We start from the raw sequence: 54,094 nt of genomic DNA, 5'->3' as shown, positions 1-54,094 counted from the left end.
ACCTCTCGTAAGCGGACATGGGCTTGGGGTCCAAGATCAGGCCGCCAACTCACTGCCCCTCGCACCTTGCGTCGCCTTCAGGCAAGCCTCGACCGCGTCCCGCAGCGAGGACACGTAGACGTCTGCCCCGACCTGCCGGCCGATGGCAGCATCGGTGAGGACCTTCTCGCCAACGGGCCAAAGACCCACTAGCACCGGCATGTCCGGCGCCCGCTGCTTCAAACGCTCCAGCAGGTAGCGCAGGTGCGCAGGATTGCCGGAGATATCGAGGTAGGAGATGCACACCATCGCCACACCGCTCAGGTCGAGCTCACGGATGCGGTCGCGCGAAACCGCCTCGTGGCTCACAATTCGGGCGCCGAGCCCATGCTTGCGTAGCAATTGTGCCAGCATCGCCGAGGAAGCCTCGTCGAGAGGCCCGCGCCCCGTGATGCAGAGGACTGGTGCCTCACCGCGCCAAGCCTCGGGCAGCGCCTCACGAGGCGGCGCCTGACCGGGCACCGCCTCGTTCTTCGGGTGGTCCCGCTCGGCCAGCGTCGGCGTCTCGTTTGGATTGACCGCCTTCTTCTCTCCCGTGGGCTCGACGTCGGGATGGTCCTCGAAGTCCTCTACGAGGGAGCGAGAGGACGCCCGGATGTTCTCGAGCTGCGAGGGTGTGACGACCCCGCGCCTGAAATCGTTGGCCGCGAGCTGCAAGCCCTTCAGCGCGACCTCGTCGTAGTACGAGGAGAGTGAACGCTCCTTCAGCATGGCCTCGGCAAGGTCGCGCACCTCATCCGGGTCGCCGGCTAGCATGCGCTGGTAGAAGTTCTCGACAGGCGTCAACGGCGGCCTGTCGCCAAGCAGGATGTCGAAGAACTCCAGGCTTTCGACGTGGCGCCCAAGGACAACCAGGCACACGGTGAAGGGGGTCGCCAGGATCAGGCCGATGGGTCCCCAAAGGAAGCCCCAGAACAGGGTGGAAACGATGACGGCAAAGGGCGAGAGCCCGGTCGAGTGGCCGTACAGCAGCGGCTCGATGACTTGTCCGAACACCGGCTCGGCCACAAGGAACAGGGCGGCGGTGGCGATGACCATGGACCAACCTGGGTCGACGGCCGCAGCCAGGGCGAGTGGAAGGATGCCGGAGATGAAGGCGCCGATGTAGGGGACGAAGCGCATCAGTGCAGAGAACACGCCCCACAGCAGCGGGTTAGGCACGCCGATGATCCAAAGGCCGACGCCAATGATGACACCGAAGGCGGCGTTCATGCCGAGCTGCGCCAGAAAGTAGGTGCCGAGCCGGCCCGCTGCGTCGTCCATCGCCACGGTGGTCCGGTGCAGGTCGCTCGATCCGAACAAACGAATCATGCGGTTGCGCAGGTCCTCTCGCTGCAGGAGGAGGAACACGACGACCACTAAGACGATGCCAACGGTGGTGAGCGGCTCGAAGATCGGGCCAAGCACCTTCTCAACCAGAGCGAGCGGCGAGATCTCGGGCTCCTGAACCCGGACGAGCTGAGCCTTGGGCGTGTCGCCGGTCGGTCCGGTTGCGGCAGTGGTGCCGGCGGCGTCTGCCTTCTGGGTGGCGTCGTGGACCTGGTGACTGAACTTCGCGATGACCCGGTTGGCTTGGCCGAGCCACCCTTCCTGCAGCCCGGAGAACTTCTTCTGCACGGTGGATTGGTACTGCGGCAGGTTGCCTGCAAGACCCGCGACCTGCGTGCCAATAAGAGCGCCGATGCCGCCGATGACCGCAAGGGCGATCAGTACGGCGACGATCACCGAGGGTACGCGCCCCAGCTTGATCCGGCGCAGCAGATTGACCACGGGCGCCAGGACGAAGCTGAGGAGCACCGCGAGCACGAGGGGGATGAAGACCTCCTTCCCGAAGTACAAAGCAGCGATGAGTACGACGCCGACGGCAAGTGTCAGCAGCCCGCGGAGACCAGGTACGAGCGGTGGGGGCACCTGCGCGGGTGGTCGAACGGCAACGGCATCGTCACTGGGCATGCAGTGGGTTCCCGGATCTTAGCGCATGGCTTTATGGCGCATACCTTCAACGCAGTTGGATGGCTTTCAGCCCCCCGGACGCAAAGCAAAGGCTAAGGGTAGGTCGTGAACAGCTCTCCGCATCAGCAAGCCCTGCCGCCCTACAGGAGGCTGGGCTTGCCAGAATGAGTGTGAACAGGATGAAAGAATCCATGGTCTCAGTCTTAAGGGTTTCCAGCTCGGCCAGATGGAACTCAAAGGCTGAGCTTTTCATTTCTGGTTCGATTACGGATAACGCTGCCAAGCGGAGCACAGTAAGATGCGCGAGCACGCTCAGGACCTTCCGCCGGGTTCGGCCGAAACGGCGTCCGAGAGCCCTGGTCGGTTCGCTGAAGAGATTCGGATGCAGGCGCTTGGCTATGCCGAGAAGCGCAAGGCCGATCTGTCTCGGGTCGTCTCAGATGTCGGGGACGCAATCCGAGCGGGCGGTTCGGGCTTCTCTGACCAGCCCAACATCAAGGCTTTCTTCGATGCCGCGGCCGAGGGCGTTGAGGAATTCTCCGAGGGGATCGGCAGGCGCACGTTCAGCGAGATCTATGACGAGGTGGATGCCGTCGTACGCCGCCGTCCAGGTGTCACATTCGCAGCGGCCGCGCTCGCCGGCTTCGCTCTGTTTCGCTTCCTAAAGGCCTCAGAGATACGGCCGATCCCCCGCTCGCGCGCGGTCGTCCCGGCTGAAGTCCTTCCCACCTCGGACGTCTGAGACGGTCCCTGGACGAGCCTGTTCCTCCAACGGCGGCGGACCGAGCGCCGACACCGAGCCGTTCGCTCTGTTTCAAGGTCTGATCTCGGCGCGCACCGCTCGGGAGCTGCCCGACGAGGTGGTCACGTGACTGGGGGAAGTCCTATCCAATCCAGTCGTATGCCCCGTTCCGCTGAGCCGCCCGGAAGCTGACGTTTTAAGCTTCCGCTGTAGAACGCCTGAGGATGGATGGCCTGAGGGTCAGCGTCCGTGACGTCGAGACCGGCCAGGACGTCACGGACGAGGCCCTGGGTCGTCCGCGGCATTGAGGCGACGCAGACACAGGGTGCGACGGTCGATGCCCGACGAAATCGGCCGGACCCTGAGACCGCGTTGATCGTAGGCTTGCAGACGCTGGGATTGAGCTCCAAAAGTTGGATCGCCCCCATCAGGGCAGAGGGCGGATTACAGTTCTCCATTGTTCCGGTCGAAATATAGGCTCGGAACCGTTTTGGCGCCTGAGCCGTATCCATTCCACGACATACGAATAGATGGCATCGGAGAGACACCATGTTTCGTAAGACAGCACTTCTATTGTTCTCAGCCCTGACACTGTCCGGTGGCATCCTCGGCACCTCGACGGCCGCGATGGCCGATCCGCCCTGGGCTCGGGGCGGCCGCGGCTTCGAACGGGGTGGTCCCCCTGCCTGGGCGCCCGCCCACGGATACCGCCGGCATCGCGAATTCGGTGGCTACGAGCGCTCCTACCGTGGAACGCGCTACGACGAGGGGCGTCGTTACGGTGGATACCGCGACTACCGCTACTGAGCTTGCACTCGCCTAAAACGTTCCATGAAGCCTACCAGGAGGGACTCCTGGTAGGCTTTTCCGTACCTGCATCCCGGCCTTAGGGCATGGCATGGCGACCGGCTTCGGTCCGAACTCCGCCGGCGCGCAACTCACACAATAGGCGTTGCGACCGGCGCCTCGGCGTTTGCGATTTCTGTTGTTCGGTTTTGACGATCCATGGCGCGCCGAACCGTCGAGCGCGTGGCGTCGATGGCCACGTTGGCCGCCCCCAGCATCCGCAGTTCGGTCGGTCGATTGAGGGCCTGGCGCGCGATGCTGGCGGCCAGATCGTCCACCTCGACCGCCATCGCCTCCAGACGCTCGCGGTGAGTTTCCCGGGACACCGCCGCACGCAGTTCGAGAAGCCGGCTCGTCGCCACTTCGATCCGCTCACGGCGGATGCGGCCCAGCCGTTGGCGCAGCCAGGCGATGGTCGAACCGACGCCGCCAGCCAGGATGGCCACGAGATAGATCCAGCTTTCGTAGCGCTCGATGAAGGTCTCCTGCTCGCGCTCGTGGTAGTCGATGGCCCCGGGGTGGATCGGCAGGTGCGCGCTGGTTGCGTCGGCGGTATCCTCGTAGGCCGGATGCGTGATCGCGTCGGCCGCGGGCACCGTGTCGGAGAGGGCGCTGCGCATCTCGAACAAGTGCTGCGTCACCTCTGCGGCAAGGCTTCGCGACAGGTCGGCCCGGGCCATGAGCCGGTAGGACGAGCCGACAGTGGCGATGTCCTCGGCAGGCAGTCGGGGATTGCCGCCGAACAGGGCCGCCGGCAGCGTGACGGCCTGCAGGCGCGGCCAGCGCGCCAGCACGGCCGTGGAGTCCGGCACCCCGAATAGGACGATCTCGTCGTCCTCGCTCTCGTCCTTGACGAGGGAGACAAGCCGCTTGGCGAGGGGCGAGGTCGGCGTCGTGACCATCACCAACGCATCGATCCGATGCTCACGCATGGCGGGGCCGACATCGGCTTCCTCCAAGGGCACGAGCGCGACAGCCTTTTTCGGGATGGCCCCTATTTGCGGCTCCGTCAGGAGCTCCAGATCGTAGTGGGCCACGAGCGTACTGACGAGGGTGCGGTCTGCCGTCCGGCTCGCTAGCATGCCGAGGCGCTTGCCGGCCAAGTCCGAAAAGCCTTTGATGCCTGAATCGGAAGTCCCCACGACGAAGGCCGAGAGCTCGCGCAGGACGGCGAGCGTCAACGCGTTCCCGGGCAGCGCAACGTCGGGCCGAACCACGGCAAGGTCGGCCGAGCCAACCCTCAGGGCTTCTGCGCTCTCGCGAACGCCGTCGAAGGAGACGATCCTGAGCCGGACGCCGAGCTTTCTCCGGGCCAGCTCGTCCGCGTAGGCCTGGAGCAACGCAGGCTCGCTGCCGCCCTTCGGGGCCACGGCGATGGTCAAGGTGGTGGGCCGCGTCAGGTAGTAGGTCGCAAAGGCCACGAACACGAGCACGAGGGCGAGGCCCAGCAGGAGCCAGTCCTGCCGCCGACCAGGAAGCGTCATCCTAGCCAAATCGGCTCCCCATCGTCCCGTTCAGTTCCGGCAAAAGCCCACCCCACATTAAGGCGGGTCTCGCTAGGGTAACCCCGAAGGGCTTTCGGTTGCTGTAACGAACGGAACCCCAGGCCTTATTGTCCGACGGTCGAGCCGGTCGTTGTCATCGACTTCACCGGCTTCGAACCCGGCTCATGCGACATGGTCTTGGTGCGGGACTCGACGCTCTCGCCGTCGCGGACCTTGGTCTTCGTCTGCGATTTCGAAAAGGTCCCGCCATCATGGGACATGGCCTTGGCTTGTCCATTCAGCCCGCCGTTCCCGGTCGCGTTGACGTGGGAGCGGTCCATGGTCTTGCCGCCCGCCGCGCTTCCCCCGGTCGCGAGAGAGGAGCCGCTGGCGCCGTTTGCCCCCGTGGACGTGCCGCCGGTGCCAACGGTCGAGGCGGAGGTACCGCCGACCGCAGCCGAGCCAGCGCTTCCGCCCGTGGCGCTGCCTCGGGCCTGAGCCTGAGTAAGCGTGGGAGCGAGAAGCAGGCCAAGGGTCGCCAGGGCGGGAAGGATCTTCGTGGTCATCTGGGCCTCACTTCCTGTTCTTGGGAGCAGTGACGACGCAGTCGCCGTCACCCGTGGTGGTCATGGTAGTGCCATTGCCCGAGCTCGAAGCCGAACTGCTGCTCGATCCGTCGGCCGACCGGGTCGTCACCGAGCTTTCTCCCGTGGAGGAGCTATGTACGCCGTCAGGTCCGGCCGTGACCGAACTCGACACCGAGCCGTCGTGAGCACGGCCGTCTGAGTGGAAAACCTTGCAGGGCTTGCCGTTCGGCCCCGTCGTGCCGCCCGAGACGCCATTCGGCCCCGCTGTCACGGTGCTGGTCTGGGCTTGGCTCACGGAAGTTCCGGCAAGGATGAGGGCGCCGCCGAGAAGCGGCAGGATCAGGCGCGCCATGGTGCAACTCTCCTTGGAAAGAAGTCGGGGACGGCTCCGACGAGCCGCCCCCAATAAGTCCCAGGCTCAGCAAGCCTCAGCGCTTGTTGTGGCCGGGCGCGTTCTCCGAATTGCCCGGGCCGCTCTTGTCGTGGCCCGGGGCGCTGCCCGACTTGCCGGCGCCGTCGGACATACCAGAAGACGAGCCGCCGGTGCCCATCGAAGAGCCGCTGGTGCCCTTGCCGGCCGTCGAGCCACCGGTGCCCACGGTCGAGCCGGAGCCACTGCCCGTGCCAGCCGACGAACCGCCCGTGCCGACCGTCGAAGAGCTCTTGCCACCGCCTGCGGACGAGCCACCGGTGCCCACCGTCGAGGACGAGCCCGAGCCGCTCCCCGTGCCTGTCGACGAACCGCCCGTGCCGACCGTCGACGAACTGGTGCCGCCGCCGGCGGAGGAGCCACCCGTTCCGACGGTCGAGGAGGACTGCGCGAGGGCCATGGCCGCACCGCCGATTAAGAAGGTGGTGGTAAGGGCAGCGACGCGAATATGCTTCAACATGGTTTTCTCCGACTGCATCAAACTGTACGGAGCAACAAACGGAGATCCCGAAAATACCGTTCCCAATTTTTGCAAGTTTTCTAAGCAAATCGCCTAAATGAACGGCATGTTAACGATAGGACTCTGTGAGTAACGAAGAAAAACTAGCACAAGGCGCGCAGCTTCATCGCTGCGAGCCGCCGCTGTAGCTACGCCATAGCCAGTCGCCGAATCGTCCGACGCAGTTCGCCGACGGATGCTCACGGGAATGGGTCGTGGCTTCCCCCTAACGGATCAGTCCTTGCCGGTGACCTTGTCGGCGAGATGCTTGGCGCCGTCCTTCACGTCGCCGGCAGTTTTCTGAGCGTCACCCTTTAGCTCCTGAGCCTGGCCTTCCGCCTTCAGCTTTTCGTTATCGGTGACGTTTCCGATGCCCTGCTTGACGTTGCCGGCGGCCTCGTTGGCGAGACCCTTGATCTTGTCGCTGGTGCTGCTCATGGCGAGGTCCTTATGGCCGCGACCGGAGCGGTCCCGGGGCTCAGAAACGGCGTCCCGCCCGATATCGTTGCAGGGCCAAATCCCGCCCAGGACGTGGAACGGTTCGTAGATGCCAGCGATTTCTGGTCCCCGTTCCGGGACACAGGAGTTTCCCATGTGTCGCCTCGTCTTCGCCCTTGCCGCCGTTGCGGCGCTGACCGGCCCCGTCCTCGCCAAGGACGACGCGCCCATGCCGCCAGCCGCTGTGAAGTTCGCACCCGTCCCCCAGGATGCGGTGCTGAGCTACAACCTCATCGGACTGAATGTCGTCGACGGCACGAACAGCAATGTCGGCGAGATCAAGGACCTCGTCATCGAGAAGGGCAAGCTCACCGGCTACATCATGTCGGTGGGCGGCTTCCTCGGCATGGGTGAGCGCTACGTGGTGGTGGATCCGTCCTCGGTGGCGCTGACCTACGACACCGGCGCGAAGAAGTGGAAGGCCTCGGTGAATGCCAGCAAGGACGCTCTGAAGGCTGCCCCCGAGTTCAAGTACGACGGCAAGTTCAAGCGCTAAGCGCCCGGGGGGAGCGCCTCGCGCTCCCGCCTTTCTCAGGCGAGTTCGAGTTCGAGGGCGACGTCGGTGAGGTAGAAGGCGATGCGGCGGGTGCCGCCAGGGTTCGGACCCTCGACGCTGAAGCCGACCGTCATCGCCTTGCCCTCGTACCGACGCAGCACGGACTCTGCCATGAGCGCCACCTCGCGCTCCGTCGAAGTCCGCAAGACCTGCCGTCCGTGGCATGTTTCCAGCGTCACGCAAAAGCATCTGTCGTTCAGCATGGACCCGCCCCCGGGACAGTTCGGCCGAAGGCTGTCCGTATCGAGCAAGGCAACGCAACGACGATGCCGGCAAAACCGATCCCTTTCGATGCAGCATAGGTCCCGTGCGGTTTCGGGTGCCTTAGGATCGAGTTTACGCGATTCCGCATCCGCATTCCTGCCCCCTATCCGCTCTGACTGGCGGCGGAACGGTCCGAGCGTACCTGGCATTATCGATGCCCGTCCTGACCACACCGGGGCGTGTATCCCACGCCTCGCGGGATCGAACCGAGGTGACCCATGAGACTGTCTGGAGTGACCGCTGCGGCCCTGATCCTTGCGGCGCTCTCCGCGCCAGCGGCCCTGGCGGGAACGGCGCCGAAGGCCCTTCTCCACGGCAACTACTGCGGCCCGGGCAACAACGCACCGCTCGCCCCCATCGATGCTCTCGATGAGGCCTGCGCCCATCACGATGCATGCACGCCGGATGGCGGCCTGCCGTCGAAGGCGTGCAACCTGCGCCTCCAGTCGGAAGCCGAGGGCGTGGCCCAGGACCCCTCGCAGCCCGAAGACCTTAGGGCCATGGCCGGTATCGTCGCGTCGGGCGCGGCGATGATGCCGTCCCAGCCGGGACGACGCCCTCTGGCCCCGGCCAGCGTCTCCGGGCCCGGACAAGTCCCCGCCCTGTTCCCACCTGGGCCGGACGCGGATACCGGCGCCGAACTGGACGATGCGGATCCCGAGTAGGCGCCAAGCGACTTCTCAGCGGCAAGGGAAAGCAGTCTGGACGCTCGGGAAGGCGGTTGTCTGGCTGAACACCGGATTGAATGCGTGGCGCAACCGTTCTTCCGACGTCGTCGTTCCTGGGCCAGACACCGACGGGCAGCCCGTCGGCACATAAGGAGCACACCATGCGCAAGTCGCTTGCCCTCGGGTTCCTCGCCGCTTCCCTGGCCGGTTTCGCCGCCCCCGCATCCGCCGAGGACACCACCGTCATCCGCCGCGACAGCGCCCCGGGCGTATCCGTCGAGCGCCGCGAAGGCGTGGTCGAGCGCCGTGAGGTCACCACCGGCAGCGTCGATTGCGGCTCGAAGACCGTCCACAAGGAGGACGGCATGGGCAACTCGAAGACCGTCCATAAGGAAGGCTGCAACTGAGCCACCGGCCCGCTGACGCTTCAGGAGACTTCATCATGACCAATAAGCTTCTTTTCGCCCTCACGGCGGCTGGGATGCTCGCCCTTCCGATGGCGGCCCAGGCACAGGGCACGCTGCGCGGGGCTGCCGAGGGCGCCGAGCGCGGCGCTGATGCGGCCGGTCCCATAGGCGGCATCGTCGGCGGGGCTGTCGGTGCCGCCACCGGCACCGTCGGGGGCATCCTGGGTGTCGACGACCGCCCGCGCTTCCGCTCCTACGTCCGCGGGCGGGGCGTGCGCTCGTACAGCTGGGGCGGTCCGGTCCAGGTCGGCACCGTGCTGCCTGACGACGAGGTGACCTACTATGACGTGCCCGACGACTACCGGGCCCGTCCCGGCTACCGCTACACCGTGGTGAACGACCGCCCAGTGCTGGTGGACCGCAGCCGTCGCATCGTCGAGGTCATCGACTAAGACCTGCCTCAGTCGGTGACGTCACGAAGTCCGCCCGGCATGCGCCGCGGCGGACTTTTAGTTTTGCTTCGCGCGTGCCAACGGCGACGACTTCGGCGTGAACGGAGGTCTGCGCTACCGCTTCTGAACAGACAGCGCATGAATGAACGCTTCGCCTCCCTCGCCAACGTGGACAGGGGAGGCGAACATCACGAATCGACCGGCCATCCAACCTGCCTGGCTCTGGTCGCGTCGGGTTGCGGCGGTGGGTAAACGCGCAGGCGCTCGCACACCGAGCTCGGCTATGAGAGCTTCAGCTACCCGTACGATGACGTTCGGAACTCTAGCCATTCGCTCGAAATCGAACTGACCGAAAATCACTTGAGCCGGACGATCTCATCCTCCACCAAGCTTCAGCGAAGCGGACCTGCTGAGGGTCCTTGAAAGGTCGATAGCAACCTGAGCGATGTGCCGAGTACCAATCGATTTCTTCCTTTGAAAACTTGTGAGGTTAGCTATCGGGAGAAGGAAGTGCTTCCCGGACAAAGCCTTCGTTGCCGAGAGCGGCGCATCTCACCTAAGCCTACAGTCCAATCCAGTTCGCGTTAGGACGACCATAAAGGCAGTGAGCCATTGGCGAGGCGCATCACATGCGTCGTCAACGTGTTCGCTTTGCAATGGCCTATTATCCGTGCAGTTCCTTCGGCATGCGGACTCCATCGGGATCTTGGGTTGGTTTAACGCTAGGCTTTGGCCACCTCGTGGTTGCCCATGATTTCCAGGGCGCGCACCAGGGCGGAATGGTCCTTGTCGCCTGCGCCGTTGGCCGCGCAGACTGAGAAGAGCTGTTGCGCCAGCGCGGTCCCCGGCAGGGCAAGACCAAGGGATTTCGCGCCATCCAGCGCGATGTTTAGGTCTTTCTGGTGCAGGGCTATGCGGAAGCCCGGATCGAAGCTGCGCTTGATCATGCGCTCCCCGTGCAGTTCAAGGATGCGCGAGGTGGCGAGCCCCCCGGTGATGGCCTGACGGACCTTGGCCGGATCGGCGCCGGCTTTCGACGCGAAAAGCAGGCCCTCGGCCACCGCCTCGATGGTCAATGCCACGATGATCTGGTTAGCGACCTTGGCGACCTGACCAGCACCGGTCTCGCCCACATGGGTCACGGTCTTGCCCATCAGGTCGAGAAGCGGCTTTACACGGGCGAAGATCTCCTCCTTGCCGCCGACCATAATTGAGAGAGCCGCGTTCTTGGCACCGACCTCGCCGCCAGAGACCGGCGCGTCGAGATATTCGACACCGTGCTCGGCGAGGCGGGCCGCGAAGTCGCGGGTGGCAATGGGCGAGATCGAGCTCATGTCGACCACCACTGCGCCGCTCTTTGCGCCCTCGGCGACGCCGTCCGCGCCGAACAGCACGGTCTCGACGTCGGGGGTGTCCGGCAACATCAGGATGATGATGTCCGAGCGCTCGGCGACCTCGGCGGCGGTGGCGCAAGGCTTACCCTCGGCCGCGACGAGGTTCTCAGGCACCTGCCGGCGTGTCTTCAGGGCAAGGCTGTGGCCGCCTGCGATGAGGTGCCCGGCCATGGGCCCGCCCATGATGCCGAGGCCTATGAAACCAACGTTCATGTCTGTCTCCGAAATGTCAGGCATCAGCGGAAGCGCGCGGCGAGCGCTTCGGAGGTGCGGGCGAGGAGACCCATGTCGGAGCCGACCGCCGTGAAGCGGGTGCCAGCCTCGATGTAGCGGTGGGCGAGCTCCTCGTTGGCTGTCAGGATGCCGGCATGCTTGCCCGTGCCGCGGATGCGCGCGATCGTCTGCTCGATGACCTTCACTACGTCCGGATGGTTCTGCTGTCCGATGAAGCCGAGGCTGGTCGAGAGATCGCCGGGTCCGATGAAGACGCCGTCGACGCCCTCGACGCCCGCGATCTCCTCGAGGTTGTCGAGCGCCCGGCGCGACTCGATCTGCACCGCCACGAAGATCTCGGCCTCGCAGCGGGCGTGATAGTTCGGAATGCGTCCGAAGCGGGCGGCGCGTGGCGCCTGCGAGAAGCCGCGGACGCCGCGCGGCGCGTATCGGGTCGCGGCGACCGCCCGGTTGGCCTGATCGGCGTCGTCGATGTTGGGGATCATCAGCGACTGCACACCGGTGTCGAGGATGCGCTTGATGGTGATCGGCTCATCGCTCGGCACCCGCACCATGGCGTGAGCCGGGCTCTCCATCATCGACTGGACCTGGGCGTAAACGTCCCGCAGATCATTGGCGGAATGCTCCATGTCAAGGAGGAGCCAGTCGAAGCCGGAGCCCGCCACGACCTCTGTGGAGATCGGGCTGGCGAGGCTGCACCAGAGGCCGATCTGCTGCTGGCCGGCTTGGAGGGCCGCCTTGAAGCGGTTGGTGAGAATATCGGTCATCGTCGCGTCTCCGGGCGTTTGGGTTCAGCGCACGAGGCAGGGGCGCTTGTTGTCGAAGGTCCAGTTCGGGATCAGGAATTGCATGGCGGAAGCGTCGTCGCGAGCACCGAGGCCGTGGCTCTGGTAGAGCGCATGCGCCGCCTCGACCTCAGCCCAGTCGAGCTCGATGCCGAGGCCGGCACGCTCGGGCACCCGCACAAGGCCGCCCTTGATCTGCAGGGGCTCCTTCGTCAGGCGCTGCCCATCCTGCCAGATCCAGTGGGTATCGATGGCGGTGACGCGGCCCGGGGCCGCGGCGGCCACATGCGTGAACATCGCCAGCGACACGTCGAAATGGTTGTTCGAGTGCGAACCCCAGGTCAGGCCGTGGTCGCGGCAGAGTTGGGCCACCCGGACCGAGCCGGCCAAGGTCCAGAAGTGCGGATCGGCGAGGGGGATATCGACGGAGCCGAGCTGGATCGCATGGTTCATCTGGCGCCAGTCCGTGGCGATCATGTTGGTGGCGGTCGGCAGGCCGGTGGCGCGCCGGAACTCCGCCATGATCTCACGGCCGGAGAAGCCTTCCTCGGCCCCGCATGGATCCTCCGCATAGGCAAGGACGTCGCCCCGGCCCTTGCAAAGGGCGATCGCTTCCTTCAGTGACCAGGCGCCGTTGGGGTCGAGGGTGACGCGCGCCTTCGGGAAACGCTCGTGGATCGCCGTCACCGCTGCGATCTCGTCCTCGCCGGAAAGGACGCCGCCCTTCAGCTTGAAGTCGTTGAAGCCATAGGTCTCGTAGGCCGCCTCGGCGAGGCGCGCGATCGCGTCCGGAGTCAGAGCCTCCTCGTCCCGCAGGCGGAACCAGCCATCGCGGGCGTTGGGCGCGCGGTAGGGTAGATTGGTGCGGCAGCGGTCCCCAACATAGAAAAGGTAGCCGAGCATCTCGACGGCGTCGCGCTGCTGACCCTCGCCGAGGAGAGCCGCCACCGGCACGTCGAGGAATTGGCCGAGCAGATCGAGGAAGGCGGATTCGATTCCTGTGACCGCATGGATGGTGACTCGCAAATCGAAGGTTTGCAGGCCCCGGCCACCGGCGTCGCGGTCCGCGAAGCGGACCCGCATGGCGTTCAGTACCGCCTGCCAGTCGCCGATGGGGCGGCCGATGACGAGGTCGCCTGCATCCTCGAGCGTGGCGCGGATACGCTCGCCGCCGGGCACCTCGCCGAGGCCAGTGGCGCCGGAGGAATCCGTCAGGATGACGAGGTTGCGGGTAAAGAAGGGGCCATGGGCGCCGCTGAGGTTCAGCAGCATGCTGTCGCGCCCCGCCACCGGCACGACCTTGATTGCGGTCACGGTGGGCGTACGCGACGGACCGCGTCGCGAAGAGGCTGTGTAGTCAAAGGACATGAGCGTTCTCCCGAACCGAGTGCCGCCGCGTCTGCGCGCTGTCTGGCATCACTGTTCTAGAAAGCCCGCTGATGTCGGTCCAAGCCAAAGAGTAAATCAATCGATGCCTGTTTTGCATCGATCAGAGTCACGGCTCAGGGCATGTCCCGCAGCAATGTCCGGAGATGTGTCAGGAGCGGAACGTCACTGTCCCGACGCCAAGCCAAATGCAGTTCGGCTGGGCGCGGCTGCGCTAGATCCAGTGTCCGGAAGGCAACGCCCTCGAAGCGTAGTCGCTCAACCGCAGCCGGAACCAGGGCAATGCCGACGCCGGCGCGGACTAGGGCAAGGATCGAGTGGATCTGCGTCAGTTGCTGAACGATGCGGGGCTGCATGTTGGTGCCTGCGAAGAGACTGATTAGAAGATTGTGGAAGTAGCTCGCCTCGTGGGGGGCATATCCGATGAATGCGACGCCGCGCAGGTCACCGAGGCTCAGCGTGGCGCGCTCGACCAGGGCGTGATCGGCAGGGAGTGCAACCACGAGGGGCTCCGCGAGCGCACGCTCCACTTCGAGTTCCGGATAGTTCACCGGCGGACGGATCAGCCCTGCATCGATCTGGCCGGAGAGGATGGCCTCGACCTGATCCTTAGTGACCATCTCGCGCAAGGACAGCGTCACGTCCGGCATCGCGGAGCGGCAAGCGAGGAGGAGGCGGGGTAGGAAATCGTAAGCGGAGGCCGCTGTGAAGCCGAGCTTGAGCACCCCTGCTCGTCCGGCGGCGACCTCGCGGGTGACGTGGGCGGCGGTTTCCGCCAACCTCAGGATGCGCAAAGCCTCGGGGAGGAAGCTGCGCCCGGCCGCGGTAAGGCGGACGGAGCGGCTGGTCCGATCAAGGAGTTGTACGTCGAGGACTCGCTCCAGCACTTGGATTTGCCGCGAGAGCGGCGGCTGGGTCATGTTCAGCCGAGCAGCGGCGCGGCCGAAATGCAGTTCCTCCGCGACAGCGGCAAAGCAGCGGAGTTGACCGAAATCGAGCATCGCCTCTCCCAACGACAATGCGGCCGCTGGTTTCCCCACGGCCGCGGTTCCGCGCCGGTTCAGGCGAGACGCGCTGGTCAGCGCAGCTCCACCCGTTTGATCTCGCCGACGATGACGAGATAGCAGAACACTGCCACCAGCGCGTTCAGGCCGACGAAGACAAGGGCGCCGTTGAACGAGCCGGTCTGCTGGACGATGTAGCCGATGGCGATTGGCGTGGTGATGCCAGCGGTGTTGCCGAAGGTGTTGAAGAGCCCGCCGTTCAGGCCGCCGGTGGAGCGCGGCGAGGTGTCGGAGACCACCGCCCAGCCCAGCGCGCCGATGCCCTTGCCGAAGAAGGCTAGCGCCATCAGGCCAATAACCACGGCATCCGCCTGGACGTAGTTACAGCCGATAATGCTCATGGACAGCAGCATGCCACCCACGATGGGAATCTTCCGCGAGGCTGTAAGCGAGTAGCCGCGCTTTAACAGAAGGTCGGATATCCAGCCGCCCAGGATGCCGCCGATGAAGCCGCAGAGCGCCGGCAGCACGGCGGCAAAGCCCGCCTGCAGGATCGAGAGGCCGCGCTCCTTGACGAGGTAGACCGGAAACCAAGTCAGGAAGAAGTACGTCAGTGTGGTGATGCAGTACTGTCCGACATAGATCCCGAGCAGCATGCGATTGGAGAGGAGCTGACGGATCGTACGGCCCGCATTCACCGGGGCGGCGGCGCCACGCCCATCCATGTCGAGCAGGGCACCACCCTCCTCGATGTAGTCGCGCTCGGCCTTGTTGACCGCCGGGTGCTCCTTGGGGCTGTAAATCACCTGGGTCCAGACCAGCGCGAAGGCAATACCGAGGACCCCCATCAGGGTGAAGACGTGGTGCCAGCCGTAGTTGTGGACTACCCAGCCCATGAGGGGCGTGAACAGCACCGTGGCGAAGTACTGCGAGGAGTTGAAGAAGGCTGAGGCGGTGCCGCGCTCGGAGGTAGGAAACCACGCGGCCGTGATGCGGGCATTGGCGGGGAACACCGGCGCCTCGGCAAGGCCCACGAGCAGGCGGAGGCTGAACAGCACAGCCACCGCGGTAAAGCCGGTGAAGAAGCCGACGGCGCCCTGCATCAGCGTGAAGGCGGACCACAGGAAGATGGCACCGGCATAGACCCACTTCGCACCGTAGCGGTCGAGGAGCCAGCCGCCAGGCAACTGCGCCAGCACGTAGGACCAAGCGAAGGCGGAGAAGACGTAGCCCATGGAAACGGCGTCGAGACTGAGATCCTTGGCAAGCGATGGACCGGCGATCGAGAGCGTCGCGCGGTCGGCGTAATTGATGGTGGTGGCAAGGAACAGCATCGTGACGATGAGGAGCCGTACACGGCTCCGCTTCGCCGTGGTCATGACCAGACCGGCGCTCATAGCGTCTCTCCCTGAGAGCGGACCACCCGGCCTTCGCCTTGATGGACATCGGTCATTCTCGGGTAATCCTGTTCAGGACCTCGGCGACCGTTTGCGGGGAGAACCTAAGGTGCGCGTCAACCCTTCGTCCAACTCAAAGACTGAATGGATTGATGCAACTTTAGCATTGATCAATCAGACCATGCCAAATGCAAAGGTCTGGCGGGCTCCGTACGGCCATTCGAGTGGTTTCACCCGATGGTTCGCTGATGGAGCAAAGCTATTGGCTCCTTCGATCTGATTGTGCGTCCGCTCTGTGGTCTTCGCCACCCGAAACCAGAGCGGCGGGAAACCACCCCAAGCCGCCATTCGGCTACCGACCCAAGCCGGTCACACGGGGTGCTGCCCACACTATCCAAAAGCGGACATAAGCTTCCATGCTGCTGACGAACGGTCGTTGCTGGGAGCAGAATGGCTGCTTTCGGGCATGCGGCTGAAGAAAGCAGGCGTCCATTGCGAGGCATTAACCCTCACGTCGCGTCAGAGGCCGCAAGCTCTGGCTACATCCGCGTCTCCGTCGCCTGCCCGGCGTGGCGGCGCTGATACTCGGCGGGCGTGAGGCCGATGCGGCGCTGGAAGGCCCGCCGGAGCGTGTCGCTATCCTTGAACCCGCAGGCGCCCGCCACTTGCTTCGGCGCCGCCCGGCCATACTCGAGCAGGCGACGGGCCGCCTCGATCCGGACGTTTTCGACGTAGGCAGCCGGCGTCAGGCCGGTCTCGGCCCGGAAGAGACGCGCGAAGTTGCGCGGGCTCATGCCGGTGCGAGCGGCGAGCTTCGCAACGCCGTGATCCTCCGCCGGATGCGCCGCCACCCAGCGCTGTACCTCTTGGAGAGCAGAGCGGCTCGCCAGTGCCCCGACACCCCGCCGGCTGAACTGGAGCTGGCCGCCCCCACGCTTGAAGAACATCACCAGTTGCGCCGCGACCTTACGGGCAATTTCGGAGCCGAGATCCTCCTCGACCAAGGCAAGGGCTAGGTCGAGACCGGCGGTGACTCCGGCCGCAGTCCGGAGGGGACCGTCGAAGATGCAAATCGCATCGGCGTCGACTCGCGCGTCGGGATACCGTTCCGCGAGCGCGTCCGCCACCGCCCAGTGCGTCGCGACGCGTCGACCCTGGAGGAGGCCCGCCTGCCCGAGCAAGAACGCCCCGCTGCAGACCGAACCGTAGCGCCGGGAGCGGATCGCGGTCGTCGACAGCCAGCGGCACAGGGCCTCGTCCCGCGCCAGCCCGTGCATGTGGGGCGCGCCCGCAACCAGCAGGGTATCGAAGGCGACCGGATCGTCCGCCTCCACGACGAGGTCGGCGACGAGACGCCGACCCGACGATGTCTCGATCGGGCCCGGACCGAGGCCCACGATGGCGAGATCGTAGACCGCCGCACCGGCCTGGAGATTCGCCTCGGCGAAGACGTCGAGGGGACCGGCGACATCGAGGAGTTGCACCCCGGGCAGGGCAAGGACCGCCACGCGACGCACCATCACCGAACTCCCGTCTGTCCGTCCGCACCCGACAATTGGCAGAAATCGCCTGATCGCGACAATTGATGCCAGATCGCGGTGTTCGTACGCCATCAGGGCAAACGAAGCAAAGGACCTCCTCCCATGACCCTGAGTTCCAACGCCGCCATCCCCGAAAGCAAGCTCGCCCGAGCCATCACGGAGTTTGTTCGGGATACCGAGACCGACCTGCTCTTCAACCACTCGAGCCGGGTGTACCAGTTCGGTGCCCTGGCCGGCCTCCATCGCGGCCTAACGTTCGACCGTGAGCTTCTCTATGCGGGCGCCATGTTCCACGACGTCGGTCTGATGCCGGACCACAGCAGCCCCAACGAACGCTTCGAGGTCGACGGCGCCAATGCCGCCCGGGACTTCCTGAAGGCGCACGGCGTGCCGGAGGCGGACGTGTACACGGTCTGGACTGCCATCGCGCTGCATACGACGCCCGGCATCCCGGTCCACATGCATCCGGTGGTCGCGCTCGTCACGGCCGGCGTCGAGATGGACGTGCTGGGGCTGACCTATGCAGAGTATTCCGACGTCGAGCGTGAGGCGGTGATCTCCGTCTTCCCTCGCACGCCGAACTTCAAGGAAGACATCATCCAGGCCTTCTACGACGGGATCCGGCACAAGCCGGACACGACCTTCGGCAACGTCAAGGCTGATGTTCTGGCCGACAAGGACTTGAGCTTCCGCCGGGGTAACTTCTGCAGCGTGATCCGGGCCTCGCGCTGGCCGGGCGGCGCACATGCGCCAGGATGCGGATGTGGCGGGCACGCGTGAAAACCGCTCGCCCACGCGATAAGCTCGGTGTCGGGCACCGAGCCTGACCGATCTGCCACAGACGAACGCGACGCTCGTCATGGGCATGGACGAGCACCGCATGTATCCATGCCTGCACGGACGACGAATATGGCCGGTCGTACTGATCGCTTTGAGCGCACCGAACGGAGATGCCCGCCATGATGACCCGTAGAACACTGAACGGCGGGCTCGCCGCAGCCGCATCACTTGCACTTCTTCCGAAGTCTACGACGGCCCAGGCGATCCCGCAGGCCCGCAACGTCGTCCTCGTGCATGGCCTCTTCGCCGACGGTTCGTGCTGGTCGGAGGTGATCCCGCGGTTGAAGGCGGCCGGCCTTGACGTCACGTCGGTGCAGAACCCGCTGACTACCTTCGAGGAGGCGGTCGCATCGGCCCGGCGCGTGCTGGCTCGGGCTGAGGGACCGACTGTCCTCGTCGGCCACTCCTTCTCGGGGATGATCGTCACCGAAGCCGGGGGCGACCCTAACGTCAGCGCGCTCGTCTACGTCGCGGCCCGCGCCCCCGACGCCGGCGAGGACTATGCCGCGCTAGCCAAGACCTACCCGGCGCCGCCGGCCTCGGCCGGGATCGTGTTCGACGGGGACGAGGGGCGTCTCAGCGAGGCTGCCTTCCTGAAGGACTTCGCGGGCGACCTGCCGCCCGAGAAGGCGAAGGTGCTGTTCGCGGTCCAGCAACCGTTCCACAAGACCCTGCTGACAGGCAAGGTAACCCAGGCGGCCTGGCGCTCGACGCCGAGCTTCTACGCCGTGTCGACCGAGGACCGGACGATCAATCCAGACCTTGAGCGCTTCATGGCCAAGCGCATGAATGCGCGGACGATCGAAGTGAAGGCCAGTCACCTGTCTCTGATCTCGCATCCGAGGGAGATCGCGGATCTCATCCTCGAGGCTGCCGGTCATCCGGCTGGACGTCCGTGAGCCGCGCCGTGCCACGCTCGGCGCCACGATCATCAAACGACGGAGTTGTTCGGGATGAATTCCCGCCGGATCACGTTCTACCATGCGCCGCGCACCCGCTCGTCGAGTATCCTGACCCTGCTGGAGGAACTCGGGGCAGACTACACGCTCCGCACCCTCGACCTGAAGGCTGGGGACAATCGCGCGCCCGCGTTCCTCGCGGTCAATCCACTCGGAAAGGTGCCGGCGATCGTGCATGGCGACGTGGTCGTGACCGAGCAGGCGGCAATCGTCATCTATCTTGCCGACCTCTATTCTGAGGCGAAGCTCGCCCCTGCAGTCGATGACCCTATGCGCGGCCCCTACCTGCGCTGGCTTGCCCTCCACGGCGCCGCCTTCGAACCTGCGATCGTCGATCGCGCCATGAACCGCGATCCAGGCCCTCAGGCGATGTCGCCGTATGGCAGCTACGACGCCGTGATGGACGCGCTGACAGCGCAGCTTCGCCGGGGGCCCTATCTGTTCGGCAAGCGGTTCACGGCCGCGGACGTCCTGTGGGCAACCGCCCTCGGCTGGATGACGAGCGCGAAGCTCGTGCCGCCGAACCTCGAATTGCTGAGGTATGTCGAGCGCTTCCGCACCCGGTCTGCCGTTGTCCGAGCCGAAGCGATCGACGAGCGGCTTCACAGGGAACTGGAAGGCGAAATTGAGCACCGCACAGGTTAGGTGCAGAGCCGCTTTGCTAGCTCAACTCGCCCGACGGGATCCGATCTAACGCAACAAGGAGGATCAGCTGGTCTACGCACTGTGAAGGCAGTTACGGGCTATGGGTCGATCTAGGCGGCAGCCGGGCCCAAGCGATGCCTCTCATTGTCAAAAGCAACCTTGCAAGTTTGTTATAAGAACGCGCAAAGCTGCTTATCGCGATCTTCAGCCCACGAAGTGGACAGGCAGAAAGCTACCCAATCCAGTCGTAGAGCGGACGAGCCGGCCCCGACCCAAGCTCGCCAATGAAAGTGATTGACGCGCTTCGCGGAAGCAGACGTTCATCAAGGGGAGGGTAGTCGCTCTCCACAGGTATGCAGCCATGAATTAACAGATCTAAGTTTCGCTCAGATAATTCCAAAGCTCGTCGGCTGCGTGATTGCGGCACTCAAGCGATCGGAACAGCCTGATCTCGATGGACACGTCAAATTGCTCGGGCCCTGCACGGACAAGACTGCCACGAGCCAGATCGTCCGTTGCAACCGTCTGAGGCAGCCAGGCGGCGCCGTGCCCTTCGCGCGCCATGGTCGTCAACGTTGCGGCAAGGTGTGAGGTGAAGCGGGTCGCGAGGTGGATCGGCTCCCCGTTCTGGCAGCTTGCTAGGATGCGCCCAAGGCCGGAGGCCTGACTATAGGCAAGGTAGGGAACTGGATCCGCGAGCGATCCCGGCAGCGACCACATTCCCGTGCCTTCTGCGGAGGGGGCGCAAAGCGGGATGAGCAGGTCATCGCCCACACGCACACTCTGGAACCGGTCGGCCTTAAAACGGGTCGGGGCATCCTGGTGGAAATGACAGAGTAGAAAGTGCACCTCACCGGACAGCATGATCTGCTCGCAGGCTTCCATGCTGTCTGAGATGAGGTTGAGGGTGCCCAGAGGCCGGGATTGCATGACCTGGCGGACCCATTTTGGGAAGAACGTGAACGACAAGGCGTGGGTCGCCGCAATCGAGAGCGTCGCCGTATCTTGAGCGCCGACCGCCCGCGTGTCGCACCGAGCACGCTCCAGGCTGCGCATCAACTCGTGAGCTGCCGGCTGAAAGTGAGCGCCAGCCGGCGTCAGCGTGGCGCCCTGCGCACCCCGGGCGAACAGGGGCGTTCCGACCCAGTCCTCAAGCGCCCGGATGCGCCGGCTGAAGGCCGGCTGCGTCACACTTCGGGCTTCAGCCGCGCGCGAGAACGTCTTCTGCTCGGCCAACGCGACAAAGTCCTTCAGCCAGTCCAGGTCCATCCGCCAGTCCAGCCCGATGCCGTTCGCGCATAGCGCGAACCGAACATGGCATTGGCCGAGCGCAGACGTCCAGGCGTACGGACAGCAGCAAGCCCCGCAAGAGGGATCACTGATCAAGCTGCCCAAGAGGCAGCAGGTAGGAGGGAACAGGACATGGAGTCATGGCTTAGCCGACTCTATGTTCAAGTCTTCATCGCAATCGTCCCAGGCGGGTTTGTCGGCTATTTCCTGCCCGACGTCGCCGTGACGCTGCAGCCCCTCGCAGACGGCTTTATCAAGCTGATCAAGATGCTGCTCGCACCAGTTATCTTCGGCACCATCGTCGTCGGCATCGCCAAGATGGGCAACATGAAGGAGGTCGGCCGCATCGGCGTACGGGCGCTGATCTACTTCGAGGTCGTCTCGACCCTTGCTCTCGTCATTGGCCTCATCGTCGTCAACGTAATGCAGCCCGGCGTCGGCATGAACATCGACGCCACGCACATCGATGGCAGCGCCATTGCCGCTTACGCCAAGCGGGCCGAGGCGCAGCCCGGCCTCGTCGGCTTTCTGATGGACATCATCCCCACGACCATCGTGGACGCTTTCGCCAAGGGCGCCATGCTGCAGATTATCCTGATCTCGCTGCTGCTCGGACTCGCTCTGGTCCAGGCCGGCGAGCGCGGCAAGCCGGTGGTCGCCGTCATCGACAGCCTGCTCGACGCGCTGTTCCGCGTCGCCGCCATGGTGATGCGGCTCGCTCCCATCGGTGCCGGGGCCAGCGTCGCCTTCACCATCGGCAAGTACGGCTTCGGTACAGTCTGGTCGCTCGCCTACCTCATGCTCGACGTCTACGCCACGTCGATCCTGTTCGTCGTGCTCGTGCTCGGCTCCGTCTGCGCCTGGACCGAGTTCTCGCTCACCAAGGTCCAGAGCTACTTCAAGGATGAGATCCTGATCACCTTCGGGACTTGCTCCACTGAGGCCGTCATGCCGCGCATGATGGCCAAGCTGGAGCGGCTCGGCTGCAAGAAGTCGGTCGTCGGCCTCGTGCTGCCGACGGGCTAAACCTTCAACGCGGATGGCACCTGCATCTACTTGACCATGGCGACGATCTTCGTCGCCCAAGCCACCAACACACCGCTCGGCATCAGCGACCAACTCGTCATCCTCGGGGTGCTGCTTCTAACCTCGAAGGGATCGGCTGGTGTGGCCGGGGCCGGGTTCGTCACCCTCGCCGCGACCTTGTCGAGCATCCACACCGTCCCGGTCGCCGGCCTCGTGCTGCTGCTCGGAGTCGACCGCTTCATGAACGAGGCGCGGGCGGTCACGAACCTCATCGGCAACGCGGTGGCCACCAATGCCATCGCCAAGTGGGACGGTGCCTTCGATCGCCAGAAAGCCGAGGCGGCCTATCGCGACCGCGCCGCCATCGCCGCCGCGGACGTCGTCCCTGAGACGGAAGCGAGGCACGTCCTGCAGATCCCGGCAGCCGTGGTCCCGTAGAGCCACGGCCCTTCCTTCACGCCCTTTCCAATCCGTTTGAAAATCCGAGGAGAGCAACCATGCGTATCGTCGACGTCTGCGAGGTTACTAAGCCGATCGCCTCGCCCATCCGCAACGCATACATCGACTTTTCGAAGATGACTGCCAGCCTCGTGGCCGTCGTCACCGACGTGGAGCGCGACGGCCGCCGGGTGGTGGGCTACGGCTTCAACTCCAACGGCCGCTACGGCCAGGGCAGCCTCATCCGCGAGCGCTTCAAGAACCGCATCTTAGAGGCCGATCCGAAGAGCGTCCTGAACGAGGCCGGCGACAACCTCGACCCGCACAAGCTCTGGGCGGCGATGATGACCAACGAGAAGCCCGGCGGTCACGGTGAACGCTCGGTGGCGGTTGGCACCCTCGACATGGCGATCTGGGACGCGACCGCCAAAATTGCGGGCAAGCCGCTGTTCCGGATGCTCGCCGACCAGAAGGGCATCGAGGCCAACCCGCGCGTCTTCGTCTACGCGGCCGGCGGCTACTACTATCCGGGTAAGGAGGATACCCAGCTGCGCGCCGAGATGCGTAGCTACCTCGACCGGGGCTACACGGTCGTGAAGATGAGATCGGCGGCGTCCCAATCGACGAGGATCAGCGTCGCATCGAGGCGGTGCTGAAGGAGATCGGCTCCCAGGCGCAGCTGGCCGTCGACGTGAACGGACGCTTCAACCTTGAGCAGGCCATCGCCTACGCTAAGATGCTTCGGCAATACCCGCTGTTCTGGTACGAGGAGATCGGCGACCCCCTCGACTACGCCCTGCAGGCGGCGATGTCAGAATTCTATCTGGGCCCGATGGCCACCGGCGAGAACCTGTTCTCGCACCAGGACGCCCGCAACCTGCTGCGCTACGGCGGGATGCGGCCCGACCGTGACTGGCTGCAGTTCGACTGTGCGTTGTCCTACGGCCTCGTCGAGTACCTACGCACCCTCGACGTGCTGGAGCAGTTCGGCTGGTCGCCCAAGCGCTGCATCCCGCACGGCGGTCACCAGATGTCGCTGAACATCGCGGCCGGGCTCGGCCTCGGCGGCAACGAGAGCTATCCGGACCTGTTCCAACCCTATGGCGGCTTCCCCGACGGCGTAAGGGTTGAGGACGGGCACATCGTGATGCCCGAGCTTCCGGGCATCGGCTTCGAGGGCAAATCCGACCTGATCAAGGTCATGCGCGAACTTGCGGAATAAGCGCTGATCGTCGGCCGTGCTGGACTCGTTTTTTCCTGCACGGCGTCTCCCTGTCGCTTGGCTGTGGCCATCCGCCGAATGGCTGTAGTCTCAGCCTCCCGCTCGGAAGCAGCCATTCCGCTTACCACCCAACCCAGACGTAGAGTGGACGGACGGATCCCGACCCAACTATGCCTTAAGAGCGGCCCCACGCCATTTCGAAAAGCGGTCTTGCGTTCGATCCGAGGGCTCGCGCATCGGGGAACCCTCGCCTGAGAACGCCTGCTCCGCATGAATGGGAAGCTCATGGCCGAAATAGCCGCCCTGCAGTTACACACTGCGGCGCAGTGCAGGGAGCGAACTCTTGCCGATCAAGCCAGCGAAGGTTGTGAACTCTCTCGACCTTTGTGAAGCCCGAACGAACGAGAAGGCCTGTCCTCGTCGAAGGGACGGATTGCTGCCGCGGGGATAGCTTCGTATCATGCTCAGGTCGCTCGCCCTCCTCAGACAAACGGCACAGCCTTCGTGCGTCATCGCCGACGGCAACGAACACATCACCCTCTTCGACGGGGGCGTCGGCTACGCCAAGCCTTGGCACTGGCACGATGGCCTCATGCTGTTGCTGCCCTGGGTCGGTATCCTCAACCTCAAGCACGAGGGTCAGCGTGAGGGCGCTTGGCTCACCGACGACCGCTTTGCCGTCGTTCCCGCCTCGCACGCTCACGACACGAGTGCTTTCCGGTCCGACCAGACGCACATCGCCGTCTACGTCAGGGATGCAGCGTTACGACGTATCGAGGCGCAGCTTGGCTCGCTCAATCGTTTCCGAGCCGCGATCCGGACGAGCGCCATGTTCTCGGTCTCCCCGGAGATCCGCACCCTGCATGCCTTGTGTCGCGAAGACAGTGGGGACCGCGTGGGCCGAGACGCTGTTCGCGCCCATCTCTCCGCGGCGCTTCTCATCCGGTGCCTTGGTGCCATCGAGGGAGGCGCGCCCCTCCCGACTGCCTCACGTCACGGACACGGCGCTGCGCTGATCCGTGAGGCAAAAGCCTTCGTCGTCGCACGGCTGGATCAGGACGTCCCACTCGACCTCCTTGCCGCGAGTCTCCGCGTCTCGCGGCGGCACATCACCCGCCTGTTCCAGGCGGAGGTCGGTCAATCGGTCGGTGCGTTCCAGCGAGCCAGGCGCCTCGATGCCGCGCGTGCCATGCTGACCACGACGGACCTGCCGGTCGATGAGATCGCGAGCCGGGTCGGCTTCGAGAGCGGTTCGGCTCTCTCTCGGGCCCTACGTCGGGAGGGCGGTTTGGCCGCCACGGGTATCCGTGCTGCATCCTCCAACCCGATGGCCCGCTCGGTCGCGACGTAGGGCCTGCACGGCCGCGCACATGGCACCCGTACCGGCAACAATGGGAATCACGGCGCTGAAGAGATCCGGCGCGCTCCGAGCCAGGGATAGGAGCCATGAGCGAAGTCGAAGTCGTCCGCGTCTTTACCTGTGAAGGCGCAGGCGGGAATCCGTGCCCCGTCGTCGCAGAGGCCAGCGCCATGGATGCAGGCGCGATGCAGACGGTGGCGCGGCGATACGGCCATGAGAGTGGTTTCGTACTGTCGCCCGCGGACGACGCACACGACTTCACGTTCCGGTTCTTCGTGCCGAACCATGAGATGGAGATGTGCGCGCATGCCACCATCGGCGCACTCTGGGTGCTCGCGCGCCGGGCACGGCTGACGAACGCACCAGTCCGGATCGCAACGGCGAGCGGAACCGTCACCGGCTTCGTGCAGAAACGGGATGATGGGTCGTGGCGCGTGGAGATCACCCAGCCTGCCGGGCGGGTGGCACCGCTCACCTCGGATGCTGTGGAGGCCGTCTGCGCCGCCCTAGGCATCGGCCGCGAAGCCCTTGCTGACCTTCCGCTGCACAACGCAGCCACATCACGGGTGAAGACCCTGGTTCCGATGCGCCTCCCGGCGGGTCTCCACGCCCTCGGCCCCGATCAGGCCGCCGTCGAGGCCGTCTGTCGCAGCATCGGTTCGACTGGGCTCTACCCCTATGCGATCGTGGACGGGCCGGGACGGATGTTCGAGGCTCGCCAGTTCCCGCGGTCATCCGGCTACCCGGAAGATGCTGCAACGGGCATCGCCGCGGCGGCCCTGGCGTTCGGCCTCCTGCACGACGGCACCATCGAGCCGGACGATCGCCCGATCCTGATCCACCAGGGTCGGGCGATGGGACATCTGTCGGAGATCCGGGTCCGGATCGGCTTTGCCGGCGACCGCGCCCTGGGCTGCTTACTCGGCGGAGAGGTCGCATCCGGTGCTGATCTCAGCATAACTCCCGCGGGGGTGTCCGCATGAACGCGGCGATCCTTGCTCGTTTGGCAGCCGCCGGACTGGCTCTGCCGCGACCGACGGTGCCGGCAGCCAACTACGTGCCGTTCACGCGCGCCGGCGCCCTGCTGTTCGTCGCGGGGCAGACGCCTATTCGGAACGGTGAACCCCTGTATCGTGGCGTCGTTGGCGAAGACGTCACCGTCGAGGAGGCGCAGGCCGCGGCGCGTGCCTGTGCGCTGAACATCCTCGCCCAGGTTGGCATCGCAGTGGGGGACGAACCCCATCGGGTTCGATGCCTGCGCCTCACCGGCTTCGTTCGCTGTCGCGATGACTTCACGCACCAAGCGCGGGTGATGGACGGCGCCTCGGACCTCATGGTGCTCGCGCTGGGAGAGGATGGGCGGCACGCGCGAACCTCCGTCGGGACCAACGCCCTGCCACGCGGCGTCCCCGTTGAGGTCGAGGGGCTCTTCGAGCTGGTGTGACCGCTTTCGTCCCCCAACGGGGACGGCCCGCCTCGTCAAGCGACCATGCCACCGCCCCGCTTACGGAAGAAGGAAATCGAAAAATGTATGCCTTGAGACGCGCGGCTGCAGCCGCAACGGTGACGCTTGCCTTGAGTTCAACTTCCGGCGCCCTGGCCGATGAGCTGACGGGCACCCTGAAGAAGGTCAAAGAGACGGGCGTGATCACGCTCGGCTTTCGCGACTCCTCGGTGCCCTTCTCCTACCTGGACGGGGACCAGAAGCCGGTCGGCTACGCCCTCGACATCTGCCGGCACATCGTCGACGCCGTGAAGGTGCGGCTCGGGCTCGCGCAGCTTGAGGTTCGTCTAAACGGGGTGACCTCGGCGACCCGCCTCCCGCTGATCGCCAATGGCACCATCGACCTCGAATGCGGCTCGACGACGAACACCTTCGAGCGCCGCAATTAGGTTGCGTTCATCAACACCAACTTCCTGACCGCGACGCGCTACGTAGCGAAGAAGGGCGCCGACCTGCACACCATCGACGATCTGCGGGGCCGGACCGTGGTCTCGACCTCCGGTACGATCAACCTGCGGCAGATCAACGAGGCCAACGTCGCGCGCAACCTCGGGCTGACGATCCTGCCGGCCGTCGATCACGCCGAAGCGTTCCTGATGGTCCAGAGTGGTCGAGCGGCGGCCTTCGTGATGGACGACGTGCTGCTCGCCTCCCTTGTGGCAGCCGCGCGGGACCCCGGGGCGTACGAGATCTCGACGGAGGCGCTGTCGAAGCCCGAACCCTACGCCGTCATGCTGCGCAGGGACGACGCGCCGTTCAAGGCTGTCGCCGATGCTGCAACGGCCAAACTCTACGCCAGCCCCGAGGGCAGGAAACTCTATCACCGGTGGTTTACCCAACCGATCCCACCACGCAGCATCAATCTGAACCTGCCGATGAGCGACGCGCTTTCGAAGGCGTACGCTCGTCCGAGCGACAGTTACGACCCGAACTCGTATTGAGTGCCATTCGCAGCCGGGTTTTCATGGCCAACCGCTATGCGCTCCCGCTGGCCTTTCCCATCCGACCCAGGTGGCTCACACCGAAGGCCTCTGGGTATTTGAGTCCGTACCCGAGGCTGCGGTCGAAGCCGATATGAGCGGCTCAGATAAGACCTATCTGCAAGGCTTCCGGGAAGTGGCCGAAGGCACCCCAGACGAGGCATGCGAGCGGCAGGACGTACCAGTGAGCGATGTTGTACAACGCCGCGCCCGGCTTGCTCCCGGCAACGTAGCCGACCATGCTCAAGTCGGGCACGAAGAAGAGGGCGACGAATAGCCACCAGCTACCGCCCTCCCAAGCGTAGGCCATCGATGCGGCAACCAGGACGGCGAAGCCTTCAGTTCGCACGAGCACCCTCGGCCATCCGCTGACGATCCCGTGCATCCTACGCTCCCCAAAACCAATGCTCATTTCCGAACATCCGGCGGTCAGAAACACGCGTTGAGCAGCGACCGCGTAGCCGCGCCTACGATCCCAAAGGAGTAGGATCACCCGCATCCCTAAAGGTCCGCTCCTGCTTTGAAAGGGCAAAATGCGGACCGTCCGAGAACCACCCAATTTGGTCGTAGCGCGTCGTCAATCAAGCTGCCGAGACGCGGACCGTCAGAGGGGCTGCAAAGGGCCGAAATCCGCCCCCCGATGATTGAACCGGATTGAATCCCGACCCTACGGCGCTGGCTCCAATGTCGTCGCGCGCCAGCGCGCGGACAGCGCGTCCGCAATGCGCCGACGCCGGCCCGGCCGTCGGCCCCGTCAGGCAGCCCCCAGATAGGCGGCCTCCAGGCCGGCATCGGCGCTGAGTTCGGCGGCGGTGCCGGCGGTGACGACGCGGCCCTGCTCCAGCACGTAGCCGCGATCGGCCACCGTCAGGGCCAGGGCCGCCATCTGGTCGACGATCAGGATGGTGACGCCCTGGTCGCGCAGGTCCGCCACCACGGCGTAGAGGGCGTTGATCATCGCCGGCGCCAGGCCGAGGGAGGGCTCGTCGAGGAGGAGGATGCGCGGCTGCGCCATCATCCCGCGGGCGATCGCCAGCATCTGCTGCTCGCCGCCCGAGAGCAGGCCCGCCCGGCTCGTCGCCCGGTCGCGCAGGCGGGGGAAGCGGGTGAGCAGCGCCTCGATCTCGGCCGGGTCGATGGGCGTCGTGCGGCCATGGGCCCCGAGGCGGATGTTCTCGATCACGGTCAGCTCGGGAAAGACCTGCCGGCCCTCGGGCACCAGGGCGAGGCCGAGGCGGGCGATCGTGTGGGCGGGCAGCTGCGCGATGGCCCGGTCGTCCAGCACGATCCCGCCCGAGACCGGCCGGAGCAGGCCGGCGAGCGCCCGCAGGGTCGTCGACTTGCCGGCGCCGTTGGCGCCCAGCAGCGCCACGGTCTCGCCGGGGCGGACCTCGATGGCGACGCGGTCGAGGACCGGGGCGGCGCCGTAGCCGGCCGTGAGGCCCTGGGTCGAGAGCACCGCGTCGGCCGGCGGCTTCCAGGCGGCGGCGCGGGGCCGGGCCGGCGTGTCGGCCCCGCCCAGATAGGCGCGGATCACCGCCGGGTCGTGGCGGATCGCGGCCGGCGTCCCGTGGGCGATCGGCCGCCCGGCATCCATGACCAGGATCGCGTCCGAGACGCCCATCACCAGGGGCATGTCGTGCTCGACCAGCACCACGGCGATGCCCTGCCCGGCGATCCGGCGCAGGAGGCCGCCCAGCGCGTCGGTGTCGGCCCGGGTCAGGCCGGCGGCGGGCTCGTCCAGGAGGAGGATGCGCGGCCGGCCGGCCAGCGCCCGGGCGATCTCCACGAGGCGGCGGTCGACATGGGGCAGCTCCGCGGCCGGCCGGTCGAGGTCGCCCGCGTAGCCAACGAAGTCCAGCAGGGCCGCGGCGGCGGCGCGGTCCTGCGCGCCGGAGCGGCGCCAGAGGCGGCCCGGCTCGAACGCCAGGGCGACGTTGTCGAGGACGCCGAGCGACCCGAACAGGCGCGTGGTCTGGTAGGTTCGGGCGATGCCGGCCCGGGCGATGGCGTGGGCCGGGGCCCCGGCGAGGTCCCGCTCCCCCAGGCGGATCGCCCCGGCCTGCGGCCGGTAGAAGCCCGAGATCATGTTGAGCACGGTGGTCTTGCCGGCGCCGTTGGGGCCGATCAGGCTCGTCACCGCCCCGGCCTCCGCCCGGACCGAGACGCCCTCGGCCGCACGGATGCCGCCGAAGCGGATGCCGATGCCCTCGACCACCAGGGCCTGCGCCCCACGCTGCCCGATGAGCCGGGCGAAATCCATCGCCGGCGGCCGGGCGCCGGTCCGCGGCCGCGGCAGCAGCCGCGCCGCGCTGCCGACGATCCCCGCGGGCACCAGCCAGAGCACCACCAGGGTGGCGAGGCCGAAGAACAGCAGGCGGTACTCGGCGAGCCCCGCCAGGGTCTCGGGCAGCAGCACGGTGACGAGGGCGCCGAACAGCGGCCCCAGCACGGTGCCGGCGCCGCCGACCACCACGGAGAGCACGAACAGGATCGACTGCGAGAACGGGAACGAGCTCGGGGCGATGAACAGCATCAGGGGCGGCAGCACCGCCCCGGCGAGGCCCGTCAGCGCCGCCGAGATCGCGAAGGCCAGGGTCTTCACCCGCACCGGGTCGAAGCCGAGGGAGGCGGCCGCCACGTCGGCGTCGCGCACCGCCCGCATCGCCCGGCCGAGGCGGCTGCGGGCGAGGCGGTGGAAGCCGGAGAGGCTCAGGCCCGCGGCGAGGACGGCGAGGAACGCCAGCTCGCGCTCGGCGAAGGGCACGCCGAACAGGCTCGGCCCGGTTGTGACCACGAGGCCGTTCTGGCCGCCGGTGAGCGACCCGCCCTCGATCAGGGCATGCTCGATGATGAAGCCGAAGGCGATCGTGACCATCGCCAGGTAGGGGCCCTTCACCCGCATGGCCGGCACTGCGAGCCCCGCCCCGACCAGGCCCGAGAGCAGGCCGGCCGCCGGCAGGGCGAGCCAGAAGCTCAGGCCGGCCCCGGTGAGGATCGCGCTCGCATAGGCGCCGACGGCGTAGAAGCCCGCATGCCCGAAGGAGATCAGCCCGGTGAGGCCGAGGAGGACGTTGAGCCCGGTGCCGGCGACGGTGGTCAGGGCCACCAGGGCGATGACGAAGTGGCTGTAGCCGCCGGTCAGCCCCACCAGGGCGAGGCCCGCCAGGGTCAGGGCCAGGATGGCGAGCGGCATCGCGGCCGAGGCGCGCAGGCGGTGCATCGGGCTTAGACCTTGTTGATGGCGGCGCGGCCGAGGAGCCCGTCGGGGCGCAGGGCCAGGGCGAGGATGATCACCGAGAACACCACCAGCTGGGTGTAGGTGGAGCCGAGGGTCGCAGTGACCCCGGCCTCGACGAGGCCGTAGAGCAGGCCCGCCAGCACCACGCCGGTGGCCGAGCCGATGCCGCCCAGGATCGCCACCGCGAAGGCCTTGATCCCGAACAGCGCACCCATCTCGGCCGAGACCGAGAACAGCGGCGCGATGAGGAGTCCGGCGGCCCCGGCGAGGAGCGCCGAGAGCGCGAAGGCGCAGGCCACCGTGCGCCGGACGTCGATGCCCATCAGCCGCGCGGCGTCGGCGTTCTGCGCCACCGCCAGCAGCACCCGGCCGAGATCTGTGCGGCGGAACAGGGTCTGGATCGCCACCGCCACCGAGAGCCCGACCACGGGAATGAGGAGCTGGAGCGGGTAGATGCCGGTGCCGAAGATCTCCACCGGCGTCACCGCCAGCGACGAGGGCAGGCTGCGCGGCTCCTTGCCGAAGGTGAACAGCATCGCGTTGTCGAGGACGATGCCGCCCGCCACGGTGGCGAGCAGCCAGGCCTCCGAGCCCTTCTCGACGAAGGGCCGCACCAGCAGCCGCTCCACCGTGACGCCGAGGACCGCGCAGCCGAGCAGCGCCCCGAGGATCGCGGCCGGCATCGGCCAGCCGAGGGTCACCCCCAGGGTGTAGCCCAGCACCGCCCCGAGGGTGACGGCGCTGCCCTGCGCGAAGTTCACCGTGCCCGAGACGGCGTAGGTGATGTGGAAGCCGAGCGCCACGAGCCCGTACATGCTGCCGAGGCCGAGGCCGGTGATGAGCGTTCCCGTGAGCATCGGCCCCGTTCCCTCAGTTCGTGACGGCGACGATCTCGCCGTTCTGGAAGCGGGTGAAGACGTAGTCCTGCGGACCGAGGGCGTCGTGCTGGCCCGGCGCGAAGGGCTTGTCGTAGGTCTTGATCAGGCCGGGATAGGTCGCGACCTTGTAGAAGCCGTCCCGCACCTCCGGTCCCTTGGTCGAGCCGGCGGCCTTGATCGCCAGGGCGAGCAGGTGGGTGGCGTCGTAGGCGTTGGCGATGCCCACCGCCGGGGTGACGTCGGCCATCGACTTGATTGCCGGATACTTCGCCTTGAGCGCGTCGAGGACCGCGAGGGCCTTCGGGCTGGTGTTGCCCGCGAAGGTGAAGGTCTGGATGAAGTGGACTTTCGCCGCGCTCGGCCCGGCGAGCTCGTCGAAGCGGCCGCCGGCCGGGCCCCAGTGCGAGACCACCGGCACGCTCCAGCCCATCCGGTCGAGGGACTTCACCACCTGGGCCGAGGGCCCGACATTGCCGACGAGGAACAGGGTGTCGGCGCCGGCCTCCCGCAGGCGGGTGAGCTGGGGCACCATGTCGAGGTCGGCGGCCTCGTACTTCTCGATGCCGGCGGCCGGCAGGTTGGCGGCCTTCAGCGCCGCGGTGAGGCCCTGCTGGTTCGACTCGCCCCAGGCGTTGTTGACGAGGATCATCCCGGGCTTCTTCGCCCCGTGGGTCTTCACCGCGTAGGTGACCAGGGCCTCGTCCACCAGCGCGTCCACGGCCGAGACCCGGAAGGCGTAGTTGTCGGCCGCGCCGTTGCGGGTGATGCCGGTGCCGGCGGCCCAGGGGCCGAGGAACGGCACCTTCATCTGGTTGGCGATGGGCACCAGCGCCATCGAGACCGGCGTGTCGAGGCCGCCGACCAGCGCCACCACGCCGACCCGCTGGATCAGCTCGCGGGCGGCCAGCACGCCCTTCGACGGATTGGCCTCGTCGTCCCGCGCCACCAGCTCCAGGGGCCGCCCGAGCACGCCGCCGCCGGCGTTGATCTCGTCGATGGCCAGGCCGATGCCGCGGGAGATCGCCTCGCCGGATTTTGCCGACTGCCCGCTCAGGGCCGTGACGAGGCCGATCCGGATCGGCTCCGCGGCCCGGGCCGTGCCGGAGACGGAGAGCCCGAGAGCAAGGCACGCCCCCAGAGCGAGGCGGCGGGTCAGGGGCGTCGATCGGCTGGGCATGGGGTCTCTCCGGCGGATGCTTCGCCGGCCACTCCGCAACCCCCATGCCAGCCGCCTTGGCCTTGAATTTGCTCAGGGATTTCTGCGCAACGCCGCCGCGTGCCTGCCCGAGCGCCAAAGTGCATACACTTGTTGCATGCACTTTGGCGGCGTTTGCGGCAGGGAGGGGCGTGTCTCCGGAGAGCCGATCATGACCGACACCACAGCCCGCGACGCGGCCAACGTCACCGCCTATCTCGAAGCCTCGATGGTGCCCGACCCCGAGCGGGCGGCGACCTACATGGCGCCGGGCATCACCATCGTGTTCACCGGCGGGCGCAGCTTTAAGCATCCGCGCGAGGTCACGGCCTTCAATGCCGGGCGCTACGCCTGGGTGAAGAAGCGGATGGAGCGCCTCGACGTGGTGCCGGGCGACGGCGTCACCACGGTCTACAGCCTCGGCACGCTCTACGGCGCCTGGCCGGACGGGACGCCGTTCGAGGGCAACCGCTACGTCGACCGCTTCACGGTGCGGGACGGCCTGATCGTCACCATGGAGGTCTGGAACGACAGCGCCGAGCGCCTCCTCAGCCAGCACGGCCTGAACACCTGATCCGGGCCGCACCCGATCGCAGCGGTCCCCGGACCAGCAAGCCCGTCGGCCCTCGAACGAAGCCCCCATCCGCCATCCCGACGGGATCCGGCGGATGGGGCATGAGGGCCCGTCAGCCGCCCACGGGCTCGATGTAGGGGGCGAGCAGGCGGCCGAGGTCGCGCTCGCGCGGCGGGGCGGCGACGATCCGCGCCCGCTCGGCCACCGCGTCGAGGTGGTGGTCCATCAGCGCCACGGCCCGGGCGGGGTCGCCGGCGATCAGGGCGGCGACGAGGGCACGGTGCTCGCTGACCCCGCACTCGGCGGAATGCGGGCGGCTGTAGAGCGAGAGCACCAGGGCGCAGCGGTAGCCGAGCTCGGCCACGTAGCGCTCCAGCACCGGGCTGCCGGTCATCTGGGCGAGCAGCAGGTGGAACTCGGTGGCGAGCCGGATCGAGGCGCCGTCCGCCCCGCCCTGGGCCGCCTCCTCCTGGCCGATATGCGCGTGGAGCGCGGCCTGCTGGTCGGGCGTCAGCCGTCCGGCCAGGCGGGCGACCACGAGGCGCTCCAGGCTGATGCGGACGTCGAAGGTGTCGCGGGCCTCCGCCCAGCTCGGGGTCGCCACCACGGCGATGCGGTTGCGCCGCAATTCCACCAGCCCCTCCCCCGCCAGCTGCCCGAGGGCCTGGCGCGCGATGGTGCGGCTGACGCCGAAGCGCTCCCCGAGGGCGTCCTCGGGCAGGCGGTCGCCGGGCATGATCGCCCGCTCGACGATCGCCCGGCGCAGGGACCGGCAGATCGAGCCCACCCGGTCCCGGCTCTCCACCCGCGTCTCGTCGTCCTGCATGTCGCTTCGATCCGTCCCGTGCCCGTCGCGGCTGCGGAAGCACGAGTGGGACCAGATCGGTTCCCGCACCTCCGGCCGACGATGCGCAAAGGAAGTGCCCAAACTGCAGGGGACGTGCCCGCACCGCGAGGGAGTAGCCCGATCTGGAGGGAACGTGCCCGACCGATCCCGGTCAGGCGCGGCGCGCATCCTGCGCCGCGGTGACCAGGGCGGCGGCGAGACAGCCGAGGCCGACCAGCAGGGCGGGACCGAGGCGCTCGCCCAGGAGCAAGGCGGAGGACAGGAGGCCCACCGCCGGGACCCCGAGGGTGGCGTTCGCCATGGTGAAGCTGTCGATGCGCCGGCCGACCGTCGTGAAGATCACGAAACACAGCGACGTCGCCACGGGGCCGATGAAGACCAAGAGCCCGACGAGGCGCGGCGACCACGCGACCGCGAGCGGCCCCTCGACCGCGAAGGCCGCGACGGCCAGGGGGACCGCGGCCAGCAGCATCTGCCAGGGCGCGAGGTCGAGGGGATGCGCGCGCCAGCGGTGATGCCGGACATGCAGGATGACGCCGGCCCAGCAGAGCGCGCAGACCAGCAGCAGGCTGTTGCCCAGGAGCACGTCGGGATCGGTCCAGTCCATGCCCATGGGCGAGCACACCACGGCGACGCCCACGAGACCGAACAGGATCGCGACACCCTGCCGGCGCGACGGACGCTCGCGCAGGACCAGGCAGGCGCCGAGCAGGACCCAGACCGGTGTGGTGTAGGCCAGCAGCGCCGCCCGGCCCGCATCGGTGTGGCGCATCGCGATCAGGCCCAGCGCCGTGAAGGCCATCATCTGCAGGAACCCGACGCTGGCGAGCACCGGCCAGTCGGCCCGGGGCGGCCAGCGCAGGCGGCCCTTGAGGACGAGGAACCCGAACAGGACCGCGCCGGCGCTGGAGAAGCGCAGGGTCGCGAGCCAGAGGGGCGGAGCGGCGTCGAGGCAGAGCTTCATCGCCGGCCAGCTCAGGCCCCAGAGCAGGACCATCAGGCCGAGCCAGACCCCCGTCGGCACCGCGAGGCGGGGACGGGCGGGCGCCACGGGCGGCGAGGCCAGCAGCGGCGCGTAGGAATCGACCATGACAGGGGTCCGCGGACAGAACGCGGACGAGCCCGCAGCCCAGGATGTTTATGACCGAACAGCCGGTATTTTCGTCTTGGTTTTCCGGTTAGAGCGGGAAGATCGGACAGACATGCCGCTCTCCTCCGGTTCGGGGACAGATTATGCCGCCAAGGTCGATCACGCTGGACGACGCGTCCCTGCGCATCCTCGAACGTCTGCAGCGCGACAGCGAGATCAGCGTCGCCGAGCTGGCCCAGGAGGTCGGGCTCTCGACCTCGCCCTGCTGGCGCCGGATCAACGACCTGAAGGCCAGCGGGATCATCCAGCGCTCCGTCGCGGTGGCCGATCCGATCGCCCTCGGGCTGGCGGTCAACGTCTTCGTCCACGTGACGCTCGAGAAACAGACTCAGAATGCGCTGAAGGCCTTCGACGACGCGGTGCGACACCGTCCCGAGGTGATGGAGTGCTACCTGATGAGCGGCGAGGCCGACTACATGCTGCGCGTGGTGGTGGAGGATCTGGGCCAGTTCCAGAAGCTCGTGCTCGATTACCTCACCCGCATCCCCGGCGTCGCGAGCATCCGCTCCAGCTTCGCCCTGGGACAGGTGAAGTACACGACCGCCCTGCCCCTCGGCCACCTCCGGCGCTGAGGAGAGCTCCGTCTTCGCGGACGGGGCGCGGCTGACGCGGGCGAAACAAAGCGATCCCGCCGGGGTTGTCCCCTCGGAACCGCCCCGTGAGACCGAGGGTGTGCGACCGGGCGTTCGAACCGCCGTCGCGCGGCGCCGCGTCGACGCGGACGCGTACCGCGCACGGGTCTCGCGCGAGCCGGCCCAGGCCAGTCACGGAGGGAACTTGGCGATGACGGATGTCCCGAAGCCCCCCTCGCGACACGCCAGCAAACCTGAAACCCGGCTCCGGCGCGACCACGCACGGTCACCGGCAGCCATCCGATCCCGTGATCGTTTCCGTCCTGTGATCCTAGCCGTCCTGTGATCCTGGGATCTTGTTTTCCTGTCCCTTTCTTCGGAGATCCGCGATGAACGACACCCGCAAGCCGTCGGACGCCCCCTCCCGACCGAACCTGCGCGACTTCGACCCCTACACCGACCGCAACGGCCAGGATCTGGGCCAGGACGACCCCCGGGATATCGGCCTGCCGGATCGCCTGCAGCACACGCTGCAATCGGACCCGGGTGGGCAGGCGGAAGCCGCGCGGATCGCCTCCGACTTCCCGCGCCTCGATGCGGTCTCGGGGGGATCGATCGCCAGCGTCGAGGAGGTCGAGGCGGCAACCCCGCCCGAGAACCTGCGCCGGATCTCGGACCCGAGCCCGACCTGGAAGGATGACACGCCCGGGAAGGCCTGAACCGGACGGCGACCCCTCGCACAGGCAGGAGCGTACCATGGAGCGTGACACGAACGCGTCGAGTTCGGAGAAACCGGACTCGACCGGCCCCAATTCACGGCCGCGCGACACCACCATCGCCCAGACCGGCGAAGGTATTCCCGATGACAGCGGCCGTCCGGTCGAGATCGACGACAAGGAAGCGCAGCGTATCGAGGAGAAAATTCGGACGCTGTAGCCTGCCAGCGTCAAAGATTGACCGACCCGGAACAGATGTGATCCGGCGAGATTGTTTGTTGACCCATCCAACATCACTGACAGGAGCCCGGCATGACGGCGAAGGCACCGCCCGTTCCCCCCGCCAACCAGTCCCACAAGGGCCCCGGCAGCACGCCGGAGGCACCCCTCGCCACGGGTCCGAAGGGATCGGGCCAGACCCAGAACCCCGACAAGGTCGGTCAGGCGGGCAATTCCAAGGTGAACACCACCAACCAGGGCTACCAACAGGATCGCTGATGAGCACCGCGAAGAAGACGCCCGCGGCCGACCGTCACCACGGCGGCCCCGGCTCCAGCCACCAGGACGCGTCGAAGCCGCAGGCGGTGGACCACGACGGCCCGGCGCCGGGCAGCCCCACCAGCGACACCCGCTCGCACGTCTCCGGCGGCGGGGGCGAGCGCGACCGCCACCACGCCCACGATGCGGCGGGCAAGTCCGCCGACCGCTCGCACTGAACCGGATTCCCGTCGGAGACACAACCAAGGAGACGCCAGAATGGCGAACGCCGATCGACACAAGATGGGCTCGGCCGCCCAGGGCAAGGGCACGGGCAGCGGCGCGATGACGGACCTGCCGGACGGGATTCTGGAAGAGAACATGGTCCTGAGCAATCGCGACAAGTCCCGGCACAACGACGCGCGCGGGCTCGACAGCAAGATGGTCCAGACCGAGCAGTACCAGGACCACGTCGCCAACCGCGAGGTTCCGGCCGACGCGATCGCGTCGGGGCCGACCGGGAACACCACCGGGCTCGCCAGCAGCAAGACCGACCTGTCGGGTGCCCAGAGCAGCCTTGCCAGCCCGGAAAAGTCCTAGCCGGGCAAGCCTGCGCTGGCTGGACCGGGGCGACCGTGAACCCGGTCGATGAGGTCGGCAGCCTCGTCGTCCCCGCCCGCAGGGGCGCTGGGGCGACGGTCGGCCTCACGGGCCCGCTCCAGTAACGGCCCGAGCGGGCGCCGCGCGGTCCGAACCGGATCTCGCGGCGCCCGCTCACGTGTGGCGTCGAGCCTCGCTCCGGTCCCGTCGCGCGGGCGCGGCGCCTCCTAGCCGCCCCCGATGCCGCTGGTGATCTTGCCGGTGCCCTGGCAGTCCGGGCAGGGCTTGGCGTCCAGGGCACCGGTTCCGTGGCAGCGGCGGCAGAGGTTCTCACCGGTCCCCGGGGTGCCGGGCGTCGCCTCGTCACCGGGCTTCGTGTCACCGGGCGTGGTGGGCTCGTCCTGGGCCATGGCTCGCTCCTACGATGTCGAGAATGCTCGCGTCTCAGAAAATGCTTGCTTCTGGGAAGAAGTCCGCCCGTCAACGGCTGTTCCCCACAAGCATTTGAAAGGCGCTTTGGCGAACGTACGGATCAGTACGAAGGTCTTCACCGAGGCATTTACTTCGGAACGGGGCGCATCAGGCCGGGTTGCCGTTGCAGATCCCAGCCACGGAGAGAGTCATGAAGTTCTTTACGCCCCTGATCGCGTCCGCCTGCCTCGTATCGACCCTGGCCCTGCCGGCCGCGGCGCAGACCGGGCTGGCGCCCGAGCGCGGCCCCGGCGGCCGCGGCATCATCGTCGAAGGGCAGTCCAACACCACCGGCAACGACCCGGACGTGGTGATCGCCCGCGGCGCGAACGGGGCCGACACGATCACCACGGACTCGGCCGCCGGCGGCAACGCCAACCTGCCCGAGCGGGCGATCCCGAACGGGAGCGCCGGCGGCGGGGGCGGCGGGCGCTGAGCGAAGACCCACCCGGCTCTTCCCGAAGCGTCGAGCGGTCCTGCGTCAGAGCGGGCGGCGAACGGGCGACGCCATGGCGCGTTGCTCCCCCACAGGTACGCCCCCGACACGGAGCCCCCCATGACCTTACGATCCGAAACACCCCCGACCCCGGGCAACCTCGCGGTCGAGACGCCGCCCGAGTCCGAGCGGCCCACCACCGCCATGCTGAAGGCCGACATCGACAGCGGCCGGACCGGGGACAAGGTCGCCCATTACGATCCCGGCCTGTCGCAGCTCGGCACCGACGACGAGGCGGCCGGCAATGCCCCCACGCCGGACCGCGTGGCGCTCGCCCGGAAGACTGAGGCGGCGCCGCCCAAGGCCCGGGAGGCCGCCAGGCCGGAGAACGGCAGCGACTGGATCATGCCGCTGTTCATCGGCCTCGCCGCCCTGGTGCCGGTGGTGGTCGGCGTCTCGCTGTTCGTCTTCAACCGCTGAGGCGGCCTTCGTCTCAGGCGGTCCGGCCCCGCCGGCGGGCAACCTCCGCCAGGGCGGCGAGATCCTTCTCGGCGTCGCCGTGCCCCATCGCCTCGATGAGGTTGTCGCGCAGCACGCTGGCGAAGGGCATCGGCACCCCGGCCGCGCCTGCGGCCGAGAGGGCGAGGCCCACATCCTTGGCGCCGAGCTTGAGGTTGAAGCCCGGCGGCTCGTAGCGCCGTGCCGCGATGAGCGCGCCGTAGTTCTTGTAGACCGGCGAGGCGAACAGGGTGTTCGTGAGCAGGTCGAGCAGGTCCGCCCCCGTCACGCCGTGGCCCTCGGCCAGGGCCGCCGCCTCGCCCATCGCCTCGATCGCCGCGATCAGCATGAAGTTGCCCGCGAGCTTGACCGCATTGGCGCGGTGCGGCTCGAGTCCGAAGCCCCAGGTCCGGGCGCCCATGGCGGCGAGGAGCGGTTCGGCCCGGTCGATCGCCCCCGGGTCGCCCGCCGCCACGATGTTCAGGGCTCCGGCCTCGGCGACGTCCGGACGGCCGAAGACCGGAGCGGCGATGTAGGGCACGCCGGCACGGGCGTGGATGGCGGCGAGATCCTGCGCCAGGGCCACCGAGATCGTGCTCATCGAGAGATGCAGGCCCGGGCGGGCGGCGCCGTCGAGGAGGCCGCCATCCACGATCACCGCGCGCAGGGCCGCGTCGTCGGCCAGCATGGTGATGGCCGCGTCTCCGGCGAAGGCCTCGGCGGCCTGCGCCACCGGCGTCACGCCAGCGAGCCCCTCGGCCGCGCCCGGCGAGCGGTTCCAGACCCGGACCCTGTGCCCGGCCCGGACCAGGCTCGCCGCCATGCCGCGGCCCATCCGGCCGAGGCCGATCACGCCGACATCCATGCTCACACTCATGTCGTCTCTCCCGTCGGGTTGGCCCGGCGCTCAGTGACCGTCGAGGAATTCGAGCGTCAGGGTGTTGAACTGGTCCGTCGCCTCCATGTGGACGAGGTGCCCGATCCCCGGGAGCACCACGGCGCGGCCGCTGGGCATCTGGCCGGCCAGCGTCCGCGCGTGCTCGGCATTGTGCCCCATGCCGGCCCGGAGGGCTTCCGGCGCGAAGGGCTTGCCGGGCGCGTTGTGGTCGTTCTCGCCCATGATGAAGAGGGTCGGGACCTGGATCAGCGGGATCTCGTGCACCACCGGCTGCCCCCAGATCGCCTGGTAGGAATTGACGAAGGACTGCAGCCAGCGCGGATACTCGCCCGAGCCCTTCACCCGCTCGCGCAGCGACACGAAGGGCTCGACGGCGGAGGCCGGCAGCGAGAGGGCGTAGTTCGTCATCAGCTGGCGACGGTAGGACTCCGCCGTGGCATCGCCCTCCAGGCGCAGCAGGGTGGCGTCGGAGACCGGCGGCACCGTGAAGCGATAATCCTCCAGGCCGATCGGCGCTTCGAGGACGAGGCTGTTGACCCGGGTGGGGGCATTGCGCACGAGGCGCACCGCCAGCATCCCGCCCATGGAATGGGCCACCACGTCGACCCGCGCCAGCCCGAGGGAGTCGAGCAGCGCTACGGTGTCGGCCGCCATGGCGTCGAAGGTGTAGGGTCCCACGGGCTTGGCCGACTTGCCGAAGCCGAGCTGGTCCGGGGCTAGCACCCGATAGCCCGTACGGGTCAGCGCCTGGATCACCGGCTGCCAGTAGCTCGAGGGGAAATTGCGCCCGTGCAGCAGCAGGACGGTCCGGCCGTTGGCTTGGCCCTGCGCGGGCACGTCCATGTAGGCGAGGCGCTGGCGCTCGCCGTCGCGCGTCCGCTCGAGGTAGAACACCGGATACGGGTAGGCGAAGCCCTCCAGGGCGATGCCGAGGGGCGCCGTCTCGTTGGACGTCGGCTGCGCCGTGGCGGGCGCCACGGACAGCTGGGCGGCCAGCAGCAGGGCGGAGAGTTTGAGGAGCGCGTCCATGTGGGGTCCCGGCAACGGCGCGCAGTCTTACGCACCGGGCTGACATAGCGCAGGTTCCGCCCCGGCGTCGCTCGCTCCCCGTGACAAAGGACACGCCGCGTTTCCCCGGCCCTTGCGATTTCCGGCGCCGCGTCCCAGGGCTCGGCCATGACCACCGACGCTCCCGGCCAGGATCCGCGCGGCCGACATTCCCGCCCGGACGAAGCCCCAACCCAGGGCCGAGACCCATCCGGGAGCAGGAAGCTCCCGAACAAGACGGCGCCGGAGCCCGGGACGGACGGCATTCCGGTGCGCGAGCGCATGCTGGCACTTCTTGCCATCGGCCTCGCCATGACGATGGCGGTGCTCGACGGGGCCATCGTCAACGTCGCCCTGCCGGTGATGGCCAAGGACCTCGGGGTCGAGCCCTCCGCGGCGATCTTCGTGACCAACAGCTTCCAGATCGCGGTGACGGCCGCCCTGCTGCCCCTGGCCGCCCTGGGCGACATCCTGGGCTATCGCCGGATCTATCTCGCCGGCCTCGCCGTGTTCACGGCCGCCTCCGTCGCCTGCGCCTTCGCGCCCAGCTTCGAGGCGCTGGTGGCCGCACGGATCGCGCAAGGGCTCGGGGCCGCCGGCATCATGAGCGTGAACACCGCCCTGGTGCGCTTCATCTATCCGCAGCGGATGATCGGGCGCGGCGTCGGCAACATCGCCCTGGTGGTGGCGATGGCCTCCGCCGCCGGTCCGACCGTGGCGGCCGCCATCCTGTCGGTGGCGAGCTGGCCGTGGCTGTTCCTCGTCAACCTGCCGGTGGGGCTGATCGCCCTGACGGTGGGTGCCCGCACCCTGCCGGTGACGCCGCGGAACGGCGGGCGCTTCGACATCCGCAGCGCCCTCCTGAACGCCGTGACCTTCGGGCTGCTCATCATCGGGGTCGACGGACTCGGCGACCCGGCGACCCGGGGCGTGGCGCTGGCCGAGATCGGGGCGGCCCTGGCGATCGGCGCGGTCTTCGTCTGGACCCAGACCCGGCTGGCGCGCCCGCTCCTGCCCGTCGATCTCCTGCGGATCCCCGCCTTCGCCCTGTCGATGGCGAGCTCCGTCGCCTCCTTCGCGGCCCAGATGATGGCCTACGCCGCCCTGCCCTTCTACTTCCAGGACGTGCTGCACCTCTCCGAGACGCAGACCGGCTTCCTGATGACGCCCTGGCCCCTGGCCATCGCCCTGATGGCCCCGATCTCGGGGCGCCTCGCCGACCGCTACGCCCCGGGGCTGCTCGGCGGCCTCGGCCTCGCCCTGATGGCCACCGGCCTGACGGCGACTGCCCTGCTCCCCGCGGGCGCGTCGCATCCTGACATCGCCTGGCGCCTGACCCTGTGCGGCCTCGGCTTCGGGTTGTTCCAGTCGCCCAACAACAAGGTCATCATCACCAGCGCCCCGCGGGACCGGAGCGGCGGGGCGAGCGGGATGCAATCCACCGCCCGCCTCACCGGGCAATCCTTCGGCGCGGCCCTGGTGGCGGTGATCTTCGGCCTGCACCAGGGCGGCCCGCCGGCGGGACCGGTGAGCGCGACCCTGTGGTGCGCCGTCGCGCTGGCGAGCCTCGGGGCGGTGACCAGCGTGCTGCGGCGCCAGCCCGGCGCCTGACGCATCCGCCGCGATCGCACCAGGACCCGTCCTGCGCGTTGACCCGGGCAGAGCCTCTCCCAAGGACGATCCCATGAACCTCGACCTGTCCGGCAAGCGCGCCCTCGTCAGCGGCTCCACCAGCGGCATCGGCTACGCCATCGCCAAGGCGCTGGGCGAGCTCGGGGCCAACGTGGCGATCAACGGGCGGACGCAGGAGCGGGTGCGCGACGCCGTCGAGCGCCTCAAGCGCGAGACCGGCCATGCCGGCTTCATCGGGGCACCCGGCGACGTCGCCAACCCGGACGGGGCGGCCCGGGTGGTCTCCGGCCTGCCGGACATCGACATCCTGGTGAACAACACCGGCATCTTCGAGCCGAAGCCGTTCTTCGAGATCCCGGACGAGGACTGGCGCCGGTTCTTCGACACCAACGTGATGAGCGGCGTGCGCCTCGCCCGGGCCTACACCCCCGGCATGGTCCAGCGCGGCTGGGGCCGGGTGGTCTTCATCTCCAGCGAATCCGGCGTGAACATCCCGGTGGAGATGGTGCATTACGGAATGACCAAGACCGCCCAGCTCGCGGTCGCGCGGGGGCTCGCCGAGACCGTGTCGGGCAGCGGCGTCACCGTGAACAGCGTGCTGCCGGGGCCGACCCTGTCGGAGGGCGTCGCCGAGTTCATGAAGAGCATGGCCCAGGGGCAGGACGGCGGAGCCGGGGGCGAGGTCGACCTCGACGCCGCCGGAAGGGCCTTCGTGGCCGAGCACCGCCCGACCTCGCTGATCGGTCGTCTCGCCACCGTCGAGGAGGTGGCCAGCATGGTCGCCTACCTCTGCAGCCCGGCCGCCAGCGCCACCAGCGGCGCGGCCCTCCGGGTCGATGGCGGCGTGGTGCGCAGCATCGTCTGAGGACGCGCCGCCCGGTCACGCGGCGGCGGGTGCGGTAAGGATTTCGCAACCTCTGCCGCCGACCCTGGCCCGAAGAGACGGGAGGGCAGGCAATGGGGGATTATGCGCTGGAAGGTCCGCGCTGGGGCACGGGCGCGGCGGGCACGAGCGGCGGCACCGTCACCTGGGCCGTCGACGGCACGATTCCCACCAGCTTCGTGAGCCTTCTCCAGGCCGCCTTCGCCACCTGGGCGGCGGCCGCCAACATCGCGTTCCAGCAGGTGGCCACGACGGCCAGCGCCCAGATCGACGTCACCCTCGGGGGAATCGACGGGCTCGGCGACACCCTGGGCTATGCCCATTATACCTATAGCGGCCAGCGCATGCAGTCGGTGGAGATCACCTTCGACAGCGGCGAGGGCTGGCACGCCGTCTCCGGCGGGCGGGTGGTCAGCACCCAGAACGTCGATCTCTCCCTGGTGGCGCTGCACGAGATCGGCCACGCGCTCGGCCTCGATCACTACAACACCAAGCCCGAGGTGATGAACGCCGTCCTCAACACCAGCATCAAGACCCTGGCGGCCGGCGACCTCGCCGGAATCCAGGCCCTGTACGGCGCGCCGAGCGCCCCGGTGATGGCCGCGGCCGCACCGTCGAGCCCGGTCGCCGCCTCCACCGCCCCGGCGGTCACGGCGGTGTATCGGTTCTACGACACCCATACGGGGGATCACTTCTACACCACGAGCACCGCCGAGAAGGCGCAGATCCAGCAGACGCTGCCGTGGTTCAACTACGAGGGCACCGCCTGGGCAGCCCCGGCCAAGGGCGCCGACACGGTGGACGTGTTCCGGTTCTTCGACACGGTCTCCAACGCCCACTTCTTCACGACGAGCGTGTCCGAGCGGGACCAGGTCCTGAAGACCGCGCCGAGCTACAAGTACGAGGGCGTGGCCTTCGAGGCCTACGCCGATGCCAGCGCCCCCGGCGGCCTGACCCTGGAGCGCTTCTACAACACCCAGACCGGCCAGCATCACTTCGCCGGCAGCGCCGAGGAGGCCAACGGCATCAATCACGGCGTCGCCGGTCCGGGCTGGGTCGACGAGGGCAAGGCCTTCACCGTCCACCTGCCCACCGACACGATGCTGTTCGCCTGAGCGGCGGGGCCGGCCGCTCGGCCCGGCGACTCGGCTCAGCCCAGCGACTCGGCCCGGCTACTCGGCTTCGGTCTCGAACATCTCGTCGAAGGAATAGCCCGAGCCGCGCACGGTGCGGATCGGGTCGCTCTGCCGCGGGCGGTTCAGGGCCTTGCGCAGGCGCCCGACATGGACGTCGACGGTGCGCTCGTCGATGTAGACGTCGTGGCCCCAGACGCCGTCGAGGAGCTGCTCGCGGGAGAACACCCGGCCGGGGCTCTGCATCAGGAACTCGAGGAGCTTGAACTCGGTCGGCCCGAGATGGATCTCGCGGCCCTCCCGGCGGATGCGATGGCTGACCCGGTCGAGCTCGATGTCGCCGGCCACCAGCAGGTTGGCGACGTGGGCGGGCTTGGCCCGGCGCAGCAGGGCGCGGACCCGGGCGAGGAGCTCGGGCACCGAGAACGGCTTGACGATGTAGTCGTCGGCGCCGGTTCCCAGGCCGCGGATGCGGTCGCCCTCCTCGCCGCGCGCCGTGAGCATGATCACCGGCAGCCGCTCGGTCTCGCGTCGGGCGCGGATGCGGCGGCAGAGCTCGATCCCCGACAGGGCGGGCAGCATCCAGTCGAGCAGGACGAGGTCGGGCACCTGCTCCTGCAGGCGCAGGTCCGCCTCGTCGCCGCGGGCGGCCGAGTCGACGATGAACCCCTCGGCCTCGAGGTTGTAGCGGAGGAGAAGGGTCAGGGCCTCCTCGTCCTCGACGATCAGGATACGCGTACTCATCGTGCGCTTTCGATCAGACCGGCACGGGGTCAGGCCGCGCCGGGCATGTCCACGGTGGCGTAGTTGGAGGCGTCGTTCTTCGGGCGCTCGCGCTCGGCCAGCAGGTTCTCGCCGGTGACGAGGTAGTGGATCGTCTCGGCGATGTTGGTGGTGTGGTCGCCGATGCGCTCGATGTTCTTGGCCACGAACAGGAGGTGCGTGCAGAACGAGATGTTGCGCGGATCCTCCATCATGTAGGTCAGGAGCTCGCGGAACAGGGAATTGTAGAGGGCGTCGATGGCGTCGTCGCGCTCCCAGACGCCGAGGGCCGCCTTGATGTCGCGGCTGGCATAGGCGTCGAGGACGTCCTTGAGCTGCTCCTGCACCAGGTCGCTCATGTGCTGGACGCCGATGACGATCTTCTGCGGCTGGATCTGGTCGGCGATCGCCACGACGCGCTTGGCGACGTTCTTGGCGAGGTCGCCGATGCGCTCGAGATCGTTCGAGACCCGGATCGCCGTCACGGTCTCGCGCAGGTCGATGGCCAGGGGCTGGCGCCGGGCGATGAGCAGGATCGCCCGCTCCTCGATCTCGCGCTGCAGGGTGTCGAGGCGGGTGTCGGCGGCGATCACCGCCTGGGCCAGGGGCGCGTCGCGGCGCACCAGGGCCTCGCCGGCCTCGGTCATCATCTTCTCGGCGATGCCGCCCATCTCGGAGATCGAGCGGCGCAGGTCCTCAAGGTCCGTATCGTAGGATTTGACGATGTGGTCGGGCATGGGTCTCGCTCCTCGATCGGGCCCGCCTGTCCGGTGCCCGCCCTGGCGGTGATGTGGGGCGCGGGCCGATCCCGGCCGGCGGAGGATCAGCCGAAGCGGCCGGTGATGTAGTCCTGCGTCTGGCGCTTCTCCGGATTCATGAAGATGCGCGTCGTCGGGCCGAATTCCACCAGCTCGCCGAGATACATGAAGGCGGTGAACTGCGAGATGCGCGCCGCCTGCTGCATGTTGTGCGTGACGATGACGATGGTGAATTCCGAGCGCAGCTGCTCGATCAGCTCCTCGATGCGGCCGGTGGAGATCGGGTCGAGGGCCGAGGTCGGCTCGTCGAACAGGATCACCTCGGGGCGCTGGGCCACCGTGCGGGCGATGCAGAGGCGCTGCTGCTGGCCGCCCGAGAGGCCCATGCCGGACTGCTTGAGCTTGTCCTTCACCTCGTCCCAGAGGGCGGCCTTGCGCAGGGATTCCTCGACGCGCACGTCGAGGTCGGCCTTGGGCAGCTTCTCGTAGAGGCGCAGGCCGAAGGCGACGTTGTCGTAGATCGACATCGGGAACGGGGTCGGCTTCTGGAACACCATGCCGATGCGCGAGCGCAGCTCGTTGAGGTCGACCTTGGAATCCAGCACGTTCTGGCCGTCGAGGAGGATCTCCCCTTCCGCGCGCTGGTCCGGATAGAGGCTGTAGATCCGGTTGAAGGTGCGCAGCAGGGTGGACTTGCCGCAGCCCGACGGGCCGATCAGCGCCGTGACCTGGCGGTCGTGGAAGTTGAGGTTGACCGACTTCAGGCCGTGGAAGCTGCCGTAGTAGAAGTTCAGGTCCTTGACCGCGATGCGGACCGGTGAGGACTCGTCGGCCTTGTGGCGTCCGGTGAGCTGCGCGGACGTGATCCCGGGGGCGGCGTTCATCGGTTCAAGATCCTATCGGTCGAAGGAGCGGAGACGGGCGGCGCGCGGGTGGTCAGCGCGACCGCTCGGTCTTGATGACGAAGCGGGCCACGATCGAGAGGGCGAGGATCGTGACGGTGATCAGGAGGGCGCCGGCCCAGGCGAGCTGCTGCCAGTTCGCATAGGGCGAGAGGGCGAACTGGTAGATCATCACGGGCAGGTTCGGCACGCCGCCCATCAGGTTGGGGGCGAACCAGCTGTTGTTGTTGAGCGCGGTGAAGAGCAGCGGCGCGGTCTCGCCGGCGATGCGGGCCAGCGCCAGGATGATGCCCGTGACGATGCCGGCGCTGGCGCCGCGCCAGGTGATGCTCTTGATGACGATCGACGGCGGGGCGCCCAGGGCCGCGCCGGCCTCGCGCAGGGTCGAGGGCACGAGGCGCAGCATGTCCTCGGTGGTGCGCACGATCACCGGCGTCGCGATGATGGCCAGCGCCACCGCGCCGGCCCAGCCCGAGTAGGAGCCCATCGGGCGCACCATCAGCGTGTAGACGAACAGGCCGATGAGGATCGACGGCGCCGAGAGCAGGATGTCGTTGAGGAAGCGGATGACGTCGGCGACCTTCGAGTTGCGGCCGTACTCGGCCAGGAACGTCCCCGCCATCACGCCCACGGGCGTCGCGACCAGGATGGCCAGGAGGGTCATCACCAGGCTGCCGAGGATCGCGTTGGCGATGCCGCCGCCCTCGGAGCCGGGCCCCGGCGTCGGGGCGGTGAAGAGGGTCGGCGAGAAGCCCTGGATTCCCTCGATCACCAGCATGAACAGGATCGAGCCGAGCACGACGATGCCCACCAGCGTGGCGATCGTGCTCGCCAGGATCAGCGCCCGGTCGGCGATCCGGCGACCGGAACGGACCCGGCTGACCCGGGCCGGGGCGGCGGTGGTGGCGAGGGGGTTCGCGGCGTCCATGATGCGGCTCCTGACGTCTCGGTGAGGCTGGCCTCAGGCGACCTTCGCGCGGCGGGTGAGGAGGCGCGCGATGATCAGGACGAAGAAGGTGATGACGAAGAGGATGCAGCCGAGCGCCATCAGGGAGTTCAGCTGCAGGCCGTCGGCCTCGTTGAACTCGTTGGCGATGCGCGAGGCGATGGTGGAGCCCGGGTCGAAGACCGAGCCCGAGAGGCGGTTGGCGTTGCCGATCACGAAGGTCACCGCCATGGTCTCGCCGAGGGCCCGGCCGAGGCCCAGCATGATGGCGCCGATGATGGAGACCGAGGCCTGGGGCACGAGCACGTGGCGCACCACCTCCCAGGTGGTGCAGCCGATGCCGTAGGCGCTCTCCCGCAGCACGGTCGGGATCTGATCGAGCATGTCGCGGGTGATCGAGGCCACGAAGGGCACGATCATGATGGCCAGGATGATGCCGGCGGTGAGGATGCCGACGCCCGAGGGGACGCGGGCATAGAACAGGGTGCCGACGATCGGCATGCCCTCGACCAGGTTCGACACCGGCACCTGCACGAAGCGGGCGAAGAGCGGGGCGAACACGAACAGGCCCCACATGCCGTAGATGATGCTCGGCACCGAGGCGAGGAGCTCGATGGTCATCGAGACAGGCTTGCGGGCCCAGCCGGGGCAGAGCTGCGTCAGGTAGATGGCGATGCCCAGCGAGAGCGGCACGCCGATCAGCAGGGCGAGGACGGCCGAGGCCAGGGTGCCGACGATGGCCACGAGGCCGCCGTACTGTTCCTGCCCGATGTTCCAGACGGTGGAGGTGATGAAGCCGAAGCCGAATTGCTGGAAGGCCGGCCAGGCGCCGTACGCGATGGAGGCCAGGATGCCGGCGAGGACCAGGAGCACCAGGAACGCCGCGCCGTAGGAGGCCGCGCGGAACAGGCTGTCGCCGAGGCCGCCGGGCGTCTTGCGGGCCGAGGCGCGGTCCCGCGTCAGGGCGATCTGGTCAGTCAAGGCGGCCATCCGAATGTCTTCTCTTCACCGGGCGGCGTCCTACCCTGCGCCGGTCGCCGGCGCGAGAGGGGATCACCGGTTCGTTGCCAAGGGGTGGCGAAACGGAGGGGGTGGCGAAAGGGGGCGGCGAAGGGGGAACCCGGCATCGCGACGCCGGGTCCGTCGGTCGCTGTCAGGGGGCGCGGTGGCTCGCCCCCTGGCCCCGCGGGCGGAGCGCCCGCGGGGTTCGGCCTCATCCGTCGAGGACGGACTTACAGGGTGAGGACGGGCTTACCTGTTGAAGACGGGCTTACATGTTGAAGACGGGCTTGCCGTCCTTGCCCTTGATCTCCTTCCACGCGTCGTGGATCTGGCTGACGACGTTGTCGGGCAGCGGCACGTAGTCGAGGTCGGTGGCGAGCTTGTCGCCGTTCTTGTAGGCCCAGTCGAAGAACTTCAGCACTTCGGCGGTGCGGGCCGCGTCGGCCGGGTCCTTGTGGACCAGGATGAAGGTGGCGGCGGTGATCGGCCAGGCGCCCTCACCGCCCTCGTTGGTCAGCGAGATGCCGAAGCCGGGGGCGGCTTTCCAGTCGGCGCTGGCGGCCGCGGCCTGGAAGGCCTTGTCGTCGGGCTGCGGGAACTTGCCGGCCTTGTTCTGGATCAGGGCGTAGCTCAGCTTGTTCTGCTTGGCGTAGGCCGACTCGACGTAGCCGATGGCGTTCGGGACCTGCTTGACGGTGGCGGTGACGCCCTCGTTGCCCTTGCCGCCCTGGCCCACCGGCCAGCTGATCGTGGTGGCCGCGCCGTAGTCCTTCTTCCAGGGCTCGGAGACCTGGGAGAGGTAGGTGGTGAAGATGTTGGTCGTGCCCGAGGCATCCGAACGGTAGACCGGGGTGATGTTGGCGTCGGGGAGCTTCAGCCCCTCGTTCAGCTTGGCGATCTTGGCGTCCGACCACTTGGCGATCTTGCCGGCATAGATCTCGGCGATGACCTCGCCGGTGAGCTTCAGCTTGCCGGGCTCGATGCCCGGGATGTTCACCACGGTGACCACGCCGCCCATGACGGTCGGGAACTGGACGAGGCCGTCCTTGTCCAGGGCGGGGCCCTTCAGCGGCGCGTCGGTGGCGCCGAAATCGACGGTCTTGGCCTGGATCTGCTTGATGCCGCCGCCCGAGCCGATGGACTGGTAGTTCAGTCCGAGGCCGCTCTCCTTGCGGTAGGCCTCGGCCCACTTGGAGTAGATCGGGAACGGGAAGGTGGCGCCGGCGCCGGTGATCTCGGCCGCCTGCGCGGGGGCGAGGGTGGCGAGGCCGAGGCCCACGAGGGCGGCGAGGGTCGTAAACTTCATCTGTGGTCTCCTCGAGGAGCGCGCATCGGCCTGCGGGCGGTGCCCGTGAGCCGTTGTGCACCGCGCCATACGGTCGGTTGGACCAAGGCGGTATGACGATTGCACGACAGTTCGATGACAAAGCCCGGGACGCGGGCGGGACGGCGGCGGCCTGCGCGGTTTTCCGGGGATGACGGGCCGGCGACCGGCCGCCGTCGCCGCCTTGAATCGGGGTTCGCCGGGGGCTATCGCCGGGGCCGCGGGCGAGTCGCTGCCGGTCGAGGCCTCGATCGGGACGGCGCGCCGCCGGGTGCGGACGTGCGGCGCCCGATCCCCGACCGTGCCTCAAGGGATGCCCCATGACCGAGATCCGCCCGCGCCGTAGCGTCCTGGCCATGCCGGGGTCGAACCCGCGCCTCCTCGTGAAGGCGCGCACGCTCCCCACCGACGTGGTGATGATCGACCTCGAGGATGGGGTGGCACCCGAGACCCGCGCCGCGACGCGCGAGGCCGTGGCCCGCGCCGTGTCCGAGGGCGGCTTCGGGCCGCGCGAGGTCGTGGTGCGGATCAACGCCCTCGACACGCCCTACGGCGAGGACGACCTCGCCGCCATCGCGCCGGCCGGGCCGGACGCGATCGTGGTGCCGAAGGTGACGGGGGCGGATGCCCTGGTGGCCGTGGGCTCGCGCCTGCGCCGCCTCGGCGCCCCGGACCGGACCCGGACCTGGGCGATGATCGAGAGCCCGATGGCGATCCTGCACCTCGCCGACATCGCCAGCTCGGCCCGGGACGTCGACACCCGGCTCGCCTGCCTCATGGTGGGGCCGAACGATCTCGCCAAGGCCAGCCGGCTGCGCCTCGGCGTGCCGGGCCGCCCGGCCCTGCTGCCCTGGCTGATGAGCGTGATCGCCGCCGGGCGCGCCTTCGAGATCGACGTGATCGACGGCATCTACAACGACTTTCGCGATGCGGAGGGCTTCGCAGCCGAGTGCGCGCAGGGCCGCGATTGCGGCTTCGACGGCAAGATGCTGATCCATCCCGACCAGATCGCCCCGGCCAACGCCGCCTTCGGCCCCGACGCGGCCGAGATCGCCTGGGCCCGGCGCATCCTCGCCGCCTTCGCCGAGCCGGAGAACCGCACCCGCGGCGTCATCGGCCTCGACGGCAAGATGGTGGAGCGCCTGCACGCCGCGGAGGCGACGCGGACCGTGGCCCTGGCCGACGCCATCGCGGCCCGGACGGCGTGAGCGCGGCCCTCGCCGTCGAGATCCGCCTCCTCGACGGACGCCTCTCCGGCTGGGGCTTCCCGCGCTGGGGCTCGGCGGCCGCCGCGGGCCTCGACCTGCATGCCTGCCTCGAAACCGAGCTCGAGCTGGCGCCCCAGGGCCCGCCGGCCCTGATCCCGGCGGGCTTCAGCCTGGCCATCCGCGACCCGGGCTGGTGCGGACTGATCTTCCCGCGCTCCGGGCTCGGCCATCGCGAGGGCCTCGTCCTCGGCAACGGCACCGGCGTGATCGACGCCGATTACGAGGGGCCGCTGATGATCTCGGCCTGGAACCGCAATCCCGGCGGGGCCGGCCTGCGCATCGCGCCCGGCGACCGCATCGCCCAGCTCGTCTTCACCCGCGTCACCCGGCCGACGCTGACGATTCGCGAGGCCGCCGATGACGCGGCGCCGCCCGGGGAAGCCGGCAGCCGCGGCACCGGCGGCTTCGGCTCCACCGGGCGCCGCTGAGGCCTGCGCCTCACACGATGCCGCTGCCCTCGAAGGGCCAGGGTCGGCCGAGCCGGGCGGCGACCTTCTCGGGCTCGTGGCCGACCGCGGCCACGGCGGCCTCGACCTCCTCGCGCGGCACCTCGAAGCGGCGGGCCCAGTAGGCCAGGGTCCAGGGCTCCGAGACGTTGACGGTGGCGGGCTCGTGGTCGTTGTCGGGGGTCGCGCTGCTGCTCATGGCGTGTCTCGCTGCGGTGTCGGGTCCCTCCCTAACGCGCGGCCCGGCCGACGGTGCGTTTTCCCGCGCATCATCCATCCAGCCCCGCGCAAGCCATCCTGCGTAGGTCGACGGCATCGGATTCCACATCCCCATCGGAGGCTTTGAGCCTTGGGCGTTCTGATCGGCCTCGTCATCGCAATCGGCTGCATGCTCGGCGGCTTCGTCGCCATGGGCGGCCACCTCGTCGTGCTCTGGCAGCCCTGGGAGTTCGTCATCATCGGCGGCATGGGCGCCGGCACCTTCGTCATGGCCAACCCGATGAAGACGGTGGTCGATACGGGCAAGGCCAGCCTCGACGCGCTCACCGGCAAGGTGCCCAAGCGCAAGGACTACCTCGCCCTCCTGGGCCTGCTGCATGCCCTGATCCGCGAGCTGAAGACCAAGCCCCGCAACGAGGTCGAGCCGCATCTCGACGACCCGGCCAATTCGGAGATCTTCAAGGCCTACCCGGACGTGGCCAAGAACGCCGACCTCGTGCTGTTCATCTGCGACTATGCCCGCCTGATCCTGATCGGCAATGCCCGCGCCCACGAGATCGAGGCGCTGATGGACGAGGAGATCAGCGGCTACCGCAAGGACCGCCTCAAGCCCTACGGCGCCGTGACCACGGTGGCCGAGGCGATGCCGGCGCTGGGCATCGTGGCGGCGGTGCTCGGCATCGTGAAGGCGATGGGCGCCCTGGACCAGTCGCCGCAGATCCTCGGCGGCCTCATCGGCGCCGCACTCGTGGGGACATTCTTCGGCGTGTTCATGTCCTACGGCGTGCTCGCCCCCTTCGCGATCAAGATCAAGACCATCCGCGAGAAGCAGAACCACGTCTACATCATCGTGAAGCAGAGCCTGATCGCCTACATGAGCGGAGCGGTGCCGCAGATCGCCGTCGAGCACGGACGCAAGGGCATCTCGCTCGGCGACCGTCCGACCATCGACGAGGTCGAGAACGCCACCGTCACCGGCGGCGCGCAGCGGGAGGCCGCCTGAGCATGGACGGCCCCACCGGGAACGCCGCCGACATCCGCGCCCGCCTGATCGAGGCCGGGGGCCTGTCCCTCGACCGGATGCCGATGCTGAACGTGGTGTTCGACCGGCTCACCTCGGGCTGCTCGGACAACCTCAAGCCCCTCGTCGCCTCGCCGGTCTACTTCGCCTTCAACGGCTTCGCGAGCGGCCGCTTCGGCGAGATGCTCGACGCCTACGAGAACAACGCGGTGGCGGGCATCTTCCACGCCCCCGAATGGGACAGCCACATCCTGGTCGGCCTCGACCGGGACTTCCTCTTCACCATGGTGGAGGCCCTGTTCGGCAGCGACGGGGGCGAGCCGCCGGTGGAGGACGAGCGCGCCTTCTCCAGCCTCGAGATCCGGCTGGCGCAGACCATCCTCGAACAGGTCGGCCGCGCGCTCGAATCGTCGTTCTCCCTGGTCTCCGCGACGCCGTTCCGCCTGGAGCGGACCGAGACCCGGATGGAATTCGCCGTGATCGGCGGACGCAACAACAAGGCGGTGGAGGCCAAGTTCACGATCCAGGCGCTCAACCGCGGCGGCGAGATGTTCCTCATCCTGCCCCAGTCGGTGATCAATCCGATGCGGCCGGCCCTGTCCAAGGTGCTCACCGGCGACACGGCCGCCCGCGACCCGAAATGGACGCAGCAGATCGCCGCCGAGGTCCAGAAGGCGGAGGTCACCCTGCGGGCGGTGCTCGAGGAGCGCCTGCTGACGCTGGGCGAGATCGCCGACCTCAAGGTCGGCCAGATCATCGGCCTCGACG

The 54,094-nt window shown here is 68.0% G+C and carries 57 protein-coding genes and 4 pseudogenes (1 of these 61 cut by a window edge); 31 read left to right on the top strand and 30 right to left on the bottom strand.

Annotated features, from left to right (window positions below):
- Nucleotides 1-36: 36 nt before the first annotated feature.
- Nucleotides 37-1,992, bottom strand: a complete 1,956-nt coding sequence (locus CRT23_RS18155; RefSeq protein ID WP_103710812.1) for an AI-2E family transporter — start codon at nt 1,990-1,992, stop codon at nt 37-39.
- Between the two features lie 298 nt (nt 1,993-2,290).
- Here CRT23_RS18155 and CRT23_RS18150 point away from each other — a divergent pair, with 298 nt between their 5' ends.
- Both CRT23_RS18150 and CRT23_RS18145 read left to right on the top strand, forming a co-directional pair.
- A complete protein-coding gene (locus tag CRT23_RS18150; RefSeq protein ID WP_103710810.1) occupies nt 2,291-2,734 on the top strand; it encodes a hypothetical protein in 444 nt (147 codons plus the stop codon).
- Between the two features lie 549 nt (nt 2,735-3,283).
- Nucleotides 3,284-3,541: a hypothetical protein gene (locus CRT23_RS18145; protein WP_103710808.1), complete on the top strand. Its 258-nt coding sequence runs from the start codon at nt 3,284-3,286 to the stop codon at nt 3,539-3,541.
- A gap of 131 nt (nt 3,542-3,672) precedes the next feature.
- Here CRT23_RS18145 and CRT23_RS18140 read toward each other — a convergent pair whose 3' ends face one another.
- The 5 genes from CRT23_RS18140 to CRT23_RS18120 form a co-directional block, all read right to left on the bottom strand.
- Complete coding sequence (locus CRT23_RS18140; protein WP_103710806.1) at nt 3,673-5,064, bottom strand: TAXI family TRAP transporter solute-binding subunit; 1,392 nt, start codon at nt 5,062-5,064, stop codon at nt 3,673-3,675.
- A gap of 125 nt (nt 5,065-5,189) precedes the next feature.
- The gene (locus CRT23_RS18135) at nt 5,190-5,630 is read right to left on the bottom strand and encodes a hypothetical protein (RefSeq protein WP_103710804.1); all 441 of its coding nucleotides are present in this window, start codon (nt 5,628-5,630) and stop codon (nt 5,190-5,192) included.
- A 7-nt stretch (nt 5,631-5,637) separates the two neighbouring features.
- A complete protein-coding gene (locus CRT23_RS18130) occupies nt 5,638-6,003 on the bottom strand; it encodes a glycosyl hydrolase (protein WP_103710802.1) in 366 nt (121 codons plus the stop codon).
- A gap of 76 nt (nt 6,004-6,079) precedes the next feature.
- Entirely contained in the window at nt 6,080-6,541 is a 462-nt protein-coding gene (locus CRT23_RS18125; protein WP_103710800.1) for a hypothetical protein, read from the bottom strand.
- 273 nt (nt 6,542-6,814) lie between these two features.
- On the bottom strand, nt 6,815-7,018 hold the full coding sequence (locus CRT23_RS18120) for a CsbD family protein (RefSeq protein ID WP_103710798.1): 204 nt from the start codon (nt 7,016-7,018) through the stop codon (nt 6,815-6,817).
- Between the two features lie 154 nt (nt 7,019-7,172).
- Between CRT23_RS18120 and CRT23_RS18115 the strand changes: the two genes are divergently transcribed.
- Nucleotides 7,173-7,574, top strand: coding sequence for a PRC-barrel domain-containing protein (locus CRT23_RS18115; protein ID WP_103710796.1), 402 nt, complete (start codon nt 7,173-7,175; stop codon nt 7,572-7,574).
- A 35-nt stretch (nt 7,575-7,609) separates the two neighbouring features.
- Here CRT23_RS18115 and CRT23_RS29760 read toward each other — a convergent pair whose 3' ends face one another.
- Nucleotides 7,610-7,747 carry a hypothetical protein gene (locus tag CRT23_RS29760; protein ID WP_348628871.1) on the bottom strand — a complete coding sequence of 46 codons (138 nt, stop codon included), beginning with the start codon at nt 7,745-7,747 and terminating at the stop codon, nt 7,610-7,612.
- Between the two features lie 369 nt (nt 7,748-8,116).
- Between CRT23_RS29760 and CRT23_RS18105 the strand changes: the two genes are divergently transcribed.
- The 3 genes from CRT23_RS18105 (at nt 8,117) to CRT23_RS18095 (ending at nt 9,425) form a co-directional block, all read left to right on the top strand.
- Nucleotides 8,117-8,563: a hypothetical protein gene (locus tag CRT23_RS18105; protein ID WP_103710792.1), complete on the top strand. Its 447-nt coding sequence runs from the start codon at nt 8,117-8,119 to the stop codon at nt 8,561-8,563.
- 164 nt (nt 8,564-8,727) lie between these two features.
- Nucleotides 8,728-8,973, top strand: coding sequence for a hypothetical protein (locus CRT23_RS18100; RefSeq protein WP_103710790.1), 246 nt, complete (start codon nt 8,728-8,730; stop codon nt 8,971-8,973).
- A gap of 35 nt (nt 8,974-9,008) precedes the next feature.
- A complete protein-coding gene (locus tag CRT23_RS18095) occupies nt 9,009-9,425 on the top strand; it encodes a DUF1236 domain-containing protein (RefSeq protein ID WP_103710788.1) in 417 nt (138 codons plus the stop codon).
- A 722-nt stretch (nt 9,426-10,147) separates the two neighbouring features.
- On the opposite strand, the gene CRT23_RS18090 is transcribed toward CRT23_RS18095, so the two are convergent.
- The 6 genes from CRT23_RS18090 to CRT23_RS18065 all read right to left on the bottom strand — a co-directional run bounded on the left by CRT23_RS18090 (nt 10,148) and on the right by CRT23_RS18065 (nt 17,145).
- A complete protein-coding gene (locus CRT23_RS18090; protein WP_103710786.1) occupies nt 10,148-11,032 on the bottom strand; it encodes a 2-hydroxy-3-oxopropionate reductase in 885 nt (294 codons plus the stop codon).
- 23 nt (nt 11,033-11,055) lie between these two features.
- Complete coding sequence (locus tag CRT23_RS18085) at nt 11,056-11,820, bottom strand: HpcH/HpaI aldolase/citrate lyase family protein (protein WP_103710784.1); 765 nt, start codon at nt 11,818-11,820, stop codon at nt 11,056-11,058.
- A gap of 24 nt (nt 11,821-11,844) precedes the next feature.
- Nucleotides 11,845-13,206, bottom strand: a complete 1,362-nt coding sequence (gudD, locus tag CRT23_RS18080; RefSeq protein ID WP_103710782.1) for a glucarate dehydratase — start codon at nt 13,204-13,206, stop codon at nt 11,845-11,847.
- Between the two features lie 134 nt (nt 13,207-13,340).
- Nucleotides 13,341-14,225: a LysR family transcriptional regulator gene (locus CRT23_RS18075; RefSeq protein ID WP_103710781.1), complete on the bottom strand. Its 885-nt coding sequence runs from the start codon at nt 14,223-14,225 to the stop codon at nt 13,341-13,343.
- A gap of 77 nt (nt 14,226-14,302) precedes the next feature.
- Nucleotides 14,303-15,625, bottom strand: coding sequence for an MFS transporter (locus CRT23_RS18070; protein ID WP_103710779.1), 1,323 nt, complete (start codon nt 15,623-15,625; stop codon nt 14,303-14,305).
- Nucleotides 15,626-16,164: 539 nt separating this feature from the next.
- Nucleotides 16,165-17,145 carry a GlxA family transcriptional regulator gene (locus CRT23_RS18065; RefSeq protein ID WP_103710778.1) on the bottom strand — a complete coding sequence of 327 codons (981 nt, stop codon included), beginning with the start codon at nt 17,143-17,145 and terminating at the stop codon, nt 16,165-16,167.
- A gap of 123 nt (nt 17,146-17,268) precedes the next feature.
- Here CRT23_RS18065 and CRT23_RS18060 point away from each other — a divergent pair, with 123 nt between their 5' ends.
- The 3 genes from CRT23_RS18060 to CRT23_RS18050 all read left to right on the top strand — a co-directional run bounded on the left by CRT23_RS18060 (nt 17,269) and on the right by CRT23_RS18050 (nt 19,610).
- A complete protein-coding gene (locus CRT23_RS18060) occupies nt 17,269-17,946 on the top strand; it encodes an HD domain-containing protein (protein ID WP_103710776.1) in 678 nt (225 codons plus the stop codon).
- Nucleotides 17,947-18,125: 179 nt separating this feature from the next.
- A complete protein-coding gene (locus CRT23_RS18055; RefSeq protein ID WP_103710836.1) occupies nt 18,126-18,905 on the top strand; it encodes an alpha/beta hydrolase in 780 nt (259 codons plus the stop codon).
- A 54-nt stretch (nt 18,906-18,959) separates the two neighbouring features.
- Entirely contained in the window at nt 18,960-19,610 is a 651-nt protein-coding gene (locus tag CRT23_RS18050; protein WP_103710774.1) for a glutathione S-transferase, read from the top strand.
- A gap of 375 nt (nt 19,611-19,985) precedes the next feature.
- Here CRT23_RS18050 and CRT23_RS18045 read toward each other — a convergent pair whose 3' ends face one another.
- Nucleotides 19,986-20,879, bottom strand: coding sequence for a LysR family transcriptional regulator (locus CRT23_RS18045; RefSeq protein WP_103710773.1), 894 nt, complete (start codon nt 20,877-20,879; stop codon nt 19,986-19,988).
- Nucleotides 20,880-20,924: 45 nt separating this feature from the next.
- Here CRT23_RS18045 and dctA point away from each other — a divergent pair.
- The 6 genes and pseudogenes from dctA (at nt 20,925) to CRT23_RS18015 (ending at nt 27,391) form a co-directional block, all read left to right on the top strand.
- Nucleotides 20,925-22,364, top strand: a pseudogene (gene dctA, locus CRT23_RS18040) (C4-dicarboxylate transporter DctA).
- 59 nt (nt 22,365-22,423) lie between these two features.
- Nucleotides 22,424-23,586, top strand: a pseudogene (locus tag CRT23_RS18035) (mandelate racemase/muconate lactonizing enzyme family protein).
- 460 nt (nt 23,587-24,046) lie between these two features.
- Nucleotides 24,047-24,937: a helix-turn-helix domain-containing protein gene (locus tag CRT23_RS18030; RefSeq protein ID WP_103710771.1), complete on the top strand. Its 891-nt coding sequence runs from the start codon at nt 24,047-24,049 to the stop codon at nt 24,935-24,937.
- Nucleotides 24,938-25,032: 95 nt separating this feature from the next.
- Complete coding sequence (locus CRT23_RS18025; protein ID WP_103710769.1) at nt 25,033-25,929, top strand: PhzF family phenazine biosynthesis isomerase; 897 nt, start codon at nt 25,033-25,035, stop codon at nt 25,927-25,929.
- Nucleotides 25,926-26,390: a RidA family protein gene (locus tag CRT23_RS18020; protein ID WP_103710767.1), complete on the top strand. Its 465-nt coding sequence runs from the start codon at nt 25,926-25,928 to the stop codon at nt 26,388-26,390. Before CRT23_RS18025 ends, CRT23_RS18020 begins: the two co-directional genes overlap by 4 nt.
- An 83-nt stretch (nt 26,391-26,473) precedes the next feature.
- Nucleotides 26,474-27,391, top strand: a pseudogene (locus CRT23_RS18015) (amino acid ABC transporter substrate-binding protein).
- Between the two features lie 34 nt (nt 27,392-27,425).
- On the opposite strand, the pseudogene CRT23_RS18010 reads toward CRT23_RS18015, so the two are convergent.
- The 4 genes and pseudogenes from CRT23_RS18010 to CRT23_RS17995 form a co-directional block, all read right to left on the bottom strand.
- Nucleotides 27,426-27,815 (bottom strand): annotated as a pseudogene (locus CRT23_RS18010) (DUF4260 domain-containing protein).
- A gap of 369 nt (nt 27,816-28,184) precedes the next feature.
- Entirely contained in the window at nt 28,185-30,653 is a 2,469-nt protein-coding gene (locus CRT23_RS18005) for a branched-chain amino acid ABC transporter ATP-binding protein/permease (protein WP_103710765.1), read from the bottom strand.
- Between the two features lie 5 nt (nt 30,654-30,658).
- On the bottom strand, nt 30,659-31,528 hold the full coding sequence (locus CRT23_RS18000; RefSeq protein WP_055957225.1) for a branched-chain amino acid ABC transporter permease: 870 nt from the start codon (nt 31,526-31,528) through the stop codon (nt 30,659-30,661).
- A 13-nt stretch (nt 31,529-31,541) separates the two neighbouring features.
- Nucleotides 31,542-32,726 (bottom strand): ABC transporter substrate-binding protein, encoded by a 1,185-nt coding sequence (locus CRT23_RS17995; protein ID WP_103710764.1) that lies wholly within the window; start codon nt 32,724-32,726, stop codon nt 31,542-31,544.
- A 190-nt stretch (nt 32,727-32,916) separates the two neighbouring features.
- Here CRT23_RS17995 and CRT23_RS17990 point away from each other — a divergent pair, with 190 nt between their 5' ends.
- The gene (locus CRT23_RS17990; RefSeq protein WP_103710763.1) at nt 32,917-33,318 is read left to right on the top strand and encodes a nuclear transport factor 2 family protein; all 402 of its coding nucleotides are present in this window, start codon (nt 32,917-32,919) and stop codon (nt 33,316-33,318) included.
- A gap of 112 nt (nt 33,319-33,430) precedes the next feature.
- Here the strand turns inward: CRT23_RS17990 and CRT23_RS17985 are convergent, their stop codons facing one another.
- Complete coding sequence (locus tag CRT23_RS17985; RefSeq protein WP_103710761.1) at nt 33,431-34,144, bottom strand: GntR family transcriptional regulator; 714 nt, start codon at nt 34,142-34,144, stop codon at nt 33,431-33,433.
- 172 nt (nt 34,145-34,316) lie between these two features.
- Complete coding sequence (locus CRT23_RS17980) at nt 34,317-35,255, bottom strand: DMT family transporter (protein ID WP_103710760.1); 939 nt, start codon at nt 35,253-35,255, stop codon at nt 34,317-34,319.
- 143 nt (nt 35,256-35,398) lie between these two features.
- Here CRT23_RS17980 and CRT23_RS17975 point away from each other — a divergent pair, with 143 nt between their 5' ends.
- The 6 genes from CRT23_RS17975 (at nt 35,399) to CRT23_RS17950 (ending at nt 37,680) form a co-directional block, all read left to right on the top strand.
- Nucleotides 35,399-35,887, top strand: a complete 489-nt coding sequence (locus tag CRT23_RS17975; protein WP_055957238.1) for an Lrp/AsnC family transcriptional regulator — start codon at nt 35,399-35,401, stop codon at nt 35,885-35,887.
- 389 nt (nt 35,888-36,276) lie between these two features.
- Nucleotides 36,277-36,606: a hypothetical protein gene (locus tag CRT23_RS17970; protein WP_103710758.1), complete on the top strand. Its 330-nt coding sequence runs from the start codon at nt 36,277-36,279 to the stop codon at nt 36,604-36,606.
- Nucleotides 36,607-36,643: 37 nt separating this feature from the next.
- On the top strand, nt 36,644-36,823 hold the full coding sequence (locus CRT23_RS17965) for a hypothetical protein (protein ID WP_103710756.1): 180 nt from the start codon (nt 36,644-36,646) through the stop codon (nt 36,821-36,823).
- Nucleotides 36,824-36,915: 92 nt separating this feature from the next.
- On the top strand, nt 36,916-37,101 hold the full coding sequence (locus tag CRT23_RS17960) for a hypothetical protein (protein WP_055957244.1): 186 nt from the start codon (nt 36,916-36,918) through the stop codon (nt 37,099-37,101).
- A complete protein-coding gene (locus tag CRT23_RS17955; RefSeq protein ID WP_103710754.1) occupies nt 37,101-37,319 on the top strand; it encodes a hypothetical protein in 219 nt (72 codons plus the stop codon). Before CRT23_RS17960 ends, CRT23_RS17955 begins: the two co-directional genes overlap by 1 nt.
- A 40-nt stretch (nt 37,320-37,359) precedes the next feature.
- A complete protein-coding gene (locus CRT23_RS17950; RefSeq protein WP_103710753.1) occupies nt 37,360-37,680 on the top strand; it encodes a hypothetical protein in 321 nt (106 codons plus the stop codon).
- 227 nt (nt 37,681-37,907) lie between these two features.
- Here CRT23_RS17950 and CRT23_RS17945 read toward each other — a convergent pair whose 3' ends face one another.
- Nucleotides 37,908-38,090 carry a hypothetical protein gene (locus CRT23_RS17945; protein WP_103710751.1) on the bottom strand — a complete coding sequence of 61 codons (183 nt, stop codon included), beginning with the start codon at nt 38,088-38,090 and terminating at the stop codon, nt 37,908-37,910.
- A gap of 212 nt (nt 38,091-38,302) precedes the next feature.
- On the opposite strand from CRT23_RS17945, the gene CRT23_RS17940 reads away from it, so the two are divergent.
- Complete coding sequence (locus CRT23_RS17940) at nt 38,303-38,587, top strand: hypothetical protein (RefSeq protein ID WP_103710750.1); 285 nt, start codon at nt 38,303-38,305, stop codon at nt 38,585-38,587.
- A 120-nt stretch (nt 38,588-38,707) separates the two neighbouring features.
- A complete protein-coding gene (locus CRT23_RS17935; protein WP_103710748.1) occupies nt 38,708-39,067 on the top strand; it encodes a hypothetical protein in 360 nt (119 codons plus the stop codon).
- Nucleotides 39,068-39,080: 13 nt separating this feature from the next.
- On the opposite strand, the gene CRT23_RS17930 is transcribed toward CRT23_RS17935, so the two are convergent.
- Nucleotides 39,081-39,950 (bottom strand): NAD(P)-dependent oxidoreductase, encoded by an 870-nt coding sequence (locus CRT23_RS17930; protein WP_103710834.1) that lies wholly within the window; start codon nt 39,948-39,950, stop codon nt 39,081-39,083.
- A gap of 42 nt (nt 39,951-39,992) precedes the next feature.
- Complete coding sequence (locus CRT23_RS17925) at nt 39,993-41,012, bottom strand: alpha/beta fold hydrolase (RefSeq protein ID WP_103710746.1); 1,020 nt, start codon at nt 41,010-41,012, stop codon at nt 39,993-39,995.
- 300 nt (nt 41,013-41,312) lie between these two features.
- On the opposite strand from CRT23_RS17925, the gene CRT23_RS17920 reads away from it, so the two are divergent.
- The 3 genes from CRT23_RS17920 to CRT23_RS17910 all read left to right on the top strand — a co-directional run bounded on the left by CRT23_RS17920 (nt 41,313) and on the right by CRT23_RS17910 (nt 44,660).
- Nucleotides 41,313-42,641 carry an MFS transporter gene (locus CRT23_RS17920; RefSeq protein WP_103710743.1) on the top strand — a complete coding sequence of 443 codons (1,329 nt, stop codon included), beginning with the start codon at nt 41,313-41,315 and terminating at the stop codon, nt 42,639-42,641.
- Between the two features lie 73 nt (nt 42,642-42,714).
- Nucleotides 42,715-43,527, top strand: a complete 813-nt coding sequence (locus CRT23_RS17915) for an SDR family oxidoreductase (RefSeq protein ID WP_103710741.1) — start codon at nt 42,715-42,717, stop codon at nt 43,525-43,527.
- Nucleotides 43,528-43,619: 92 nt separating this feature from the next.
- A complete protein-coding gene (locus CRT23_RS17910; RefSeq protein ID WP_103710740.1) occupies nt 43,620-44,660 on the top strand; it encodes a matrixin family metalloprotease in 1,041 nt (346 codons plus the stop codon).
- Between the two features lie 57 nt (nt 44,661-44,717).
- On the opposite strand, the gene phoB is transcribed toward CRT23_RS17910, so the two are convergent.
- From phoB to pstS, 6 genes are all read right to left on the bottom strand, one after another.
- On the bottom strand, nt 44,718-45,422 hold the full coding sequence (gene phoB, locus CRT23_RS17905; protein ID WP_055957273.1) for a phosphate regulon transcriptional regulator PhoB: 705 nt from the start codon (nt 45,420-45,422) through the stop codon (nt 44,718-44,720).
- A 29-nt stretch (nt 45,423-45,451) separates the two neighbouring features.
- Nucleotides 45,452-46,177: a phosphate signaling complex protein PhoU gene (gene phoU, locus CRT23_RS17900; RefSeq protein ID WP_055957276.1), complete on the bottom strand. Its 726-nt coding sequence runs from the start codon at nt 46,175-46,177 to the stop codon at nt 45,452-45,454.
- An 86-nt stretch (nt 46,178-46,263) separates the two neighbouring features.
- A complete protein-coding gene (gene pstB / locus CRT23_RS17895; RefSeq protein WP_055957279.1) occupies nt 46,264-47,082 on the bottom strand; it encodes a phosphate ABC transporter ATP-binding protein PstB in 819 nt (272 codons plus the stop codon).
- Between the two features lie 52 nt (nt 47,083-47,134).
- The gene (pstA, locus tag CRT23_RS17890; RefSeq protein WP_055957282.1) at nt 47,135-48,028 is read right to left on the bottom strand and encodes a phosphate ABC transporter permease PstA; all 894 of its coding nucleotides are present in this window, start codon (nt 48,026-48,028) and stop codon (nt 47,135-47,137) included.
- A 33-nt stretch (nt 48,029-48,061) separates the two neighbouring features.
- Complete coding sequence (gene pstC, locus CRT23_RS17885; RefSeq protein WP_055957283.1) at nt 48,062-49,036, bottom strand: phosphate ABC transporter permease subunit PstC; 975 nt, start codon at nt 49,034-49,036, stop codon at nt 48,062-48,064.
- Nucleotides 49,037-49,316: 280 nt separating this feature from the next.
- Nucleotides 49,317-50,354, bottom strand: a complete 1,038-nt coding sequence (gene pstS, locus CRT23_RS17880) for a phosphate ABC transporter substrate-binding protein PstS (protein WP_055957287.1) — start codon at nt 50,352-50,354, stop codon at nt 49,317-49,319.
- Nucleotides 50,355-50,692: 338 nt separating this feature from the next.
- Between pstS and CRT23_RS17875 the strand changes: the two genes are divergently transcribed.
- Nucleotides 50,693-51,580 carry a CoA ester lyase gene (locus tag CRT23_RS17875; protein WP_103710738.1) on the top strand — a complete coding sequence of 296 codons (888 nt, stop codon included), beginning with the start codon at nt 50,693-50,695 and terminating at the stop codon, nt 51,578-51,580.
- Nucleotides 51,577-52,068: a dUTP diphosphatase gene (gene dut / locus CRT23_RS17870; RefSeq protein ID WP_103710737.1), complete on the top strand. Its 492-nt coding sequence runs from the start codon at nt 51,577-51,579 to the stop codon at nt 52,066-52,068. The genes CRT23_RS17875 and dut overlap by 4 nt, the downstream gene beginning before the upstream one ends.
- A gap of 10 nt (nt 52,069-52,078) precedes the next feature.
- On the opposite strand, the gene CRT23_RS17865 is transcribed toward dut, so the two are convergent.
- Nucleotides 52,079-52,285 carry a DUF3606 domain-containing protein gene (locus tag CRT23_RS17865; RefSeq protein ID WP_103710735.1) on the bottom strand — a complete coding sequence of 69 codons (207 nt, stop codon included), beginning with the start codon at nt 52,283-52,285 and terminating at the stop codon, nt 52,079-52,081.
- A gap of 150 nt (nt 52,286-52,435) precedes the next feature.
- Here CRT23_RS17865 and motA point away from each other — a divergent pair, with 150 nt between their 5' ends.
- Complete coding sequence (gene motA / locus CRT23_RS17860) at nt 52,436-53,308, top strand: flagellar motor stator protein MotA (protein WP_103710734.1); 873 nt, start codon at nt 52,436-52,438, stop codon at nt 53,306-53,308.
- A gap of 2 nt (nt 53,309-53,310) precedes the next feature.
- Nucleotides 53,311-54,094, top strand: partial view of a FliM/FliN family flagellar motor switch protein gene (locus CRT23_RS17855; RefSeq protein WP_103710732.1) — the 5' portion only. 149 nt of this gene lie beyond the right edge of the window; the window shows 784 of its 933 coding nt (coding positions 1-784); the start codon lies at nt 53,311-53,313; its stop codon lies beyond the right edge, outside the window.

This window comes from Methylobacterium sp. V23 (genome assembly GCF_002917135.1).
Classification (GTDB): domain Bacteria; phylum Pseudomonadota; class Alphaproteobacteria; order Rhizobiales; family Beijerinckiaceae; genus Methylobacterium.
The sequence above is the reverse complement of the archived record's forward strand: the minus strand, read 5'-3'. Positions and strand labels throughout refer to the sequence as shown.

Coding starts and splice junctions, on each gene's coding strand:
- CRT23_RS18155 (WP_103710812.1), bottom strand. CDS start 1,992: ATGCCCAGTGACGATGCCGTTGCCGTTCGACCACCCGCGCAGGTGCCC.
- CRT23_RS18150 (WP_103710810.1), top strand. CDS start 2,291: ATGCGCGAGCACGCTCAGGACCTTCCGCCGGGTTCGGCCGAAACGGCG.
- CRT23_RS18145 (WP_103710808.1), top strand. CDS start 3,284: ATGTTTCGTAAGACAGCACTTCTATTGTTCTCAGCCCTGACACTGTCC.
- CRT23_RS18140 (WP_103710806.1), bottom strand. CDS start 5,064: ATGACGCTTCCTGGTCGGCGGCAGGACTGGCTCCTGCTGGGCCTCGCC.
- CRT23_RS18135 (WP_103710804.1), bottom strand. CDS start 5,630: ATGACCACGAAGATCCTTCCCGCCCTGGCGACCCTTGGCCTGCTTCTC.
- CRT23_RS18130 (WP_103710802.1), bottom strand. CDS start 6,003: ATGGCGCGCCTGATCCTGCCGCTTCTCGGCGGCGCCCTCATCCTTGCC.
- CRT23_RS18125 (WP_103710800.1), bottom strand. CDS start 6,541: ATGTTGAAGCATATTCGCGTCGCTGCCCTTACCACCACCTTCTTAATC.
- CRT23_RS18120 (WP_103710798.1), bottom strand. CDS start 7,018: ATGAGCAGCACCAGCGACAAGATCAAGGGTCTCGCCAACGAGGCCGCC.
- CRT23_RS18115 (WP_103710796.1), top strand. CDS start 7,173: ATGTGTCGCCTCGTCTTCGCCCTTGCCGCCGTTGCGGCGCTGACCGGC.
- CRT23_RS29760 (WP_348628871.1), bottom strand. CDS start 7,747: ATGGCAGAGTCCGTGCTGCGTCGGTACGAGGGCAAGGCGATGACGGTC.
- CRT23_RS18105 (WP_103710792.1), top strand. CDS start 8,117: ATGAGACTGTCTGGAGTGACCGCTGCGGCCCTGATCCTTGCGGCGCTC.
- CRT23_RS18100 (WP_103710790.1), top strand. CDS start 8,728: ATGCGCAAGTCGCTTGCCCTCGGGTTCCTCGCCGCTTCCCTGGCCGGT.
- CRT23_RS18095 (WP_103710788.1), top strand. CDS start 9,009: ATGACCAATAAGCTTCTTTTCGCCCTCACGGCGGCTGGGATGCTCGCC.
- CRT23_RS18090 (WP_103710786.1), bottom strand. CDS start 11,032: ATGAACGTTGGTTTCATAGGCCTCGGCATCATGGGCGGGCCCATGGCC.
- CRT23_RS18085 (WP_103710784.1), bottom strand. CDS start 11,820: ATGACCGATATTCTCACCAACCGCTTCAAGGCGGCCCTCCAAGCCGGC.
- gudD (WP_103710782.1), bottom strand. CDS start 13,206: ATGTCCTTTGACTACACAGCCTCTTCGCGACGCGGTCCGTCGCGTACG.
- CRT23_RS18075 (WP_103710781.1), bottom strand. CDS start 14,225: ATGCTCGATTTCGGTCAACTCCGCTGCTTTGCCGCTGTCGCGGAGGAA.
- CRT23_RS18070 (WP_103710779.1), bottom strand. CDS start 15,625: ATGAGCGCCGGTCTGGTCATGACCACGGCGAAGCGGAGCCGTGTACGG.
- CRT23_RS18065 (WP_103710778.1), bottom strand. CDS start 17,145: ATGGTGCGTCGCGTGGCGGTCCTTGCCCTGCCCGGGGTGCAACTCCTC.
- CRT23_RS18060 (WP_103710776.1), top strand. CDS start 17,269: ATGACCCTGAGTTCCAACGCCGCCATCCCCGAAAGCAAGCTCGCCCGA.
- CRT23_RS18055 (WP_103710836.1), top strand. CDS start 18,126: ATGATGACCCGTAGAACACTGAACGGCGGGCTCGCCGCAGCCGCATCA.
- CRT23_RS18050 (WP_103710774.1), top strand. CDS start 18,960: ATGAATTCCCGCCGGATCACGTTCTACCATGCGCCGCGCACCCGCTCG.
- CRT23_RS18045 (WP_103710773.1), bottom strand. CDS start 20,879: ATGGACCTGGACTGGCTGAAGGACTTTGTCGCGTTGGCCGAGCAGAAG.
- CRT23_RS18030 (WP_103710771.1), top strand. CDS start 24,047: ATGCTCAGGTCGCTCGCCCTCCTCAGACAAACGGCACAGCCTTCGTGC.
- CRT23_RS18025 (WP_103710769.1), top strand. CDS start 25,033: ATGAGCGAAGTCGAAGTCGTCCGCGTCTTTACCTGTGAAGGCGCAGGC.
- CRT23_RS18020 (WP_103710767.1), top strand. CDS start 25,926: ATGAACGCGGCGATCCTTGCTCGTTTGGCAGCCGCCGGACTGGCTCTG.
- CRT23_RS18005 (WP_103710765.1), bottom strand. CDS start 30,653: ATGCACCGCCTGCGCGCCTCGGCCGCGATGCCGCTCGCCATCCTGGCC.
- CRT23_RS18000 (WP_055957225.1), bottom strand. CDS start 31,528: ATGCTCACGGGAACGCTCATCACCGGCCTCGGCCTCGGCAGCATGTAC.
- CRT23_RS17995 (WP_103710764.1), bottom strand. CDS start 32,726: ATGCCCAGCCGATCGACGCCCCTGACCCGCCGCCTCGCTCTGGGGGCG.
- CRT23_RS17990 (WP_103710763.1), top strand. CDS start 32,917: ATGACCGACACCACAGCCCGCGACGCGGCCAACGTCACCGCCTATCTC.
- CRT23_RS17985 (WP_103710761.1), bottom strand. CDS start 34,144: ATGCAGGACGACGAGACGCGGGTGGAGAGCCGGGACCGGGTGGGCTCG.
- CRT23_RS17980 (WP_103710760.1), bottom strand. CDS start 35,255: ATGGTCGATTCCTACGCGCCGCTGCTGGCCTCGCCGCCCGTGGCGCCC.
- CRT23_RS17975 (WP_055957238.1), top strand. CDS start 35,399: ATGCCGCCAAGGTCGATCACGCTGGACGACGCGTCCCTGCGCATCCTC.
- CRT23_RS17970 (WP_103710758.1), top strand. CDS start 36,277: ATGAACGACACCCGCAAGCCGTCGGACGCCCCCTCCCGACCGAACCTG.
- CRT23_RS17965 (WP_103710756.1), top strand. CDS start 36,644: ATGGAGCGTGACACGAACGCGTCGAGTTCGGAGAAACCGGACTCGACC.
- CRT23_RS17960 (WP_055957244.1), top strand. CDS start 36,916: ATGACGGCGAAGGCACCGCCCGTTCCCCCCGCCAACCAGTCCCACAAG.
- CRT23_RS17955 (WP_103710754.1), top strand. CDS start 37,101: ATGAGCACCGCGAAGAAGACGCCCGCGGCCGACCGTCACCACGGCGGC.
- CRT23_RS17950 (WP_103710753.1), top strand. CDS start 37,360: ATGGCGAACGCCGATCGACACAAGATGGGCTCGGCCGCCCAGGGCAAG.
- CRT23_RS17945 (WP_103710751.1), bottom strand. CDS start 38,090: ATGGCCCAGGACGAGCCCACCACGCCCGGTGACACGAAGCCCGGTGAC.
- CRT23_RS17940 (WP_103710750.1), top strand. CDS start 38,303: ATGAAGTTCTTTACGCCCCTGATCGCGTCCGCCTGCCTCGTATCGACC.
- CRT23_RS17935 (WP_103710748.1), top strand. CDS start 38,708: ATGACCTTACGATCCGAAACACCCCCGACCCCGGGCAACCTCGCGGTC.
- CRT23_RS17930 (WP_103710834.1), bottom strand. CDS start 39,950: ATGGATGTCGGCGTGATCGGCCTCGGCCGGATGGGCCGCGGCATGGCG.
- CRT23_RS17925 (WP_103710746.1), bottom strand. CDS start 41,012: ATGGACGCGCTCCTCAAACTCTCCGCCCTGCTGCTGGCCGCCCAGCTG.
- CRT23_RS17920 (WP_103710743.1), top strand. CDS start 41,313: ATGCTGGCACTTCTTGCCATCGGCCTCGCCATGACGATGGCGGTGCTC.
- CRT23_RS17915 (WP_103710741.1), top strand. CDS start 42,715: ATGAACCTCGACCTGTCCGGCAAGCGCGCCCTCGTCAGCGGCTCCACC.
- CRT23_RS17910 (WP_103710740.1), top strand. CDS start 43,620: ATGGGGGATTATGCGCTGGAAGGTCCGCGCTGGGGCACGGGCGCGGCG.
- phoB (WP_055957273.1), bottom strand. CDS start 45,422: ATGAGTACGCGTATCCTGATCGTCGAGGACGAGGAGGCCCTGACCCTT.
- phoU (WP_055957276.1), bottom strand. CDS start 46,177: ATGCCCGACCACATCGTCAAATCCTACGATACGGACCTTGAGGACCTG.
- pstB (WP_055957279.1), bottom strand. CDS start 47,082: ATGAACGCCGCCCCCGGGATCACGTCCGCGCAGCTCACCGGACGCCAC.
- pstA (WP_055957282.1), bottom strand. CDS start 48,028: ATGGACGCCGCGAACCCCCTCGCCACCACCGCCGCCCCGGCCCGGGTC.
- pstC (WP_055957283.1), bottom strand. CDS start 49,036: ATGGCCGCCTTGACTGACCAGATCGCCCTGACGCGGGACCGCGCCTCG.
- pstS (WP_055957287.1), bottom strand. CDS start 50,354: ATGAAGTTTACGACCCTCGCCGCCCTCGTGGGCCTCGGCCTCGCCACC.
- CRT23_RS17875 (WP_103710738.1), top strand. CDS start 50,693: ATGACCGAGATCCGCCCGCGCCGTAGCGTCCTGGCCATGCCGGGGTCG.
- CRT23_RS17865 (WP_103710735.1), bottom strand. CDS start 52,285: ATGAGCAGCAGCGCGACCCCCGACAACGACCACGAGCCCGCCACCGTC.